Source organism: Robertmurraya korlensis NBRC 107688 (genome assembly GCF_001591645.1).
Classification (GTDB): Bacteria; Bacillota; Bacilli; order Bacillales; family Cytobacillaceae; genus Robertmurraya_A.
Window position 1 is genome coordinate 173,015 of the sequence record NZ_BCVH01000006.1, and the last position, 45,215, is coordinate 218,229.

Genomic DNA, 45,215 nt, shown 5'->3' on the forward strand with positions numbered 1-45,215 from the left:
GATCGAGGAACAAAACATATGGGAAAAATGGACTTCCAAAAGAGACAGTGATGCTGGGGATTATTTAGTGAGAAAATATATGCCGCTTGTTAGCTATCATGTCCAAAGGATTTCCGTTGGATTACCGAAAAATGTTTCACGAGATGATTTAAAGAGCTTAGGATTGATTGGGTTATACGATGCACTTGAAAAGTTTGATCCAACTAGGGACTTGAAATTTGATACATATGCGTCCTTTCGTATTCGTGGAGCCATTATCGATGGGTTAAGAAAGGAAGATTGGCTCTCAAGAAATACAAGAGATAAAGCAAAACGAATTGAGCAAACCATTGAAAAATTGGAACAACAGCTTATGAGGAATGTGACATCTAAAGAAATCGCACAAGAGCTAAATATGAGTGAGGATGATGTTCACAATACAATCAACGAGCATTTTTTTGCCAATGTTTTATCAATTGATGAACAGCCGGATGGTGAGGAAAAAGAGGGAGCTGGATTCTCGTTAAAGGATGAACGTGCAGAAATACCGGAAGAAAAAGTTATTAAAAATGAGTTGATATCCGAGCTGTCTATGATGATTTCGCATTTAAATGACAAAGAACAGCTTGTGTTAAGTCTATTCTATCAGGAAGAGTTAACATTAACTGAGATTGGACAAGTAATGGATTTGTCGACATCTAGGATCTCTCAAATCCATTCCAAAGCTATTTTTAAGCTTAGACAAACCTTGCAAAAAATTGTTTAATACAAACTTATTTTTGAAATCTGTAAATAATAGGTATGGAGATGGCAACCAGGCATGAGTTTAAAAGCGATAGAAATGCAAATTGCTCTTCCTAGGATGCAGGATGCTAGCAAGCTTCAAGAGCAAATACAACAGCGTGGTCAGCTGCAAAATGATGTTGCTGCAAATAGTGTCATAAAGGAAGTAGAAAAAAATAGAATCTCAGTTAATAAGCATGAGCAGAAGGAAAAGGCTCGTTTAAAGGATCATGAACGAGATGGAAATGGGAACCAACAGGGGAAGAAAAACAGAAAAAATAAAGAGAGTCAACCAGTGAAAGAGGTTCATCCATATAAGGGGAACTTTTTTGACTTTTCGGGATAGAGGGATGATATGATAAGTATATTTTTATTTATTAGTATCGTATTAAATATTATTGCGTTGTTTTCCATCGTCATCTTATATCTCCGTCAGTCAAGGCTATTTGAAGTGGAGAAGAAGCAACAAAGGATAATTGAGGAAATGGAAGATGTCATTTCAACCTACTTGGCTGAAATGAAGGAAGAAAATGAGATTTTTATTGATAGAATTACAAAGGTAGCTAACAATCAATCCAACAAGAAGAAAGAAGTCAGCATAGAACCAATACTTCCGAGTACAGAAGAAGAGAAGGTTCCGTTTCCCATTAAAAGTTCAAAGACCCATGCTGTTAAAGCATACAAGATAGGTGCTATACAGCCATTAACAGACGAAGATGTTGAGGTACTTCTTCCTGACTTTACTGAGGCAGAAAATCCTATTGGGGAGCCCGAAGTGGCTAAGGAAGTAGAGGAAACTTTACAACAAGTGATAGAACCAAAAGAAAAACCCCTTCTTGAGGAAGTGCTACAGCTACAAGAACAAGGTCTTACACTTGAAGAAATTGCAAAAAAACTACATAAAGGGAAGACGGAGATAGAACTTTTACTCAAATTTCGTCAAATTAATCAGGAATAAACTTGATTGTAACATTCTATTATGCTATATTAACTCTTGGTGTTAATACACACGTTCATGGATTTAGGCAAAGGGTGCTGTTTCGACAGTTTTGTCTAAAGTTGAAATGGGCGGAGGAAAATAAAAACCATTAGGAGGAAACAAACATGTCAGTAATTTCAATGAAGCAATTACTTGAAGCTGGTGTACATTTCGGACACCAAACTCGCCGCTGGAACCCTAAGATGAAGAAATATATCTTCACTGAGCGTAACGGCATCTACATCATCGATCTTCAAAAAACAGTTAAGAAGGTTGAGGAAGCTTACAACTGGGTAAAAGAACTAGCTGGTAACGGTGGAACAGTTCTTTTCGTTGGTACTAAGAAGCAAGCTCAAGACTCTGTTAAAGAAGAAGCGATCCGTTCAGGTCAGTACTTCGTTAACCAACGCTGGTTAGGTGGTACTTTAACAAACTTCGAAACAATCCAAAAGCGTATTTCACGCCTTAAAGATATCGAAAGAATGTCTGAAGATGGTACATTTGATGTACTTCCTAAAAAAGAAGTTGTTCAATTGAAAAAAGAGCAAGAGCGCTTAGAAAAGTTCTTAGGCGGAATTAAAGATATGAAGCAGCTTCCTGATGCTTTATTCATTATCGACCCTCGTAAAGAGCGTATTGCAGTTGCTGAAGCACATAAATTAAACATCCCTATCGTTGGTATCGTTGATACAAACTGTGATCCAGACGAAATCGATGTTGTTATCCCTGCAAACGACGACGCTATCCGTGCTGTTAAGCTATTAACTGCTAAAATGGCAGATGCTATTTTAGAAGCGAAGCAAGGCGAAGAAGTTACAGCGTAATACGTTTTGACCTGAGGAAACACTAGTTACTAAAAGGTGATAAGAGGGACCCCCTTTATCACCTTTTTTTAAAGGATACACAAATCTTTGACTAGCTTTTTTAAAGCTAGCTAACACTAAATACATAGATTTTAAGGAGGAAACTCACATGGCAGTAACGGCTCAAATGGTAAAAGAATTACGTGAAAGAACAGGCGCAGGAATGTTAGATTGTAAAAAGGCTCTTCAAGCAACTGAAGGGGATATGGAAAAAGCAATCGACTTCTTACGTGAAAAAGGTATAGCTAGCGCTGCGAAGAAAGCAGATCGTGTAGCAGCAGAAGGAACTACTTATATCCTTACTGAAGGAAACGAAGCAGTTATTTTAGAAGTTAACTCTGAAACAGATTTCGTTGCGAAAAACGAAGGCTTCCAAGTACTAGTTAAAGAAATTGCTGAGCATATTCTTACAAACAAGCCAGCTTCAGTTGAAGAAGTAAATGCACAGACAATGGCTAACGGTGCAACAGTTGAATCACACGTAAACGCAGCTATCGCAAAAATCGGTGAAAAAATCTCTCTTCGCCGCTTTGAAATCAAGTCTAAAGGCGACAACGATGCATTCGGTGCTTACCTACATATGGGCGGACGCATTGGTGTATTAACAGTATTAGAAGGAACTACTGATGATGCTGCTGCAAAGGACGTTTCTATGCACATCGCTGCATTAAACCCTAAGTATGTATCTCGTGACGAAGTTTCTGCTGAAGAAATTGAGCGTGAGCGTGAAGTTCTTACTCAACAAGCACTTAACGAAGGTAAGCCAGAAAACATCGTAGCTAAGATGGTTGAAGGTCGCCTAAGCAAATACTTCCAAGACGTTTGTGTGAACGACCAAGCATTCGTTAAGGATCCAGATCAAAAAGTGAAAGCATTCGTAGAATCAAAAGGTGGAAAGATTCGTGAATTCGTACGTTACGAAGTAGGAGAAGGTATCGAAAAGCGTGCTGATAACTTCGCTGAAGAAGTAATGAACCAAGTTAAAGGTAACTAATAAAAGCGGAGACAGCTGCCCTGACCCGTCAGGCATAAGGTGAAGACCGCAGGAGGTCCTGACCTCTGAAGGGCTTTGACTTATGCCCCCCGAGGGTCAAGCTGTCGCAGCTAGATAAAATAAAAGCGGAGACAGCTGCTCTGACCCGCAAAATTTACTGTTAGGGAACACACCTGTGTTCCCTATTTTTCAAGAAAGCTTAATAGTAGCAATATACATATGGAGGTTTCTATGACCAGTCCGAAATTTAAACGCGTCGTACTAAAACTAAGTGGTGAAGCACTTGCTGGTGAGCAAGGGTTCGGAATTAATCCGAAAGTTATTAAGTCAGTTGCTGACCAAGTAAAAGAAATTGCAGATTTAGGTGTTGAAGTGGCCGTAGTCGTTGGTGGCGGAAATATCTGGCGAGGTAAAATTGGTGAGGAAATGGGAATGGATCGTGCAAATGCAGACTATATGGGTATGCTTGCAACGGTTATGAACTCATTGGCTCTTCAAGATAGTCTCGAACAATCAGGTGTGGAAACACGTGTACAATCTTCCATTGAGATGAGACAAGTCGCTGAACCTTATATTCGCAGACGAGCGATTCGTCATCTTGAGAAGAAGCGAGTTGTTATTTTTGCAGCGGGTACTGGAAACCCTTATTTTTCAACCGATACAACAGCTGCTTTACGTGCTGCTGAAATCGAAGCGGAAGTCATCTTAATGGCGAAGAATAACGTCGATGGAGTATACTCTGCTGACCCACGTATAGATAAAACAGCGAAGAAATATGATGAACTTTCTTATTTAGACGTACTTAAGGAAGGATTAGCTGTCATGGATTCTACTGCTTCTTCTTTATGTATGGATAACGATATACCACTTCTTGTTTTCTCTATTATGGAACAAGGAAACATCAAACGTGCCGTAATGGGAGAATCCATTGGGACTATTGTGAGGGGGAAAAAATAATGCCGAAACAAGTTGTTGCAAATGCGAAAGACCGTATGATTAAAGCAATTGGGGCTTACACTCGTGAGCTTGCTGGAATTCGTGCTGGACGTGCGAATGCATCTATGCTCGATCGAATTACTGTCGACTATTACGGAGCACCAACTCCAATTAACCAACTTGCTGGTGTTTCTGTACCAGAAGCGCGAATGCTCGTTATTCAACCATATGATAAATCTATTTTAAGTGATATTGAAAAAGCAATCCTTAAATCAGATATTGGTATCACTCCGTCAAACGATGGAAGCATCATCCGCTTGGCAATTCCCCAGTTAACAGAAGAACGACGTAAGGAATTGGTAAAGGTGGTTAAGAAAGAATCAGAAGATGCGAAGGTTGCCGTTAGAAATATCCGTCGTGATGCGAATGATGACCTGAAAAAGCTTGAAAAGAATGGTGAAATCACTGAAGATGACCAACGTGGTTATTCTGATGACATTCAAAAATTAACGGACGAATATATTACAAAGGTTGACCAGCTAACAAAAGACAAAGAGAAGGAAATTTTAGAGGTTTAATGAACCGAGAGAATACCCTCTATTTATAGGGGGTTTTTCTATTCTAATTGATTTCTTTTCCATGAGGTGCTTTAGTTTTATAGAGATATCTCTTCTCTTTTTTGGTATGATAAAAGCAGGCAAATTTAGGTACCTGCTTTTTTCATTACGCTCTTTTCCATTCATACAATGGAAAACATTAAAATACAATGGATACATTGTGACTGGAGAGAAGCATTATTACAACTAAATGTAGTCTTTAGCCACATGATTACATTTTGGAGGAGCCGTCTTATGTTAGAGAAAATAAAGCTTTGGAAGAATAAACCATCATCCGAACTTAGCGACCGTATAACAACCATAAAAAATCAATCTGTACCAGGACATATTGCCATTATTATGGATGGGAATGGACGTTGGGCGAAAAAAAGAGCGCTGCCGAGAGTAGCCGGTCATCATGAAGGAATGAAGGTTGTCCGTAAAATCACGAAGCTTGCAAATCAATTAGGAGTATCCACCTTAACGTTATATGCATTTTCTACGGAAAACTGGAAACGTCCTAAAATGGAAGTTGATTATTTAATGAAATTACCGGAGGAGTTTTTAGGAACCTTTCTCCCAGAATTGATAGAGGAAAATGTCCAAGTACGAATGATTGGATATAAGGAAAGTCTCCCTGCCCATACGCTTAATGCGATTAACCGAGCAATAGATGATACAAAGGACAATGATGGGTTAGTGTTAAACTTTGCTCTTAATTATGGAAGTAGGGCGGAAATCCTAGAAGCAGTAAAAAACGTCTTAAAAGACCACAAAAGTGGTATACTGACAGAGAATAATATTAATGAAGAAGTATTCTCGAACTACTTAATGACAAGTGAATTAAATGATCCGGATCTACTCATTCGTACGAGTGGTGAAATTCGGTTAAGTAACTTTATGCTCTGGCAACTAGCTTATACGGAGTTTTGGTTTACAGACGTATTATGGCCAGACTTCTCAGAAGAACACTTAGTCGAAGCAATCGAAGTATTCCAAAACCGTCAAAGGCGGTTTGGGGGAGTATAATAAAGGTGTTGACACAATAAGATGAAACAAAGAATTATTTCAGCAATTATCTTCGGGGCAATTTTTCTACCATTAGTGATTTTGGGTAAATTACCCTTTGTATTATTAGTGTATGTTCTAGCAACGGTTGCGCTTTATGAGCTGTTAAAAATGAGAAGTATTCAATTAGTCTCCATTCCTGGACTAATCTCAATGTTTGTGCTTTGGATTTTTTTACTACCACGGCAGCTGCATAATATAGTTGGACCGATGCACTATACAAAGGTTGAATTTGCCCTTTTAGCTGTTTTGCTTCTGTTAACTTACACGGTTGTAACAAAGAACCGCTTTACTTTCGATGATGTTTCTTTTTCAATAATGGCAACATTATATATTGGAATGGGATTTTTCTATTTTATTGAAATAAGAGAAACAGCTGGGCTCATGTTTATTTTTTATTCCCTATTTATTGTGTGGGCAACAGATTCAGGTGCGTATTTTATTGGGCGAGCAATGGGGAAAAATAAACTATGGCCTGACATTAGCCCAAACAAAACAGTTGAAGGATTTATCGGAGGCATTGTTTGTGCTGTTATTGTAGCTATATTCTTTGCCTTGTTCTCTCTTGAAACGGTATCCACAGTTAGACTTCTTATCGTAACAGTCTTCTTATCTATTTTTGGACAGGTTGGCGATTTAGTCGAATCAGCACTTAAAAGACACTATAATGTAAAGGATTCAGGCAATATTATGCCTGGTCATGGTGGCATTTTGGATCGATTTGATAGCTTGCTGTTTGTTTGGCCGGTCTTATATTTTATTTTGCTACCGTAACATCATATAAGGGAATCTTTTTAGAAGTTTCTCGCTTTTGAATCGGAGTTGGAAAAATGAAGTACATAAGTTTATTAGGTTCAACTGGTTCTATCGGAACACAAACACTTGATATAATAAAAGAGCACCCTACAGAGTTCTCATTGGCAGCCATGTCTGTAGGCAGAAATGTTAATTTAGCTAGACAGATTATAGCAGAATTTCATCCTGAATTAGTTTGTATGCTGGAGAAGGATGATGCGGAGAGTTTGAAGCTAGAATTTCCGAAAATAAGCTTTACTTACGGGCCAGAAGGCTTAAGTGAAGTAGCTGTATATAAGAAATCTACTATTTTAGTGAATGCAGTCATGGGGAGTGTTGGTTTAGAACCTACACTTCATGCGATTGAAGCAGGAAAAACAATTGCCCTAGCGAATAAGGAGACACTAGTTACAGCCGGACATATCGTAATGGAAGCTGTACGTCGAAACCAAGTCCCATTATTACCAGTAGATAGTGAGCATTCCGCTATTTTTCAAGCTCTACAAGGGGAATATGAAAAGAATATCGACAAGCTCATTTTAACGGCATCAGGGGGGAGCTTCCGTGATCGTACACGAAATGAGTTAGAAAATGTTACAGTTCAGGATGCTCTAAATCACCCAAACTGGTCGATGGGTGCAAAGATCACGATTGACTCTGCGACTATGATGAACAAAGGGTTAGAGGTCATTGAAGCACATTGGATGTTTGGTGTTCCCTATGAAAACATTGATGTAGTTCTACATAAGGAGAGTATCATTCATTCAATGATTGAGTTTCATGATAGTAGTGTAATGGCGCAATTGGGTACTCCAGATATGAGAGTTCCCATCCAATATGCGTTAACGTTCCCCAATCGCTTACCACTAAAAACAGCTCAAAGATTAAACTTAGCGAAGGTCGGTCAACTCCATTTTGCCGAGATGGATATGGAAAGATTTCGCTGCCTAAAATTTGCCTATGAAGCAGGAATGGCTGGGGGGACCCTTCCGACCGTCCTTAATGCGGCAAATGAAATAGCGGTCGAGGCGTTTCTAAAAGGAAAGATCACCTTTTTGCAAATTGAAGATTTAATTGAAAATACGTTAACGAACCATCAATCAATAATGGAGCCAAGTTTAGCCGAGATTAAAGCGGTTGACGTTGATACACGCAAGTATGTGAATTCACTTCTATAAAAAAAGGTGGTTATAATTTGAACACAGTCATAGCCTTTATCATTATTTTTGGGGCACTCGTATTTTTCCATGAATTAGGACATTTTATCTTTGCAAAACGGGCAGGTATTCTTTGTCGTGAATTTGCAATTGGAATGGGTCCGAAAGTCTTTTCTTATAAAAAAGGTGAGACACTCTATACGATTCGTTTGTTGCCGATTGGTGGATATGTTCGCATGGCTGGTGAAGATCCCGAGATGGCTGAAATTAAACCAGGCTATCGTGTAGGGCTAATACTAGATAAGAATGAAGTGATTGAGAAAATCATTTTAAACAACAAAGAAAAGTATCCGGATGCAAGAATCATTGAAGTGGAATATGCAGATATTGAACAAAAATTACTAATCAAAGGTTATGAAGAAGGAGAAGAAGATAGCTTAAAAACCTTCTCTATTAGTAGAAATGCATATTTAGTTGAAAACGGTACGGAAACGCTGATCGCTCCATATGATCGTCAGTTTGTTTCAAAAACGTTAGGGCAAAGAACCATGGCCATTTTCGCAGGTCCAATGATGAACTTTGTTTTAGCATTTCTAATTTTTGTTGTGATTGCATTATGGCAAGGAGTCCCAACCAATGAGCCTATCTTAGGAAAGTTAACTTCTGATGGAATGGCAATGCAATCGGGATTACAAGAAGGGGACGAGGTTCAAAGTATTGATGGTGGGGAAATATCTACTTGGCAAGATGTAGTAGAAATTATACGCCAAAACCCCGAAAATGAACTAGAGTTTTTAGTTTCTAGGAACGGTGAAGAGCTTGAAATCCCGGTTACACCAAAAGCACAGGACGTGGATGGTACAGAAATAGGTATCATTGGCGTATATAACCCAATGGAAAAATCTCCTTTAAAGTCTGTTACGTATGGGTTTAAGGAAGTGTATTATTGGACGGTAGAGATTTTCTCTATGCTTGGAAAATTAATCGTTGGACAATTCTCGATTGATGCTCTGTCTGGGCCAGTTGGTATTTATGAATCAACTGCCACCGTTGCTAAATCTGGGGTTATGTACCTAATGAAGTGGGCGGGAATCTTAAGTATTAATCTTGGGATTATGAATTTACTACCAATTCCTGCTTTAGACGGTGGAAGATTAATGTTTTTTGCAGTGGAAGCATTAAGAGGAAAGCCGATTGATCGTCAAAAAGAAGGAATGGTTCATTTTATTGGATTTGCTCTTTTGATGCTCCTTATGCTGGTCGTTACTTGGAATGATATTCAAAGGATATTCCTTTAATCTGACATGAGGCTGTCCCACAATGAGGTGTCAGACACTTCTAGGGGCAGCCTTAAAATATAAATAATTATAAAATGATACGTCGAAGAGGTGCTAGTAGATGAAACAGAGTATGACGCTAATCCCAACTTTAAGGGAAGTTCCAGCAGATGCCGAAATTAAAAGCCATCAGCTATTATTAAGAGCTGGTTTTGTTAGACAAAATGCTAGTGGAATATATAGTTATTTACCAATGGCACAACGAGTACTGAAAAAAATCGAGACCATTGTTCGTGAAGAAATGGACAATGCAGGTGCTGTTGAATTACTTATGCCTGCACTCCAACAAGCGGAGCTTTGGCAGGAATCAGGTCGATGGTACACTTATGGGCCTGAGTTGATGAGAATGAATGACCGTCATGAGAGAGAATTTGCTCTTGGGGCAACTCACGAGGAAGTGATTACTAGCTTAGTAAGAGACGAAGTGAAATCTTATAAGCGACTGCCGTTATCACTTTATCAAATTCAAACAAAGTTTAGAGATGAGAAAAGACCACGTTTTGGTTTACTCCGTGGTAGAGAGTTTATCATGAAGGATGCTTATTCCTTCCATGCATCCCAAGAAAGTCTTGACGAAGTATACGATCGTTTATTTACTGCTTATTCCAATATTTTTAGCCGTTGCGGATTAGACTTCCGTGCAGTTATAGCGGATTCTGGAGCGATGGGTGGAAAGGATACGCATGAATTTATGGCTCTTTCTGATGTAGGTGAGGATACAATTGCGTATTCTGATACTTCAACCTATGCAGCAAATATTGAAATGGCTCCGGTTGTAAATTCGTACGAAAAATCAGAAGAGCCACAAAAAGAAATGGAAAAGGTTCTTACTGAAAATAAGAAGTCTATTGAAGAAGTTGTAGCGTTTTTACAGGTGGATGCATCTAAGTGCATCAAGTCGCTTCTGTTTAAAGTAGATGATCAATATGTATTAGTACTTGTGCGTGGAGACCATGAAGTTAACGATATTAAATTAAAGAATTTATATTCTGCGGGTGTTGTCGAGCTTGCTACTCCAGAAGAAACAAAGGAAATCCTTGGTTGTTCGATTGGCTCATTAGGACCTGTTGGTGTAAGCAAGGTTGAGATTATTGCTGACCCAGCTGTTCAAGGGATTGTTAATGGGGTATGTGGCGCAAATGAAGAACACTACCATTTCATCAACGTAAATCCTGAAAAAGATTTCTCGGTAACAAAATACGCTGACCTACGCTTTATTCAAGAAGGAGATTTATCTCCTGATGGTCAGGGGAAAATTGTTTTTGCTAAGGGAATTGAAGTAGGACATGTGTTCAAGCTAGGAACTCGTTATAGTGAAGCGATGAATGCAACCTTCCTTGATGAGAACGGGAAGTCACAACCGATGATTATGGGTTGTTATGGTATTGGGGTATCTAGAACATTAGCTGCTGTTGCTGAGCAATTTAATGATGAAAATGGTCTTGTATGGCCAGCCCAAATTGCACCTTTTGAAGTACATCTCGTTCCTATCAACTTAAAGGACGATGCTCAAGCAACCTTAGCCTCAGAACTCTATCAACAATTGAAAGATAAGAAGTTCGAAGTCCTAATGGACGATCGCGCGGAAAGACCAGGAGTTAAGTTTGCAGATTCAGACTTAATCGGTCTACCTGTTCGTGTAACAGTTGGTAAAAAAGCAGCTGAAGGAATTGTTGAAGTTAAGGTTCGTAAAACCGGTGAAATGCTAGAAGTTCATAAGGACGATCTTCTTTTAACAATTTCTGGTTTATTAAAATAATACATCAATCATTCGGATCCGTTCATCGCGGGTCCGATTTTTTTCCCATTGATTGGTTATAAAAGCTTATCTGTTTAAAAGGCTTTCAATAATTTCTTTATGATATAATAACTACTAGTTTGAAATAGAGATGAAATGGAGAGGAGAGAGTTGATGAACGGATCATCTGGTAAGGAACGATTCCAACTATTACTCCAGCAGCTACAACTAACGGATGATATGATCATGCCGTATTTTCAAGATGCTATGATTGAAAAAGTATTAATTGAAAAATCTAAGAGACAATGGAGTTTTTATTTTTCGTTTGAGAAGATTTTGCCAATTAAAGTCTACCAAACGTTCACGAATAAATTACAAACAACATTCTCACATATTGCATCAGTCTCATACACGATACAGGTAAGAGATCAGCAAATGACAGAGGATTTAATATTAGAGTATTGGAATAGCTGCATTCAGCAAATTGATGGCATATCACCACCACTTATTAAACTATTAAATGAACAAAAGCCAAAAGTCCAAGGAGCGAAAATTACTATTTTTGTTGGCAACGAGCTTGAAGGCTTAGCAATAAAAAGGAAATATGCAGGCTTTATTTCTGATGCATACGGTTTTTTCGGATTTCCCCAAGTAGTGATTGATACTGAGATCAACACAGAAGCTTCTACGGAACAGTATGAACAATTTCTTGAGGCGAAAAAGAGGGAAGACAAGGAAAGAGGCATGCAAGCGGCGATTGAGATGGAGAAGCAGGAAGCCGAGAAGGAAGCTGCCGGCGGTACGGGTGAATATACCGGTCCATTAACGATTGGATTAACAATTAAGGATGATTCTGATTTTAGGAAAATCCAAGATATTGTTGATGAAGAACGTAGAGTAGTCGTAGAGGGGTATATTTTTGCTGCTGAAACACGAGAGCTTCGTAGTGGAAGAACTCTATTAACCTTTAAAGTTACTGATTATACTAGCTCAATTATGGTAAAAATGTTCTCTCGTGATAAAGAGGATGCGGCTCTCTTCCAAAACGTGAAAAAGGGCATGTGGGTAAAAGTTCGAGGAAGCATTCAAAACGATACATTTGTCCGTGACTTAGTTATGATTGGAAACGATATTAATGAAATTAAGCCCATTGAGCGTCAGGATACGTCAAGCGAAAAGCGTGTAGAACTTCATCTACACACGCCAATGAGCCAAATGGACGCTGTGTCACCAGTTAGTGCATTAGTTTCTCAAGCAAAAAAATGGGGACATAAAGCCATTGCAATTACCGACCACGCGGTAGCACAATCTTTTCCGGAAGCATTTGGAGCCGGGAAAAAGAACGATATAAAGATTTTGTACGGGGTGGAAGTTAACCTTGTAAATGACGGGGTTCCGATTGCGTATAACGAAGCGGAGAGAATCCTTGCAGACGAGACGTATGTGGTATTTGACGTTGAGACAACAGGTTTATCGGCTGTTTATAATACGATTATTGAATTGGCTGCAGTTAAGATTAAAGATGGAGAAATCATTGACCGATTTGAGGCTTTTGCTAATCCGCATCATCCTTTATCTGCAACGATTATGAATTTGACAGGAATTACCGATGATATGTTGAAGGATGCGCCAGAGGTAGAAGAGGTACTTGGTAAATTTAAAGAGTGGACAGGCGATGACACCCTAGTTGCGCATAACGCTTCTTTTGATATGGGGTTTTTAAATGTTGGCTATAAGAAATACGGCCTCGGACGTGCAGAGAACCCGGTCATAGATACGTTAGAGTTAGCGCGTTTCTTATATCCTGATATGAAAAATCATCGATTAAATACGTTAGCTAAGAAATTTAACATTGAGTTAACTCAGCATCACCGTGCGATTTATGACACGGAAGCAACCGGCTATCTGTTATTGACGATGCTGAAGGATGTTATGGAAAAGGGAATACAGTATCATAATCAACTGAATGACAATATGGGCCAAGGAAATGCATATCAACGAGCAAGACCCTACCATTGCACGCTTTTAGCTCAAAATGAAATTGGATTAAAAAACTTATTTAAGTTAGTATCTATTTCTCATTTAAACTATTTTTACCGTGTTCCGAGAATTCCACGGTCTGTATTACAAAAGCATCGCGAAGGAATTTTAATTGGTTCTGGTTGTGATAAAGGTGAAGTATTCGAGGGAATGATGCAAAAGGCTCCTGAAGAAGTAGAAGAGCCAGCACGTTTCTACGATTACATCGAGGTACATCCAAAAGCAGTATATGCTCATTTATTAGAGTTAGAGCTAGTTAATGATGAAAAATCATTAGAGGATATTATAGCTAATATAGTGAAACTTGGTGAAAAGCTAGAGATTCCGGTTGTTGCGACTGGAAATGTACATTACCTAAACCCAAATGATAAAATTTATCGGAAAATATTAGTGAACTCTCAAGGTGGAGCAAATCCGCTTAATCGTCATAATTTACCTGATGTTCATTTCCGTACGACGAATGAAATGCTAGATGCATTTTCATTTTTAGGAAAAGAAAAAGCACGTGAGATTGTTATTACAAATACTAATAAAGTTGCTGATATGATAGATACGATCAAGCCGATTAAGGATGACTTGTATACTCCTAAAATTGAAGGCGCCGATGAAGAAATGCGTAAAATGAGTTACGATATGGCAAAAAGCATTTACGGTGACGAGCTTCCAGAAATTGTAGAGGCTAGACTTGAAAAAGAACTAAAGAGTATTATAGGACACGGGTTTGCCGTTATCTATCTGATCTCACATAAGCTTGTTAAAAAATCACTTGATGATGGGTACCTAGTAGGTTCGCGTGGATCGGTTGGTTCTTCCCTTGTTGCTACAATGACAGAGATAACGGAAGTAAATCCATTACCGCCACATTATGTTTGTCCGGCATGTAAACATTCGGAATTCTTTAATGACGGTTCCGTTGGTTCAGGATTTGACTTGCCTGACAAGGATTGTCCAAACTGTGGAAGCAAATATAAAAAAGACGGGCACGATATTCCGTTCGAGACGTTCCTAGGTTTCAAAGGTGATAAAGTTCCCGATATAGACTTGAACTTCTCCGGAGAGTACCAACCACGTGCTCATAATTATACGAAGGTACTGTTTGGTGAGGATTATGTATATCGTGCGGGTACGATTGGTACGGTCGCTGATAAGACAGCTTTTGGTTACGTGAAGGCTTATCAGCAAGATAATAATCTGCAAATTCGTGGAGCTGAAATTGAAAGACTTGCGATGGGCTGTACCGGTGTAAAAAGAACAACTGGTCAGCATCCAGGGGGAATTATCGTTGTACCGGATTATATGGAAATCTATGATTTTACGCCGATACAATTCCCAGCAGATGATAAAACGTCTGAATGGAAAACCACTCACTTTGACTTCCATTCCATTCATGATAACTTGCTAAAACTCGATATTCTTGGGCACGATGATCCAACCGTTATTCGTATGCTCCAGGACTTAAGTGGAATTGATCCGAAGACCATTCCAACCGATGATCCTGAAGTAATGAAGATATTTAGTGGGACGGAAGCACTTGGAGTCACAGAAGAACAAATTATGTGTAAAACTGGAACACTTGGTATTCCTGAATTCGGAACGCGTTTCGTAAGACAAATGCTTGAAGATACGAAACCTACCACTTTCTCGGAGTTGGTCCAAATTTCAGGGCTTTCCCATGGTACAGATGTATGGTTAGGGAATGCACAAGAACTTATCCACAATAATATTTGTAACCTGAGTGAAGTAATCGGCTGTCGTGATGATATTATGGTTTATTTAATTTATCAAGGGTTAGAGCCATCCTTTGCTTTTAAAATCATGGAGTCAGTTCGTAAAGGGAAAGGCTTAAGTGATGATATGGAAGAAGAGATGCGAAAGAACGAAGTACCAGAATGGTATATTGATTCTTGTAAAAAGATCAAATACATGTTCCCGAAGGCCCACGCCGCAGCTTATGTTCTAATGGCAGTAAGGATTGCTTACTTCAAAGTGCATCATCCAATCCTATATTACGCAGCCTATTTTACCGTTAGAGCAGAAGATTTTGATATTGATGCGATGGTGAAGGGGTCTTCAGCAATCCGAGCAGTCATTGATGACATCAATTCAAAAGGCTTAGATGCTTCTACTAAGGAAAAAAACACACTAACCGTCCTTGAATTGGCACTAGAGATGATTGAGCGAGGGTTCTCTTTTGTAAAGGTCGATTTGTACCGATCAAGTGCTTCGGAATTCCTTATTGAAGGAAATAAACTGATTCCTCCATTTAATTCCATACCTGGATTAGGAACGAATGCCGCTCTCAACATTGTAAAAGCGCGTGAGGATGGAGAGTTCCTATCCAAGGAGGACTTACAGCAAAGAGGGAAGGTTTCTAAGACCATTATTGAGTATCTAGATAACCATGGGTGTCTAGAGGCATTACCTGATCAAAACCAACTTTCTTTGTTTTAAAACAAAGACGTGGAAACGGTTTGGAGCACGCTTCCGGAGACCACCCCCAATGCTATTGCATTTGCATAAATGGTATGGTTATGGTATAGTTTTATTGGAAATACTAAGAATAACTCTCGTTTACAAGAGTGGGGACTTCCCCGCTCTTTCGTGTTGTATGGACTCTATTTTAGGAGATTAGCTACTTTAGGTTGGTTAGGAGGAATAATATGAGCAAGGTAATTGAAGTAGTTGAACAAATCGTAGAACCAATTGTTAATGACCTCAACCTTGAATTAGTTGATATTGAATATGTGAAGGAAGGGAAAAGCTGGTTCCTTCGTGTATATATAGATAAAGACCAAGGCATTGACATTGAAGAGTGTGGAATAGTAAGTGAAAAATTAAGCGAAAAGCTTGATGAGCTTGATCCTATTCCTTATAACTATTTCCTTGAAGTTTCTTCTCCTGGTGCAGAGCGTCCATTGAAGAAACAGAAGGACTATGAAAAAGCGATCGGAAAAAATGTACATATAAAAACGTACGAGCCTATCGATGGTGAAAAAACTTTTGAAGGTGTGTTAACAAACTTTACGGGAGACACCGTGACAGTTGAAGTAAAGATTAAGACGAGAAAGAAAACGATTGAAATACCTTTCGATAAGGTAGCAAATGCTCGCCTAGCGGTGACTTTCTCATAATTCATATAACAAATTACATGAGAGACATTTAGAGTGTTAAAGGGGGACCATTTTCATGAGCAGTGAATTATTAGATGCTCTTATTTTGCTTGAAAAGGAAAAAGGAATTTCACGTGATGTAATTATTGAGGCAATTGAAGCAGCGCTTATCTCTGCCTACCGTAGAAATTTCAATCAAGCACAAAATGTTCGAATTGATCTAAACCTTGGTGTTGGAACGATGCGTGTTTTTGCTCGAAAAGAAGTCGTTGATGAAGTATTCGACCCAAGGCTTGAAATTTCTCTAGAGGAAGCTAGACGAATCAATCCGAATTATGTGATTGAAGATGTGGTAGAGCTTGAAGTAACACCAAAGGATTTTGGCAGAATCGCTGCACAAACAGCCAAGCAAGTTGTTACTCAACGTGTACGTGAAGCCGAAAGAGGAATTATTTATTCTGAATTTATTGACCGCGAAGAAGATATTATGACAGGTATTGTTCAGCGTTTAGATTCGAAGTTTATTTATGTAAGCTTAGGGAAAATAGAAGCAATTCTTCCAGCAAATGAACAAATGCCAAACGAGCGTTATAAGCCACATGATCGTATTAAAGTATTTATTACGAAAGTGGAAAAAACAACCAAAGGCCCACAGATTTTTGTATCAAGAACACACCCAGGTCTTTTAAAGAGACTATTTGAGATTGAAGTTCCTGAAATATATGACGGAACCGTTGAAATCAAATCCGTTTCTCGAGAAGCAGGTGACCGCTCGAAAATCTCCGTTCATTCTGATAATCCAGAAGTTGACCCAGTAGGGGCATGTGTTGGCCCTAAAGGTGCCCGTGTTCAAGCCATTGTTAACGAGTTAAAGGGAGAAAAAATCGATATTGTTAAATGGTCGGATGATCCTTATGTATTTGTAGCAAATGCGCTCAGCCCATCTAAAGTACTTGATGTAATCGTCAATGAAGAAGAGAAGGCAACGACAGTAATTGTTCCGGATTATCAATTATCTTTAGCAATTGGTAAAAGAGGGCAAAATGCGCGTTTAGCAGCAAAGCTTACTGGTTGGAAAATTGATATTAAATCAGAGACAGATGCAAGAGAAGCTGGTATTTTCCCGCGTGAAGAAGGCATTCTTTCGTTTGATGACGAAGAGGAAGACGCGCAAGCAGATACTGATTTACATTTAGAGTACGTAGAAGAGCAGGAGTAAGAAAGGGGTGGATGATGGTGAACACGAATAGAAAAGTTCCATTAAGAAAATGTGTTGCTACCGGAGAAATGCGACCGAAGAAAGAACTTGTTCGCATCGTTCGCTCGAAGGAAGGCGAGGTCTCCATTGACTTAACCGGTAAAAAGTCGGGTCGAGGTGCCTACCTTACGAAAGACAAAGAAGCTATTCTGTTAGCGAAGAAAAAGAATATATTATCGAATCAATTGCAAGTTCAAGTGAACGATTCTGTTTATCAAGAATTGTTGGAGCTTGTTGAGAAGGAGAATTGACAGTCCAAATGAAGCAAAATCAGTGGATGTCATTACTTGGCTTAGCCAATCGAGCACGCAAAGTGATTTCTGGGGAGGAGCTTTCCATCAAGGAGGTTCGCAGCAATAAAGCAAAATTAGTTTTGCTTTCAGCAGATGCATCCCAAAACACACAGAAAAAAGTGACAGATAAATGCAAATCCTATAACATTCCTTGTAAAATAGTTGAGAACCGTTTTTTACTCGGTCAAGCGATCGGAAAAGAAGCCCGTGTAGTCGTGGCTGTTCTAGATGAAGGATTTGCCAAGAAGCTAATGACGTTGCTCGATTAATTCTAGCGGGGGTGTAAACATGAGTAAAATGCGAGTGTATGAATATGCAAAAAAACATAATGTTTCGAGTAAAGAACTCATCACAAAATTAAAAGAAATGAATATTGAGGTTTCTAACCATATGACAATGATTGAAGATGATACTGTTAAAAAGCTAGATGAGCAATATGCTAAGGGTGGCAAAGTGGAAACGAAGGAAGCTCCAAAACAAACCCAAGCACAAGGACAACAAAAGCCTGCTGCTCCACAAGCACAATCAAAAGCTAAGGCAAGTGCATTTGAAGAAGACGATGATCGTAATGTGGCTCCTTCTAAAGTAAAAGTGAAAACTGGTCCTAAGGCAGTACAAGGAAACCAATCAAATTCAAAAGGCTTTAATGGTAAAAAGGGAAAAAATCAGCAAAAGGGTCGTGTACAGCACCAGTCACAACCGGCTCAGCCTCCTAAAAAGAAAGAATTACCTGAAAAAATCACCTTTACAGAATCGCTTACAGTTGCCGAGTTAGCTAAAAAGCTACACCGTGAACCATCTGAGATCATTAAGAAATTATTCTTATTGGGTGTAATGGCGACGATTAACCAATCACTTGATAAGGATGCAATCGAGCTAATTGCAGCCGAATATGGTGTGGCAGTAGAAGAAGAAATCAAGATTGATGTTACAGACCTAGAAGTGTATTTCACTGAGGATAATGACGCAGATCTTGTAGAAAGACCTTCTGTTGTTACAATTATGGGTCACGTTGACCACGGAAAAACCACTTTGCTTGACTCAATTCGTAACACAAAGGTTACTGCTGGAGAAGCAGGTGGTATCACTCAGCATATCGGTGCATACCAAGTCGAAGAAAACGGTAAGAAAATTACGTTCCTTGATACACCAGGTCACGCTGCTTTTACAACGATGCGTGCACGTGGAGCGAAAATTACGGATATTACGATTTTAGTAGTTGCAGCGGATGACGGTGTTATGCCACAAACCATCGAAGCCATTAACCATGCAAAAGCTGCAGAGGTTCCGATTATTGTAGCTGTGAACAAAATGGATAAAGAGAGTGCAAATCCTGACCGTGTCATGCAGGAGTTAACAGAATATGGCTTAGTTCCTGAGGCTTGGGGTGGAGATACTATTTTCGTTCCACTTTCAGCTTTAAAAGGAGAAGGAATCGACAACTTATTAGAAATGATCCTTCTTGTCGGTGAAGTGGAAGAATATAAAGCAAATCCAAAGCGTAAAGCAATCGGAACGGTTATCGAAGCACAGTTAGACAAAGGTAGAGGTTCTGTAGCTACACTTCTTGTTCAAAACGGTACGTTACGCATTGGAGACCCAATCGTAGTCGGTACAACTTTTGGACGTGTACGTGCAATGGTTAATGACCTTGGTCGCCGTGTGAAGGAAGCTGGTCCGTCTACTCCTGTGGAAATTACAGGTTTAAATGATGTGCCACTTGCTGGAGATCGTTTTGTTGTATTTGAAGACGAAAAGACGGCTCGTCAAGTAGGAGAAGCGCGTTCTCAGCTTGCTATCCAAGCGTCTCGTTCAGAAAAGACACGTGTAAGTCTTGATAATCTATTTGAGCATATGAAGCAAGGGGAAATGAAGGATCTAAACCTAATCGTGAAAGCGGACGTTCAAGGTTCTGTTGAAGCACTTGCTGCTGCTTTACGAAAGATTGAAGTTGAAGGTGTAAATGTAAAAATCATTCACACTGGTGTTGGTGCAATCAATGAATCAGATATTACTTTAGCAGCTGCATCAAATGCAATTGTTATTGGATTTAATGTTCGTCCTGATAATAATGCGAAGCGTGCAGCAGAAACGGAAGAAGTGGATGTTCGCTTACACCGAATTATTTATAAAGTAATCGAAGAAATTGAAGCAGCGATGAAAGGTATGCTTGATCCAGAATTTGAAGAGAAAATCACCGGTCAAGCGGAAGTTCGTCAGACATTTAAGGTTTCGAAGGTCGGTACAATCGCAGGTTCTTATGTTACTGATGGAAAAATCGCTCGTGGAAGTGGGATTCGTGTCATCCGTGATGGAATTGTTGTATTCGAAGGCGAAATTGATGCCCTTAAGCGTTTCAAAGACGATGCGAAGGAAGTATCTCAAGGTTATGAGTGCGGAATTACCGTCAAGAATTATAATGATGTAAAAGAAGGGGACGTAATCGAAGCCTTCGTTATGCAAGAAGTGGAACGTAAATGATCATTGGCTTAGCCGCCTGTGAGTGCCTCATTTATGATGCCCATTCTTTAAAGGATAAAAGAGCTGTCCTTCAGCGCATTCTCACTAGACTTAGACAACGCTACAATTTATCTGTAGCTGAGGTTGACTATCAAGATACATGGCAGCGTACAAAAATTGCCATTGTATCGGTTGCTTCCTCAAAGGTAGCCGTTGAAAGAGAATTGCAGGATGCATTAAAGTTAATTGATTCATTTCCAGAAATCGAACGCACAATAACCGACATGGAATGGATATAATAACATAAACGGGGGGGAATCACTCCTCCTCATATGCATGGACATCATGCGTAATAACAAATAGATAAATCGTTCCCTATAGACAGTGCTTTTAAAAGCATTGTTTTCTAAGGATGACAAAGAGGTGACTACCATGAGCCTTAGATCTAATCGAGTTGGAGAACAGATGAAAAAAGAGCTTGGGGAAATTATTGGACGTAAAATAAAAGACCCACGTATTGGCTTTGTTACTGTTACAGATGTACAAGTAACAGGAGATCTTCAACAAGCAAAGGTGTTTATTTCTGTGTTAGGTGATGACCTTCAGAGAGAAAATACACTAAAGGGGTTAGCTAAAGCAAAAGGATTTATCCGTTCGGAAATTGGACAGAGGATTCGTCTTAGAAAAACTCCTGAAATTACATTTGAATTCGATGAATCGATCGACTATGGAAATCGAATTGAAAATCTTTTGTATCAAATTAAGGAAGAGACGAAGGAAGAACAAACCGAACGAGAAGATTAATAAAAGAGGGATAGACATTTGTCTATCCTTTTTTCTAATTGAAAGACCAGGAGGATCAAAAATGGAAGGAATCTTACCATTATTTAAACCAAAAGGAATGACGTCGCACGATTGCGTCTTTAAGCTTAGAAAAATATTGAGGATGAAGCGTATAGGACATACAGGTACACTCGACCCAGAGGTTGATGGAGTGTTACCGATTTGCCTTGGACGCGCAACAAAGGTTGCAGAATACATAACAGATGCTGGCAAAGTGTACGAGGGAGAAGTAACGCTTGGTTTTGCTACAACAACCGAGGATGCATCGGGTGAAGAGATTGAGAGGAAAGTCATCGAACATAAGATTACCCGGGAGCAGGTAAAAGCTGTGTTACTGGAACTTACAGGGGAGATTTCTCAAACGCCTCCTATGTACTCAGCAGTTAAGGTAAATGGAAAACGATTATATGAATACGCAAGAAAGGGAATAGAAGTGGAACGCCCTACCAGGCAGGTAACAATCTATTCGATTGAGCTTCTCGATGACCGTGAAGTATTTGAAGGGGAAACGATCTCTTTCCGATTTCGAGTTGCTTGTAGTAAAGGAACATATATTAGAACGTTAGCAGTGATGATTGGAGGACGATTAGGTTATCCTGCACATATGTCTGACCTTAGACGAATAGAGTCAGCTTCTTTTAGTCTAGATGACTGTAAGACACTCCTAGAAGTTGAGGAAATGGCAAATAACGGAACGATTTTAGACGCTTTGTATCCGATTGAAAGGGCACTTATCCATTTGCCGAAATATCAAATAAGTGATAAATTAGTTGAGAAAGTGAAAAATGGAGCTGTCCTCGAAATACCAGAAATACTACAAGATATTAAAGAGCCTATCGTACTTGAATCAATGGATCACAAGGCGTTAGCTATATACATGCACCATCCTCATAAGCCTAATCTAATGAAGCCAACAAAGGTACTACATATAGAGAATTAGGTTGGTAAAGAAAGGGAGAAAGCTTGTGGAAGTTTTAAACATTACTCATCCCCATCAATTCTCAAAGGAACAGTTTCAACCAATGGTCATTGCCCTTGGGTATTTTGATGGGGTGCATCTAGGACATAAGAGAGTCATTGATACGGCATCCAGAATAGCCAAGGAAAAAGGAGTTAAAAGTGCGGTAATGACATTTACTCCCCATCCATCAGTAGTACTCAAAAAGGTGAAACAGGTTGAGTATATTACCCCGTTAGAAGAAAAGATTAAGGTTATTTCTGAACAACAGGTGGATTACTTATTTGTCGTGAACTTTACGAGTGAATTTGCGAACCTATTGCCACAGGAGTTTGTTGATCAATATTTAATTGGACTAGGTGCTGTTCACGTTGTCGCTGGTTTTGATTATTCCTACGGGAAGCTTGGTAAGGGTACGATGGAAACTCTGCCATTTCATTCAAGACAAGCATTCGACTATACGGTTGTTCCTAAGCTAGAAAACCATGATGAAAAAATAAGTTCATCTTTAATTAGAAAGCATATAAAAAATGGACAGCTCAATGACCTTCCTGAATTACTTGGTCGTTTTTATACAACTACTGGAATTGTTGTTCATGGTGACAAAAGGGGAAGAACCATTGGATTCCCTACAGCCAATATTGATTTAAATGAAGAGTACATTCTTCCACCATTAGGCGTTCATGCAGTACGAATGCTCGTTAAAGGAAAATGGTATGAAGGTGTGTGTAATATCGGGTTTAAACCGACTTTTAATAAGGAAAAGTCGAAAAGACCAAGTGTCGAGGTTCATATTTTTGATTTTAATGATCAAATATATGGAGAGTATGTAACGATTGAATGGCATAAATACTTACGTTCGGAACAGAAATTTGCTGGCATTGGCGAACTTGTGTCACAAATCGAGCGAGATAAACAAAATTCACTCCTTTACTTTGAAAATTCAAAGACTAAGCCTTGCAATTTGTCATAAAAAAGTGTATTCTTAGAAACGTACGAAATGAACCTTTGCTTGGCTAGTCGAGTCACCGACGCTGGCTCAGTAACAGGGGATTGAAATAATAGGAGGTGAAACGGATGGCAATCACTAAAGAACGTAAAAATGAACTTATTAGTGAGTATAAAACTCATGAAAGCGACACTGGATCTCCAGAAGTTCAAATCGCTGTCCTTACTGAGGAAATCAACAACTTAAATGAACATTTACGTACTCATAAGAAGGACCACCACTCACGTCGCGGTCTTTTAAAAATGGTAGGTAGACGTCGTAACTTATTAACATACCTTCGTAACAAGGATGTTACTCGTTACCGTGAATTAATCACGAAGCTTGGCTTACGTCGCTAATCTTAAAAGCGGGATTCTTTCCCGCTTTTTTGTTAGCAATAAATTTCTATTAATTGAGCTTTTTAAGGATTCATTATTATGTACATACTATAGGATATTCGCCTATATTTTTATATTTGTTCTCCATTAATGAAAGAACAATTTATATACATCTAATAAATGTTAACATACCAAAGAATTTGGTAGAGAGGGGTAAAAAATGGGACAAGACAAGAAAATCTATACGATAGATTGGGCTGGTCGTAAGCTTTCCGTCGAAATTGGACAGCTTGCTAAACAAGCCAACGGCGCTGTACTCGTACGCTACGGCGATACAGCTGTACTAAGTACAGCTACAGCATCAAAGGAACCGAAGAAACTCGATTTCTTTCCATTAACAGTAAACTATGAGGAGCGTTTATACGCGGTTGGGAAAATCCCTGGAGGATTCATCAAACGTGAGGGACGTCCAAGTGAAAAAGCTATTTTAGCTAGTCGCTTAATTGACAGACCGATTCGTCCATTGTTTGCAGATGGGTTCCGTAATGAAGTTCAAGTGGTCAGCATGGTAATGAGTGTGGATCAAGACTGTTCGTCTGAGATGGCGGCAATGTTTGGTTCCTCACTAGCACTTTCTGTATCAGACATTCCTTTTGAAGGCCCAATTGCCGGTGTAACTGTTGGTCGCATTGATGGTCAATTCATGATCAATCCTTCTGTTGAACAAACAGAGAAAAGCGATATGCACTTAGTTGTTGCCGGTACAAAGGACGCTATTAACATGGTTGAAGCGGGTGCAGAAGAAGTACCAGAAGAAACGATGCTAGAAGCGATTATGTTTGGCCATGATGAAATCAAGCGCCTAATCGCATTCCAAGAGGAAATCGTTGCTGAAATTGGGAAAGAAAAGACAGAAGTTGTTTTATATCAGCTAGACGCTGAACTAGAAGCAGAAATTCGTGGAATATGCGAAGCTGACATGATTAAGGCAATTCAGGTTCAAGAAAAGCATGCTCGTGAAGATGCGATTCGTGCAGTGAAAGAATCTGTCATTGCAAAATACGTAGAAGAAGCAGTTGAAGAAGAAGACTTAAAACAAGTAAAACAAATTTTAGATAAAATGGTTAAAGGTGAAGTTCGTCGCTTAATTACGGAAGAAAAGGTAAGACCTGATGGTCGTAATCCAGCGGAGATTCGTCCTTTATCATCAGAGATAGATTTACTACCTCGTACACATGGTTCTGGTTTGTTCACTCGTGGGCAAACGCAGGCATTGAGTATTTGTACCCTTGGAGCCTTAGGAGATGTACAAATTCTAGACGGATTAGGAATTGAAGAAGAAAAGCGTTTTATGCATCATTATAACTTCCCGAATTTCTCTGTTGGAGAAACTGGCCCAATGCGTGGGCCTGGTCGTCGTGAAATTGGCCATGGTGCGTTAGGGGAGCGTGCACTTGAACCAATTATTCCTTCTGAAAAGGATTTCCCATACACGATCCGTCTTGTATCAGAAGTATTAGAATCAAATGGTTCGACGTCTCAAGCAAGTATTTGTGCAAGTACATTAGCTATGATGGATGCTGGTGTTCCAATTAAGGCTCCGGTTGCTGGTATAGCAATGGGTCTTGTGAAATCTGGTGAGCACTATACGATCCTTACAGATATCCAAGGTATGGAAGACCATCTCGGAGATATGGACTTTAAAGTGGCTGGAACATCGAAAGGTGTAACAGCACTACAAATGGATATTAAAATCGAAGGTTTATCAAGACAAATTCTTGAGGAAGCATTGCAACAAGCAAAGATAGGCCGTATGCAGATCCTTGATTCTATGCTTGCAACGATTTCAACTCCAAAAGAACAGCTTTCTAGATACGCGCCGAAGATTATTACGATGTATATCAACCCAGATAAGATTCGTGATGTTATTGGACCAAGCGGAAAGCAAATCAACAAGATTATTGAAGAAACTGGCGTGAAAATTGATATCGAGCAAGATGGTACAGTCTTCATCTCTTCTACTAATGAAGAAATGAACCAAAAGGCAAAGAAAATTATTGAAGACATCGTTCGTGAAGTAGAAGTTGGACAAATGTACTTAGGTAAAGTAAAACGAGTTGAAAAATTCGGAGCGTTTGTTGAGCTATTTAGCGGGAAAGATGGATTAGTTCACATATCTGAACTTGCTGAAGAAAGAGTCGGTAAAGTAGAAGATGTGGTTGCTATTGGTGATGAAATATTAGTTAAAGTTATGGAAATTGATAAGCAAGGCCGAGTGAACTTGTCACGTAAAGTTGTTCTTAAAGAACAACGTGAACAAAAGGAACAGGCTCAAAATTAAAGTAACACAATGAAGAGTCAGGGTTTTCTTTCCCTGGCTTTTTCCATACTAAGGAATGACGACGCTTACAATGATGGTTCTGGTTTTTAGAGTATAGAAAGAATTCTCCTTTACATGTTCTACCTTGTCCTTTCTCTTCATAATGTACAAGTGAAGGAGGAGATTAAGAATGAAGAAACTAATTACTATGTCTATAATTGGCGTACTCTCTATAATGTTAGTTAACAATCCGTTAACGGATCGATACGTACATGGCTTAAAGGTGATCAATATTCCTGCTTCAGGTCAAAAAAATGCCTTGTATATGGAAATTGAAGAAAAGGCAAAAGAATATGAAAAACCTGCACAAGACGCTAAGGTTGATCCTGTATGGAAGGCACTTCCTGGACATAATGGCTTAAAAGTCGACATTTCTGCTAGTTATGCTAAGATGAAAAAGGACGGGAAATTCGATCCAGCTAAACTCGTATACATACAGACACCACCAACAGTTCATTTAAAGGACCTTCCCCCAACAGCTATTTATAAAGGCCACCCTGATAAGCCGATGGTCACGTTTATTATAAATGTCGCGTGGGGTAATGAGTACCTTGGGCCAATTTTGGAAACGTTAAAAAAGAATAATGTTCATGCTAGCTTTTTCCTTGAGGGCAGATGGGTAAAAGAAAATCCGGAGCTTGCCAAAATGATTGTTGAGGCTGGTCATGAAGTAGGTAACCATTCTTACACTCATCCGAATATGAAGGAAATTTCTTCAGCGAAAATCCGAGAAGAGATTGTGAAAACAAATGAAGTTATAAAAGCGACAACGGGTAAAGAAGTTGTTTGGCTTGCTCCACCAAGCGGAAGCTATCGTGAGGAAGTAGTGAAGATTGCAGCAGAGTATAAGCTCGGAACAGTAATGTGGAGTGTTGATACGATTGATTGGCAAAAACCAACTCCAGAGCAACTTATCAGCCGTGTGATGGGGAAGGTGCATAAGGGAGCCATGGTACTCATGCATCCTACAGATTCAACGGCAAAAGCTCTAGATGAACTTATTAAACGAATTAAGCTTGAAAAATATGAAATTAATACGGTGTCTGAGCTGTTGAGTGAAGAAAGAGTCATGAAGAAATCGGTATTAAATGAGCAAGAATAATTTTAGTTATCCTAGATAACGTATAATTATCGTAGCAGTACACTGTAGACAGGAGGAGTTCACGTGATAAAAAGATATACATGCCAAAATGGGGTAAGAATTGTGTTAGAAAATATCCCTACGGTTCGTTCCGTCGCAATCGGAGTATGGATTGGAACTGGCTCCCGAAATGAAACACCTGAAAATAACGGAATTTCGCATTTTCTTGAGCATATGTTTTTTAAGGGAACTAAAACAAGAAGCGCTAGGGAAATCGCTGAAAGCTTTGATAGTATTGGTGGACAAGTGAACGCCTTTACATCCAAGGAATATACTTGCTATTACGCGAAGGTTCTCGACAATCATGCTAGTTTTGCACTTGAAGTTTTATCTGATATGTTTTTTAACTCAACCTTTGTTGCTGAGGAATTAGATAAAGAAAAGAATGTTGTTTATGAAGAAATTAAAATGTATGATGACACACCGGATGATATCGTACATGATCTTTTAAGTAAAGCGATCTATGAAAACCATTCTCTTGGGTTTCCGATACTGGGTACAGAGGATACGTTAGCAACCTTTACAGGGGATACACTTAAGCAATATATGCATGATACATACACTCCAGAAAATGTGGTTATTTCTGTTGCAGGGAATATTTCTGACGCTTTTATTCAAGAGGTAGAAAAGTTATTCGGAGCATACGAGGCAGGGAAATCTAGAAATAATTTTGAAAAACCAACGTTTCATACAAACCGACTTTCTAGAAAGAAAGAAACCGAGCAAGCACATCTATGTATTGGCTATGAAGGATTACAGGTTGGTGACGAGGACATTTATAATCTGATCGTGCTTAACAATGTACTTGGTGGGAGCATGAGTAGTAGATTGTTCCAAGAAGTTCGTGAACAGCGAGGTCTTGCCTATTCTGTCTACTCTTATCATTCCTCGTTTCAGGATTCTGGAGTAATTACTATTTATGGTGGTACAGGTGCGAAGCAGTTAGACGTGTTATTTGACACGATTCAAGAAACGTTAACAAAGCTAAAGGCTGAAGGGATTACAGATAAGGAGCTTCGTAACAGTAAGGAGCAATTAAAGGGTAGCCTTATGCTGAGCCTAGAAAGTACAAATAGCCGCATGAGTCGTAATGGCAAGAATGAACTTCTATTAGGAAGACATCGTACACTTGATGAGATTGTTGAACAAATTGACTCTGTTTCAAAAGATGGTGTAGATGCCATGGCAAACAAACTCTTTGATGATCAATATTCGGTATCATTAATTAGTCCAGATGGTGTACTTCCGAAAAATATTTAGTATTTAAAAGCCTGAGTTTTTAGCTCGGGCTTTTTCTTTTTTCTTTTAATTTCTTACGTATATATTTGTCTTTCCTATACTAGGATGTATAGAGGACAAAAGGGGAGTGAAGAAATTGAGACTAAGTGAATTGAGCGGGAAGGAAATTGTTGATGTCAAAAAAGCAGAGAGGCTTGGAATACTTGGCCAGACGGATTTAGAGATTAACGAAAGCAATGGCCAAATTCAGGCTCTTTTAATTCCCTCGGTTAAATGGTTTGGTTTTAAAAGGCAGGGTGGAGAGGTAAGAGTTCCATGGAAGCATATAAAAACGATTGGGACGGATATGATCATTATCGACATTCAAGAGGAGTAAAGAACTGTGCTTAGGCATCAGTTCTTTTTTTTCGTTTTACTTAGGCTTTTTTCCTAAGAAAAACTCACCGATTACGGGGTAAATACATAGTATGTTGGAGTAATGCAGTAATGTTTGGATTTGGATCATTAAAAAAGAAGGTGAGTGTTTCATGCTAACAGGGATGCAAATAGCAGTCATAGGCGGAGACGCAAGACAGCTCGAAATCGTCCGAAAGCTAACAGAGCTCGATGCGAAGCTCTCTTTGATTGGCTTTGAGCAACTCGACCATGCCTTTACTGGTGCAGTTAAGGAGAAATTGGATGAAGTAGTATTTTCAGATATAGATGTGATCATTTTACCGGTAGCTGGAACAAATTTAGAAGGTCAAGTAGAAACGATCTTCTCAAATGAAAAGGTAGTTTTAACTGCTGAACACTTAGAACAAACACCAGAACATTGTACGATTTATTCCGGTATTTCTAATGCATATTTGAATAAAATCACGGATGACTCTAATCGAAGACTCGTGAAATTGTTTGAACGGGACGATGTTGCTATCTATAATTCTATTCCGACAGTCGAAGGTACCATTATGATGGCAATTCAGCACACCGACTTTACTATACATGGATCAACAATTATGGTGCTTGGCTTAGGGAGAGTAGGAATGAGTGTAGCACGCACATTTTCTGCCCTTGGAGCGAAAGTGAAGGTAGGAGCAAGAAAAGGAGAGCATATTGCACGGATCACTGAAATGGCCTTAACACCTTTTCACCTTGATGAACTATCACAACAGGTGAAGGATGTTGATATTTGTATCAACACCATTCCTGATCTAATCGTAACGGCTTCGGTAATCTCAAGGATGCCTACTCATACTCTGATTATTGACTTAGCATCCAAGCCTGGTGGAACCGATTTCCGATACGCTGAAAAAAGAGGGATTAAAGCTCTTCTAGCCCCAGGACTTCCAGGCATCGTTGCTCCAAAAACAGCAGGTCAAATTTTAGCAAACGTTCTTTCTCAACTGCTGTTAGAAGATATGCAATCAAGAAAGGGGAAGTAACATGAGCTTACAAGGGAAAAAAATTGGCTTTGGTCTGACGGGATCTCACTGTACGTACGATGCTGTGTACCCGGAAATAGAAAAGCTTATAAATGCTGGTGCGGAAGTCTTGCCAGTGGTAACTAACACAGTTAAAAACACGACCACTCGTTTTGGAAAAGGTGAGGATTGGATCGAAAGAATTGAAAAGCTGACAGGGCATAAAGTTATTGATTCTATTGTTGGTGCAGAGCCGTTAGGGCCTAAAATACAATTAGACTGTATGATTATTGCTCCGTTAACTGGGAATTCGATGAGTAAATTTGCTAATGCAATGACCGATTCCCCGGTGTTAATGGCTGCCAAAGCAACGTTACGAAATGGTAAGCCCGTTGTATTAGGGATTTCCACAAACGATGCACTTGGCCTAAATGGTGTCAACTTGATGAGATTGATGGCGACAAAAAATATTTATTTCATTCCATACGGTCAAGATGACCCAGTAAAAAAACCAAATTCATTAGTAGCACGTATGACCATGCTTTCCGATACGGTGGAAGCTGCTCTTAACAGTACACAAATTCAGCCAGTACTCGTTGAAAGGTATAAAGATGCACAGTAATAAATAGAGGTAATTTGCCCTCATCCAACTCTAGCAATAGATCCAAAGCCGTGTACTGAGGAAAAATAGATTCCTTTGCACGGCTTTAATAAAAAATGTACTTCATTAATGCATGAATATGTTAAAATAAATGTTATTATATAGCCATGAATCAGAATGGCGGTACAAAGGACATTTATTACATGTTGATGTTTTTAATAATGCGATAAATGTTTTACTAGAATTCTTATCGATCATTATAGATATTGGAAGGGGATTTACGAAATGGCATTAGTAGAAAAAGGATTTCATGTAGCTGTTGTGGGAGCAACAGGAGCAGTAGGTCAACAAATGATTCAAACTCTTGAAAATAGAGAATTTCCAATCTCAAAATTAACGTTGTTATCATCCTCACGTTCAGCAGGAAGTAAAGTCCTATTTAAAGGGGTAGAATACACTGTTCAAGAAGCAAAGCCGGAGAGCTTTGAAGGGGTCGATATTGCGTTATTTAGTGCAGGTGGAAGCGTATCACTTGAACTAGCACCAGAAGCGGTAAAGCATGGTGCTATTGTTGTGGATAACACAAGTGCATTCCGCATGGATGAAAATGTTCCGCTTGTTGTACCTGAAGTGAACGAAATGGATTTACATGAACATAAAGGTATTATTGCTAACCCAAATTGTTCTACCATTCAAATGGTTGTAGCATTAGAACCTATTCGTAAACAATATGGATTAAATAAAATAATCGTTTCTACGTATCAAGCGGTTTCTGGATCAGGTGCGGCTGCGGTGGAAGAGTTGTACGAGCAAACAAAAGCAATCGTAGCCAATGAAAGCTATGAACCAAAGATTCTACCAGTAAAGTCTGATAAGAAGCACTATCAAATTGCGTTTAATGCCATTCCTCAAATTGATAAGTTCCAAGAAAACGGATTTACGTATGAAGAGATGAAAATGATTAATGAAACTAAGAAAATTATGCACTTACCAGAAATTCAAGTAGCAGCTACTTGCGTTCGTTTGCCTGTTGCAACTGGACACTCTGAATCATTATTTATTGAAGTAGATCAGGCTGGTGTATCTGCACAGGATGTAAAGAACTTATTAGAAAATGCACCAGGAGTTGTGCTTCAAGATGACCCAGAAAACCAAGTATATCCAATGCCAGCAGATTGTGTAGGAAAAAATGATGTGTTTGTTGGACGTATTCGTAAGGATTTGGACAATGAAAAGGGCTTCCATATGTGGGTTGTATCAGATAACCTCTTAAAAGGAGCGGCTTGGAACTCTGTTCAAATCGCTGAGAGTTTAGTGAAGTTAGGTATTGTGAAATAGAAAATGATGCTGTAAAAAACTAGAGGTGTAACAATGAGAATGATTGTTCAAAAATTTGGTGGCACTTCAGTAAAAGATGAAAAAAGTCGAAATCTTGCAATTGGACATATTAAAAATGCATTAGCTGAAGGGTATAAAGTAGTAGTCGTTGTATCTGCTATGGGTAGAAAGGGCGACCCGTATGCTACAGACACACTGCTTTCCCTTATTGGTGGTGCACAAAGTCTAATTTCTAAGCGTGAACAGGACTTGTTACTGTCATGTGGGGAAGCCATTTCGAGTGTAGTCTTCTCTAACTTACTGCATGAGGCAGGGGTTAATGCAACGTCATTAACAGGTGCGCAGGCAGGTTTTCTAACTACTGATGACCATACAAATGCAAAAATTATTAAAATGAACTGTGAACGTGTGATAGAAGAACTTGAACAACACGATGTTGTTGTAGTTGCAGGGTTTCAAGGTGCCGCTCAAAACGGTGACATTACCACGATCGGTCGTGGTGGAAGTGACACTTCAGCAGCTGCCCTTGGAGCTGCTTTAAAAGCAGAGGTAATCGATATATTTACTGATGTCGAGGGAATTATGACAGCAGACCCAAGAATTGCTGAAAATGCAAGACCACTTTCGGTTGTTACGTATACAGAAGTATGTAATATGGCGTATCAGGGTGCGAAGGTTATCCATCCAAGAGCGGTCGAAATTGCCATGCAAGCAAAGGTACCTATCCGCATTCGTTCAACCTATTCGGATTCTGAAGGAACTCTTGTTACGTCGAGTTCGAACAATCACCGTGGAAGTGATATAAAGGAACGTACAGTAACGGGCATTGCACATCTATCACCTGTAACTCAAATTAAAGTTCTTGCCAAAAAAGGTCAGTATAACCTTCAAGCAGAAGTGTTTAAATCAATGGCTAATGAGAAGATCAGTGTCGATTTTATTAATATTTCGCCAAATGGAGTGGTTTACACCGTGTCCAAAGAAATGACTGATAAGGCGCTTGCTGTTCTTCGTGATTTAGGTCATGAGCCGGAGTTTGAGAAAGATTGTGCCAAGGTATCTGTTGTAGGAGCAGGGATAGCTGGTGTTCCCGGGGTAACTTCTAAAATTGTATCAGCGCTTTCTGAAAATGGAATTCGGATTCTGCAATCGGCTGATAGTCATACGACGATATGGGTACTTGTTAAGGAAGAAGATCTTGTAACAGCCGTAAATTCGTTGCATGATGCCTTTAACCTTGATGAAGAGAACTAAAGATTTTTCTAAGCATTAGATTTAAAGGAGTGGCAATATGGTTTTATTTGGTCGAGTTTCTACAGCGATGGTTACGCCTTTTGATAGCAAAGGGCATATTGATTTTGCAAAAACAACAATATTAATTAATCACTTGATTGAAAACGGTACGGACTCACTAGTTATTGCTGGAACAACCGGAGAGTCACCAACGTTATCAAAGGAAGAAAAAATTGCATTATTTCAACATGTGGTGAAGGTTGTAGATAAGCGTGTACCTGTTATTGCGGGAACAGGAAGCAATAACACATATGCGACCATTGAGCTAACAAAAAAAGCAGAGGAAATTGGCGTAGATGCCGTAATGATCGTTGCTCCTTACTACAATAAACCAAATCAAGAAGGATTGTATCAGCATTTTAAAGCAGCAGCTGAAGCAACGTCTCTCCCAGTTATGATGTACAATATTCCAGGTAGATCAGTTGTCAATATATTACCTGAAACAATCATTCGATTATCTAAAATCGATAATATTGTTGCGGTAAAAGAGGCTAGTGGAAATTTAAATGCTATGACTGCTATTATTGCCGGTACAGACGATGACTTCTTGGTGTATAGTGGTGACGATGGATTAACGATACCGCTTCTATCAATCGGCGGAGCTGGAATTGTATCGGTAGCATCACATGTCATTGGAAATGAGATGCAAGAGATGGTGTCCGCATTTCTAAATGGGGATATTCAAGGGGCTGCAAAGAAGCATCAACAGCTCTTACCATTAATGGAAGGTTTGTTTCAAGCACCTAATCCAACCCCAGTTAAAACAGCTCTTCAAATAAAAGGTCTAGATGTTGGGTCGGTAAGGCTACCTCTAGTACCATTAAATGAGCAAGAGAGAGCACAAATTATCTCGTTATTTAGTTAATAAGAAAACATTCAAGGTCAACCTCATTGTGGGTTGACCTTTGATTTTTGTTGAAATTTGACCGAATTTGTTGATGTATAGAATATAAATACAGATTTACCCACTTCCTATTCAAACAAGTTTAATTTTGGTTGTAAAGGATTTCATCATTCAAGTATAATAATCATAACTGATCTTGGGTCGGATGAAATGACAGCATAGGAGGATTCTACTTTGAATAAGAGAAAGAATGAAAGTATTAAGCTTGTGGCTCTAGGGGGAGTCGGGGAATTCGGGAAAAACATGTATGTTGTTGACGTGGACGGTGAATTATTTGTTTTCGACGCAGGGTTAATGTTTCCTGAAAATGAAATGCTAGGAATTGATATTGTGATTCCGGACATTACATATTTAATTCAAAATAAGGAACGAGTAAAAGCTATTTTTCTAACGCATGGGCATGAGGATCATATTGGTGCATTATCTTATACATTAAGAGAGTTACATGTACCTGTATATGGAACAAAGCTTACTCTTGCACTAGCAAAAGCGAAGTTGGACGAGCAGGAATACAGAGGAAAAACAGATTTTCGCATCATCACTTCAGATTCTCTTGTGAATTTTGAAACGTGTGATGTGTCCTTTTTCAAGACAAACCATAGCATCCCTGACTCGGTTGGTATCTGTCTTCATACATCTGAAGGAGCAATTGTGTATACAGGGGATTTTAAATTTGACCAGGCAGCAACTGATCTTTATAAGCCTGAAATTGGAAAAATGGCTAAAATTGGTGAAGAAGGAGTTCTTTGCTTACTTTCCGATAGTACAGAAGCAGAAAAACCTGGCTATACACCATCAGAATCGATCGTTGTCAAGGAAATGTCAGATGCTTTTTATAATGCAAAAGGAAGAATTATTGCGGCCACCTTTGCGTCTGACATTAATCGTATTCAACATGTATTTGATGCTGCGTATGAAAGTAGAAGAAAGATTGCGGTAGTTGGAAAGAGTCTTGAAAAGATTTTTCATATTGCATTAGACTTACAGTATTTAGAAGTTCACGATGAGCTAATTATTCCGATTGAAGAAATAACAAATTACCCAGATGATGAGATTGTGGTCTTAACCACTGGTACACAAGGTGAACCGATTGAAGCCCTACAAAAAATGGCCAAGCAAATTCACCGACAAGTGAACATCAAAAAAGGTGACACGGTTCTTATTGCTGCCTCTCCTCTAAGAGGGAGTGAAGTATTTATTTATAAAACCATTGATATGCTATACCGCGCAGGTGCACATGTGATTTCTGGGAAGAGAATTGTGAATACCTCTAGCCATGGTAGCCAAGAAGAGCTTAAGTTTATGATTAACTTAATGAATCCGAAACTGTTTATTCCTGTTCATGGGGAATATCGAATGTTGAAGGCTCATAGCAAAGTAGCTACCCAATGTGGTATAACAACTGATCGTATTTTCATTCCTGAAAGAGGAGAAGTATTAGAGATTAAAAATGAGCGGTTTAAACCTGCAGGAAAAGTGCCTGCTGGTAATGTGCTTATCGACGGAAGTGGTGTAGGCGATGTAGGAAACATCGTTCTAAGAGACCGTCGTTTACTATCTCAGGATGGTATATTAATTGTTGTAGTTACTCTAAGCAGAGCAGAAAAGAAAATTACAGCGGGTCCAGAGATTATTTCACGTGGCTTTGTTTACGTGAGAGAATCGGAAGAGCTAATGGAGGAATCTACCCAGCTAGTTAGAAGCATCGTAGAAAGAAACACAACAAAGGAATCATTTGATTGGGGAACGATGAAACAAAGCATGAGAGATGAGCTTAATCAATTTTTATACGATAAAACAAAACGCCGACCAATGATTCTACCGATTATTATGGAAATTTAAGATTAAAAAGCTCACGAAAAAGTTTTTCTTTTTCGTGAGCTTTTTTCAAATTACCATTTTTCGCATGAAAATCCATCGTGGGTTTCATACTAACGTTATAATGTCTGAAGGGAGATTTGGTATGGAATCCATTAAATATAATAAACCGGATGATGGAGGGGGAAGCGAACAAGATACCCCAAAGGAAGAAAAACCATCAAGTCTGATTGAAAAGATCCAACAGCTTGGACAAACGAATGTCCCGCAGCTTGCTCAGGATAGCAAAATACATTGTTTAACAATTGTCGGGCAGATTGAAGGACATATGACACTTCCACCGCAAAACAAGACGACAAAATATGAACATCTTATTCCGCAACTCGTAGCCATTGAGCAAAATCCGAAGATTGAGGGGCTACTTGTAGTTCTTAATACGGTTGGTGGAGATGTAGAAGCAGGGCTAGCAATCTCTGAGATGCTTTCCTCCTTATCTAAGCCAACCGTGTCCATTGTACTCGGCGGTGGCCACTCGATTGGTGTCCCAATTGCAGTCTCATGTGATTACTCGTATATTGCAGAGACAGCAACGATGACCATTCATCCAATCCGCTTGACTGGTTTGTTTATTGGTGTACCTCAAACCTTTGAGTACCTAGATAAAATGCAGGATCGAGTAGTGAACTTTGTGACAAAGCACTCAAAGATTACAGAAGAGAAGTTCAAAGAATTAATGTTTGAAAAAGGGAATCTTACAAGAGACATCGGAACAAATGTAGTTGGTACGGATGCTGTGAAATATGGATTAATAGATGAAGTCGGAGGCCTTGGGCAAGCAATGAAGAAATTAAATGAGCTCATTGCCATAAATAGTGAGGGAATTGAGGGGATGGTTCAATGATCCTTTATACACTCACGCCACCAGAAATGATTTACCCGAATGAAAACCAAGAAGTGAACCAGCAGAAAATGTATTATCTAGACGGAATTCCTTTATTAGTTGAAAATGATCTAGAAGGTGTCTATCGAGTGGTTCGTGTAATGAGTAGTGATCCTTCTCATTATTTAGATGACAGATGTACACCAGGAGCAAAAATATCTTTCAGCTAAGCGGTGTCTTCATAAGGGATAAGTTATGTTATAATATAGTTGTTTCAGGTAAGCAGCCAACTGAGGCTGCTTTTCTTGTCTTTATCAAAGTGTTTAGTACATATAACAAGCGACTAAGATAATAGTAACAATTCAACAGTAAGGTGATAAAATGGCAAAGAAAAAAAGAAGACAAACAAGAAGTAAGGATGGTTTTAAACGAACAGTTAAATTCGAATTACTTGGACTCATATTAATTGCGTTAGCAACTATCTCAATTGCTAGACTCGGCGCGGTCGGACATGCTGTGGTGACGTTTTTTCGATTCTTTTCGGGCGAATGGTATATGGTGAATTTAATTAGTTTGGCGGTCATTGGTGCCTATTTTATGTGGAAAAGAGAAATTCCTTCCTTTTTTCAAACAAGATTGATTGGAATTTATTTTATTGTGTCAGCCCTATTGCTTCTGAGTCATGTGACATTGTTTGAACTTCTTGCAAACGATGGGAGAACAGAAAGTCCAAGTGTAATTAAGAATACATTTGAGCTTTTTTGGATGGATGTCAGAGGAGAAACAAGTACAACTGATTTAGGCGGGGGAATGATCGGAGCTCTTTTATTCGCTATTTCTTATTATTTGTTTGCTGAGGCAGGAACGAAAATTATTGCTACTCTATTCTTTATTATTGGGTTCATCCTATTTACGGGTAAAACATTAGGTGAACCATTAGGGAAAGCTATTATTGCATTCGGACAGTTTCTAAAGAAGCAGCTACACGCTTTTGGTGATGATATGAAAAATTGGAAGAATGAACGTTCCGAAAAAACCAAGAAAAAGAAGGAAGAAAAACAAAAAGAACTAGAGAAAAAGGAACAAGAAGAGAGAGTTATTCCTATATCTACAATGACACCACCAGAAGAAGAGGAAAGAAATATAGAGCCGATTATATCAAGCTTCACAGAAAGGGCCTATACTGAACCAACCGTGGATCAAGTAGGGAAAAAAGGGAAGGAACAGCAACAACAAACGGAAGAAGATAGTGTTCCACCGATTACCTTTACCGAAGTGGAAAATAAAGATTATGAGCTACCACCAATCCGTTTGTTAAAAGCACCTCGTCATACGGACCAAAGTGGAGAATATGAACTAATACATGCGAATGCAGCAAAGCTTGAACGAACGTTCTTGAGCTTTGGGGTAAAAGCAAAAGTAACGCAAGTTCACTTAGGTCCAGCTGTTACAAAGTACGAAGTTCACCCAGATGTGGGTGTTAAGGTCAGTAAAATTGTGAACTTAAGCGATGACTTAGCACTAGCTTTAGCTGCTAAGGATATTCGAATGGAGGCACCTATTCCAGGTAAATCAGCGATTGGAATTGAGGTTCCTAACTCAGAGGTAGCGATGGTTTCGCTACGCGAGGTACTCGAATCAAAGAAGAACGACCGACCAGAAGCAAAGTTAATGATTGGGCTTGGGCGGGACATTACAGGCGAGGCTGTATTAGCTGAACTAAACAAAATGCCTCACTTACTTGTTGCTGGTGCAACGGGAAGCGGAAAGAGTGTATGTATTAATGGGATTATTACGAGCATCTTAATGAGAGCCAAGCCTCATGAGGTGAAATTAATGATGATCGACCCGAAAATGGTTGAACTAAACGTATATAATGGGGTTCCACATCTATTAGCCCCTGTTGTGACAGACCCTAAGAAAGCGTCACAGGCATTAAAAAAGGTAGTTAGTGAAATGGAAAGAAGGTATGAGCTCTTTTCACACACGGGAACACGCAATATTGAGGGGTACAATGATTATATTCGTAGAATCAATCTGGAGGAAGATACAAAGCAGCCGCTTCTTCCTTATATTGTCGTTATTGTAGATGAGCTTGCTGATTTAATGATGGTCGCATCTTCAGATGTTGAAGATGCTATAACAAGATTAGCTCAAATGGCTCGTGCTGCGGGTATTCACTTAATTATAGCTACACAGCGCCCATCTGTTGATGTAATAACAGGTGTCATTAAAGCTAATATCCCATCAAGAATAGCTTTTGCTGTTTCCTCTCAAATCGATTCACGCACCATTCTGGATTCTGGAGGAGCTGAAAAGCTGCTAGGTCGTGGAGATATGTTATTTATGCCAGTGGGAGCATCAAAGCCTATCCGCGTACAGGGAGCATTTTTATCGGACGAAGAAGTAGAAGAGATAGTCGATTTTGTCATAGGTCAACAAAAGGCACAGTATCAACAGGAAATGATTCCTGATGATATTCCAGAAACTACCTCCGAAGTGGACGATGATTTATATAACGATGCCGTTGACCTCATTCTTGAAATGCAAACGGCGTCTGTCTCTATGCTGCAGCGTAGATTTCGTATTGGTTATTCTCGTGCAGCACGTCTGATTGATGAGATGGAGCTTCGAGGAGTGGTTGGACCGTACGAAGGTAGTAAACCACGTACGGTGTTAATGTCGAAGCCGGCTGAAGACTCCTCTGTTGGAAAAGTTGACTAGGAAGGGCGATTTACATCGCCTTTCTATTTAGAACATATTGGAAACGTTTTCAACGTGTTTAGTGTGTCATAATGTGACTGAGAGTGCTGATTTTAAAACATGTGAAATAAGTTAACACGTTTTTTCGACAAAATTCATAAACTCTATTTATTTATACCTAAAAAAGTGTTATAGTATTTTCGATTAGTAGGAATGATTGAACATCAGAGGTCTGATGTCTTTAGAAATGGTTGGAGGATACTTGCATGTCTATTAAGTCAGATAACCGACATTTGTATTTACAGGTCATCGATCGGCTAAAAAAGGATATTGAGTCGGGGATATACAAAGAGAAAGAAAAACTCCCCTCTGAATTTGACCTTGCCAAGCAGCTCGGTGTGAGCAGAGCAACTCTCAGAGAAGCACTGCGAATTCTTGAAGAGGAGAACGTTATAATTCGCCGTCATGGAGTGGGTACATTTGTCCACGCTAAGCCTCTATTTACGTCGGGAATTGAACAACTAAATAGCGTAACGAACATGATTGTTCAAGCAGGTATGAAACCAGGTACCATTTTCTTAAGCTCATCAACTCAAGGGGCTACCGAAGAGGACATCCGTCGTTTTTCATGTTCTGTTGATGACGAAATTGTAGTAATGGAGAGAGTTCGAACAGCCAATGGAGAACCAGTTGTATATTGTATCGACAAAGTTCCCAACAAAATTCTACCCGAAACCTTTTCACATGGAGAGGAATCAATCTTCAACATACTAGAAGAGGAAGCAAATCGGAATATTACATACGCTGTGGCTCAAATCGAACCAATCGGTTATCACGAGAAAATTTCACCAATCTTGGAATGTGATCCTGAAACTGCTTTGCTTGTATTAAAGCAAATGCATTTTGATGAAATGGATGAACCAATCCTTTTTTCGGTAAACTACTTTAGAGCCGATAAATTTAGTTTTCATGTTCTTAGGAAAAGAATATAATTTTCTTAAAAAAGAGTGAAGCTAATGTTTCATCGGATTGATCTAGCGTTCTTGCTAAATCCAACAAAACTCATAGGGGGTTTCAAACCATGAAAAAGCGTAAATTCGGTTTAGCTCTATCATTGGTTCTTGCTGCTGGAACAATTTTAGGTGCATGTGGAAAAGCAGAAGAAGAAAACAATGCAGCTGAAGGTGGCAACAAAGAAAAAACAGAAGACGCATTCACAGTAGCAATGGTTACTGACGTAGGTGGAGTGGATGACAAGTCATTCAACCAATCTGCATGGGAAGGTCTTCAAGCTTATGGTAAAGAAGTTGGCCTTGAAAAAGGAAAAGATGGTTTTGACTACCTACAATCACAATCAGATGCTGATTATTCTACAAACTTAAACACTCTTGCTCGCCAAGATTTTGATCTAGTATTCGGTATTGGTTTCCTTATGGAAGGTGCAATTAAAGAAATTGCTGGACAACAAAAGGACCATAACTTCGCAATTGTTGATGCTCTTGTTGAAGAACCAAACGTTGTAAGCATTATGTTTAAAGAGCAAGAAGCTGCTTTCTTAGCTGGTGTTGCTGCTGCAAAAGCAACTACATCTAATAAGATTGGTTTCATTGGTGGAATGGAAATTCCTGTTATCGAGCGTTTCGAAACTGGATTTAAAGCTGGTGTTGCAGCAGTGAATCCTGACATTACAGTTGACGTACAATATGCTGGCGCATTCGACAAAGCTGAGGTTGGTCAAACCATTGCTTCTAGCATGTATTCTAAAGGTATTGATGTAATTTTCCACGCAGCTGGTGGTACTGGTAACGGTCTATTCAAAGAAGCTCGTGACCTTAAGAAGAAAGAGCCTGCAAGACAAGTATGGGCTATCGGTGTTGACTCTGACCAAACTGCTGAAGGTGTAGTTGAAATTGATGGGAAAGAGCATAACGTAATCATAACTTCTGCACTTAAGCGTGTTGACAACGCAGTAAAAGACCTTTCTTTAAAAGCTAAAGGTGGGGACTTCCCAGGTGGAGAAACTATTACTTACGGTCTAGCTGAAGATGGTGTTGGTTTAGCTCCAATTAATTCTGAAGTTGCTACAAAAGCTGACATTGAAACAGCTGTTGCTGAATTCTCTGATAAAATTAGAAATGGTGATCTTGTGATCCCTTCTACTTTAGAAGAATTAAAATCTTTCTCTGCACAATAATGTTTGGACAAAGGAATAAGAGGATTTTCCTACCTCTTATTCCTTTTTTAAGGAAAAAGTAGAAATGGAACTGAAGGGTAGAATGCTTCTACTTTTCATTTGCATTTTTATTAATAGGGGAATTCACCCAAAAAATAAAAGGTCATACTACGTGCTTGGGAAACCAAGTTTTTTAAAAATTGCCAAAGGTCTGACCTCTTACTTTTATGAATAATTTGCTTAAACTTTGAGCAAGGAGTGAGAAGAGAATGGAATATGTTATTGAAATGCTAGGTATCCGTAAAGAATTTCCAGGAATAGTTGCAAACGATAATATTACTTTGCAACTACAGCAAGGAGAAATTCATGCATTGCTTGGTGAAAACGGTGCAGGAAAATCAACATTGATGAACGTGCTGTTTGGTTTATATCAGCCAGAACAAGGGGAAATTCGTGTTCGGGGGAAGTCGGTGAAAATTACGAATCCAAACATTGCTAATGATTTGGGTATTGGAATGGTTCATCAACATTTTATGTTAGTAGACAAGTTTACGGTAACAGAAAACATTATCCTTGGTAAGGAAACAAAATCAGGTTTGAAAATAGATTTAAAAAAGGCCGAGCAAGAGGTCAGAGAAATTTCTGAGCGCTATGGACTAGCAGTTGATCCACAAGCGAAAATTGCTGATATTTCTGTTGGAATGCAGCAAAGGGTAGAAATATTGAAAACGCTCTATAGAGGTGCTGAGATTCTTATTTTTGATGAGCCAACAGCTGTCTTGACTCCTCAAGAAATAAAAGAACTTATACAAATAATGAAAACGCTTATTAAAGAGGGTAAGTCAATCATTCTAATTACTCATAAGCTTAAGGAAATTATGGAGGTATGTGACCGTTGCACCGTTATCCGTAAGGGTGTTGGGATAGGGACAGTAAATGTAAGGGAAACAAATCCTAATGAACTTGCAAGCTTGATGGTTGGACGTGAAGTGACGTTTAAAACAGAAAAGGCAGATGCAAAGCCTGCTCAAAATGTCCTCGAAATAAATGATTTAGTAGTAAAAGACTCAAGGGGCTTAACGGCTGTAAATAACTTAAAGCTTTCTGTTAAGGCTGGGGAAATCCTTGGAATCGCTGGTGTGGATGGAAATGGTCAGACAGAATTAATTGAATCTATTACTGGTTTACGTAGGTCAGAAAGCGGTTCAATCCAGCTAAATGGGAAAGAAATTCGAAATCTATCACCCCGTAAAATTACTGAGGCTGGGACAGGCCATATTCCGCAGGACCGTCATAAGCACGGGCTAGTTTTAGATTTTCCTATTGGGGAAAACATGGTTTTGCAAACGTACTATAAGTCACCTTTTTCAAAAGCTGGTGTTTTAAGTTTTAAAGAAATCTACCAAAAAGCTAAATCACTTATTCAAGAGTTTGATGTACGTACACCAAGCGAATATACTCTTGCAAGAGCTCTTTCTGGGGGGAACCAACAAAAAGCTATCATTGGCCGTGAGGTAGATCGTAATCCAGACTTACTCATCGCAGCACAGCCAACACGCGGACTTGATGTAGGGGCAATAGAGTTTATTCATAAGCGTCTAATTGAACAACGAGACAATGGAAAAGCGGTATTATTGCTATCCTTTGAACTTGATGAAATTCTTAATGTGAGTGACCGAATTGCGGTTATCTATGAAGGAGAAATTGTTGCTATTGTTAATCCAAAGGAAACAACGGAACAGGAACTTGGATTATTAATGGCTGGTTCCAAACAGAAGGAAGTAGGTGAACAAACAAATGTCTAATCGTGTGAAAAATATTATTGTTCCTATTATGGCTGTTATTCTGGGGATCTTAGTCGGAACCATTATTATGATTGTGACTGGATACGATGCTGTAGCTGCATTTACAGCCCTTTGGAACGGTGCATTTGGGGAGATTTATTATACGGGGGAAGTTATCCGCCAGGTGACTCCACTTATTTTAGCAGGTTTATCCGTGGCGTTTGCCTTCCGCACTGGTCTTTTTAATATTGGTGTTGAGGGACAGTTAATCGTAGGTTGGCTGGCAGCTGTTTGGGTAGGGGTTGCGTTCAACCTTCCACCTGTTATTCATACACTTGTGGCAGTACTTGCAGCAGCTTTGGCTGGTGCTCTATGGGCATTTATTCCTGGGTTTTTAAAAGCGAAATTCCGTGTTCATGAAGTAATCGTAACAATCATGTTAAATTATACGGCTCTTCATGTGACAAACTATATTATCCGCACGGTTCTATCCGAAAAGAGTGACCGTACGGAGATGATCAAGGAAACAGCAACGTTACGTTCGTCCTTCCTAGAAGGCTTAACAGACTATTCACGCTTACACTGGGGAATTGTAATTGCATTAATAGGTGTATTTATTATGTGGTTCCTTCTTGAAAAAACAACACGTGGATATGAATTACGTTCAGTAGGATTCAATCAGCATGCTTCTCATTACGCTGGGATGAATGTAAATACAAATATTATCCTTTCAATGGTCATTTCAGGTGCTTTTGCTGGACTAGCAGGAGCAATGGAAGGGCTAGGTACATTTGGTTATGCATCCATTAAAGGTGGCTTTACAGGAGTTGGATTTGATGGGATTGCCGTTGCCCTACTTGGAGGAAATGGACCTATTGGTGTTATTTTAGCAGCATTACTTTTTGGAGCGTTAAAAGTTGGGGCTTTAAATATGCCTCTTGAATCGGGCGTTCCAAATGAACTAGTTGATATTATCATTGCTTTAATTGTGTTCTTTGTTGCAGCGAGTTATATGATTCGACTGTTTATTGATCGTATTAGTAAAAAGGGGGTGAAGTAAGTGGGATTAATGGATATCTTGTATATCGTAATACCTTCTACTTTACTTTGGGCAGCACCACTTATTTTCACTGCATTAGGTGGTAATTTTTCAGAGCGTTCTGGGATCGTTAATATTGGCCTAGAAGGATTAATGGTAATTGGCGCATTTACAGCAATCGTATTCAATCTTGCTTTTGACCAGACACTAGGAAACCTAACTCCATGGATTGCGTTATTAGCGGCAATGGTTGTTGGTGGTCTATTATCTGTACTACATGCCGTTGCATCTATTACATTTCGAGCAGACCAGACCGTTTCTGGGGTGGCGATCAACCTTTTGGCAATTGGTGCAGCTCTTTTCCTTGTTAAGCTTTTTTACGGAAAAGGTCAAACAGATATCATTCAAAAAGGGTTTAGTAAGATTGATATACCAGTGTTAAGTGATATACCTATTCTTGGGAAATTATTCTTTACCAATACGTACTACACGTCATTTGTGGCTATTATCGTTGCGTTTATCGCATGGTTTGTGATGTTTAAAACACCGTTTGGTCTTCGACTTCGTGCAGTTGGTGAGCATCCAATGGCAGCAGATACAATGGGGATTAACGTTACAAAAATGAGATATATTGGAGTAATCATCTCCGGAGCATTAGGAGGTATTGGTGGGGGAGTATACGCCCAGTCTATTTCGTCAGACTTCAGCCATGCAACGATTTCTGGACAAGGCTTTATGGCACTTGCTGCATTAATCTTTGGTAAGTGGCATCCACTAGGAGCCATGGGTGCAGCACTATTCTTCGGTTTTGCACAAAGCTTAAGTATCATTGGATCAAGCTTACCATTATTGGAAAATATCCCAAGTGTATACTTATTAATCGCGCCATACATCTTAACCATCCTAGCATTAACAGGATTCATCGGTAGAGCAGAAGGACCAAAAGCACTCGGAACAGCATATATTAAAGGGAATCGATAAATCTCCGTTTTTACGGAGATTTTAG

Annotated in this window: 41 protein-coding genes (1 of these 41 cut by a window edge); all 41 read left to right on the forward strand. The window is 39.2% G+C overall.

Features of this window, described 5'->3' with window-relative positions:
- Positions 1 to 745, forward strand: the 3' portion of a protein-coding gene (locus BKO01S_RS11075) for a FliA/WhiG family RNA polymerase sigma factor (RefSeq protein WP_066053338.1). 17 nt of this gene lie to the left of the window's left edge; 745 of the gene's 762 nt are visible here — the last part of the coding sequence; its start codon lies off the left edge, out of view; it ends in the stop codon at positions 743 to 745.
- 54 nt (positions 746 to 799) lie between these two features.
- Positions 800 to 1,108: a hypothetical protein gene (locus BKO01S_RS11080; RefSeq protein ID WP_066053341.1), complete on the forward strand. Its 309-nt coding sequence runs from the start codon at positions 800 to 802 to the stop codon at positions 1,106 to 1,108.
- A 9-nt stretch (positions 1,109 to 1,117) separates the two neighbouring features.
- Positions 1,118 to 1,720: a hypothetical protein gene (locus BKO01S_RS11085; protein ID WP_066053344.1), complete on the forward strand. Its 603-nt coding sequence runs from the start codon at positions 1,118 to 1,120 to the stop codon at positions 1,718 to 1,720.
- A 146-nt stretch (positions 1,721 to 1,866) separates the two neighbouring features.
- Positions 1,867 to 2,565 (forward strand): 30S ribosomal protein S2, encoded by a 699-nt coding sequence (rpsB, locus tag BKO01S_RS11090; protein WP_066053347.1) that lies wholly within the window; start codon positions 1,867 to 1,869, stop codon positions 2,563 to 2,565.
- A 148-nt stretch (positions 2,566 to 2,713) separates the two neighbouring features.
- The gene (gene tsf, locus BKO01S_RS11095) at positions 2,714 to 3,598 is read left to right on the forward strand and encodes a translation elongation factor Ts (RefSeq protein WP_066053350.1); all 885 of its coding nucleotides are present in this window, start codon (positions 2,714 to 2,716) and stop codon (positions 3,596 to 3,598) included.
- A gap of 231 nt (positions 3,599 to 3,829) precedes the next feature.
- A complete protein-coding gene (pyrH, locus tag BKO01S_RS11100; protein WP_066053353.1) occupies positions 3,830 to 4,555 on the forward strand; it encodes a UMP kinase in 726 nt (241 codons plus the stop codon).
- The gene (gene frr, locus BKO01S_RS11105; RefSeq protein WP_066053356.1) at positions 4,555 to 5,112 is read left to right on the forward strand and encodes a ribosome recycling factor; all 558 of its coding nucleotides are present in this window, start codon (positions 4,555 to 4,557) and stop codon (positions 5,110 to 5,112) included. Before pyrH ends, frr begins: the two co-directional genes overlap by 1 nt.
- Before the next feature lie 273 nt (positions 5,113 to 5,385).
- On the forward strand, positions 5,386 to 6,159 hold the full coding sequence (gene uppS, locus BKO01S_RS11110; RefSeq protein ID WP_066053359.1) for an undecaprenyl pyrophosphate synthase: 774 nt from the start codon (positions 5,386 to 5,388) through the stop codon (positions 6,157 to 6,159).
- Between the two features lie 21 nt (positions 6,160 to 6,180).
- Positions 6,181 to 6,972: a phosphatidate cytidylyltransferase gene (locus BKO01S_RS11115; protein ID WP_066053364.1), complete on the forward strand. Its 792-nt coding sequence runs from the start codon at positions 6,181 to 6,183 to the stop codon at positions 6,970 to 6,972.
- Positions 6,973 to 7,028: 56 nt separating this feature from the next.
- On the forward strand, positions 7,029 to 8,171 hold the full coding sequence (gene dxr, locus BKO01S_RS11120; protein ID WP_066053367.1) for a 1-deoxy-D-xylulose-5-phosphate reductoisomerase: 1,143 nt from the start codon (positions 7,029 to 7,031) through the stop codon (positions 8,169 to 8,171).
- A gap of 17 nt (positions 8,172 to 8,188) precedes the next feature.
- Positions 8,189 to 9,448 carry an RIP metalloprotease RseP gene (gene rseP / locus BKO01S_RS11125; RefSeq protein WP_066053370.1) on the forward strand — a complete coding sequence of 420 codons (1,260 nt, stop codon included), beginning with the start codon at positions 8,189 to 8,191 and terminating at the stop codon, positions 9,446 to 9,448.
- A gap of 100 nt (positions 9,449 to 9,548) precedes the next feature.
- Entirely contained in the window at positions 9,549 to 11,246 is a 1,698-nt protein-coding gene (locus tag BKO01S_RS11130; RefSeq protein WP_066053373.1) for a proline--tRNA ligase, read from the forward strand.
- Between the two features lie 153 nt (positions 11,247 to 11,399).
- Positions 11,400 to 15,716 (forward strand): PolC-type DNA polymerase III, encoded by a 4,317-nt coding sequence (locus BKO01S_RS11135; RefSeq protein WP_157077354.1) that lies wholly within the window; start codon positions 11,400 to 11,402, stop codon positions 15,714 to 15,716.
- 209 nt (positions 15,717 to 15,925) lie between these two features.
- Positions 15,926 to 16,396 (forward strand): ribosome maturation factor RimP, encoded by a 471-nt coding sequence (gene rimP, locus BKO01S_RS11140; protein WP_066053379.1) that lies wholly within the window; start codon positions 15,926 to 15,928, stop codon positions 16,394 to 16,396.
- Between the two features lie 55 nt (positions 16,397 to 16,451).
- Positions 16,452 to 17,594 carry a transcription termination factor NusA gene (nusA, locus tag BKO01S_RS11145; protein WP_066053383.1) on the forward strand — a complete coding sequence of 381 codons (1,143 nt, stop codon included), beginning with the start codon at positions 16,452 to 16,454 and terminating at the stop codon, positions 17,592 to 17,594.
- Between the two features lie 17 nt (positions 17,595 to 17,611).
- Positions 17,612 to 17,884 (forward strand): RNase P modulator RnpM, encoded by a 273-nt coding sequence (rnpM, locus tag BKO01S_RS11150; RefSeq protein ID WP_066053493.1) that lies wholly within the window; start codon positions 17,612 to 17,614, stop codon positions 17,882 to 17,884.
- Positions 17,885 to 17,892: 8 nt separating this feature from the next.
- Positions 17,893 to 18,195 (forward strand): YlxQ family RNA-binding protein, encoded by a 303-nt coding sequence (locus BKO01S_RS11155; RefSeq protein ID WP_066053386.1) that lies wholly within the window; start codon positions 17,893 to 17,895, stop codon positions 18,193 to 18,195.
- Between the two features lie 19 nt (positions 18,196 to 18,214).
- Positions 18,215 to 20,407: a translation initiation factor IF-2 gene (gene infB / locus BKO01S_RS11160; RefSeq protein WP_066053389.1), complete on the forward strand. Its 2,193-nt coding sequence runs from the start codon at positions 18,215 to 18,217 to the stop codon at positions 20,405 to 20,407.
- Positions 20,404 to 20,685: a DUF503 domain-containing protein gene (locus BKO01S_RS11165; protein ID WP_066053393.1), complete on the forward strand. Its 282-nt coding sequence runs from the start codon at positions 20,404 to 20,406 to the stop codon at positions 20,683 to 20,685. Before infB ends, BKO01S_RS11165 begins: the two co-directional genes overlap by 4 nt.
- A 133-nt stretch (positions 20,686 to 20,818) precedes the next feature.
- Positions 20,819 to 21,190 carry a 30S ribosome-binding factor RbfA gene (gene rbfA / locus BKO01S_RS11170; RefSeq protein ID WP_066053396.1) on the forward strand — a complete coding sequence of 124 codons (372 nt, stop codon included), beginning with the start codon at positions 20,819 to 20,821 and terminating at the stop codon, positions 21,188 to 21,190.
- Between the two features lie 61 nt (positions 21,191 to 21,251).
- The gene (gene truB / locus BKO01S_RS11175; protein ID WP_066053399.1) at positions 21,252 to 22,169 is read left to right on the forward strand and encodes a tRNA pseudouridine(55) synthase TruB; all 918 of its coding nucleotides are present in this window, start codon (positions 21,252 to 21,254) and stop codon (positions 22,167 to 22,169) included.
- Positions 22,170 to 22,194: 25 nt separating this feature from the next.
- The gene (gene ribF, locus BKO01S_RS11180) at positions 22,195 to 23,160 is read left to right on the forward strand and encodes a bifunctional riboflavin kinase/FAD synthetase (RefSeq protein WP_066053495.1); all 966 of its coding nucleotides are present in this window, start codon (positions 22,195 to 22,197) and stop codon (positions 23,158 to 23,160) included.
- 104 nt (positions 23,161 to 23,264) lie between these two features.
- Positions 23,265 to 23,534 carry a 30S ribosomal protein S15 gene (rpsO, locus tag BKO01S_RS11185; protein WP_066053400.1) on the forward strand — a complete coding sequence of 90 codons (270 nt, stop codon included), beginning with the start codon at positions 23,265 to 23,267 and terminating at the stop codon, positions 23,532 to 23,534.
- 199 nt (positions 23,535 to 23,733) lie between these two features.
- A complete protein-coding gene (gene pnp / locus BKO01S_RS11190; protein WP_066053403.1) occupies positions 23,734 to 25,854 on the forward strand; it encodes a polyribonucleotide nucleotidyltransferase in 2,121 nt (706 codons plus the stop codon).
- 169 nt (positions 25,855 to 26,023) lie between these two features.
- Positions 26,024 to 26,995, forward strand: coding sequence for a polysaccharide deacetylase family protein (locus BKO01S_RS11195; RefSeq protein ID WP_066053406.1), 972 nt, complete (start codon positions 26,024 to 26,026; stop codon positions 26,993 to 26,995).
- A gap of 63 nt (positions 26,996 to 27,058) precedes the next feature.
- The gene (locus BKO01S_RS11200) at positions 27,059 to 28,294 is read left to right on the forward strand and encodes a M16 family metallopeptidase (protein WP_066053411.1); all 1,236 of its coding nucleotides are present in this window, start codon (positions 27,059 to 27,061) and stop codon (positions 28,292 to 28,294) included.
- Between the two features lie 115 nt (positions 28,295 to 28,409).
- Positions 28,410 to 28,649, forward strand: coding sequence for a YlmC/YmxH family sporulation protein (locus BKO01S_RS11205; protein ID WP_066053414.1), 240 nt, complete (start codon positions 28,410 to 28,412; stop codon positions 28,647 to 28,649).
- A gap of 151 nt (positions 28,650 to 28,800) precedes the next feature.
- Complete coding sequence (dpaA, locus tag BKO01S_RS11210; RefSeq protein ID WP_066053417.1) at positions 28,801 to 29,697, forward strand: dipicolinic acid synthetase subunit A; 897 nt, start codon at positions 28,801 to 28,803, stop codon at positions 29,695 to 29,697.
- Between the two features lies 1 nt (position 29,698).
- Positions 29,699 to 30,298, forward strand: a complete 600-nt coding sequence (dpaB, locus tag BKO01S_RS11215) for a dipicolinate synthase subunit B (protein ID WP_066053422.1) — start codon at positions 29,699 to 29,701, stop codon at positions 30,296 to 30,298.
- A 264-nt stretch (positions 30,299 to 30,562) separates the two neighbouring features.
- Positions 30,563 to 31,615, forward strand: a complete 1,053-nt coding sequence (gene asd / locus BKO01S_RS11220) for an aspartate-semialdehyde dehydrogenase (protein ID WP_066053425.1) — start codon at positions 30,563 to 30,565, stop codon at positions 31,613 to 31,615.
- Between the two features lie 33 nt (positions 31,616 to 31,648).
- Positions 31,649 to 32,869, forward strand: a complete 1,221-nt coding sequence (gene dapG, locus BKO01S_RS11225; RefSeq protein WP_066053430.1) for an aspartate kinase — start codon at positions 31,649 to 31,651, stop codon at positions 32,867 to 32,869.
- Between the two features lie 37 nt (positions 32,870 to 32,906).
- A complete protein-coding gene (dapA, locus tag BKO01S_RS11230) occupies positions 32,907 to 33,773 on the forward strand; it encodes a 4-hydroxy-tetrahydrodipicolinate synthase (RefSeq protein WP_066053434.1) in 867 nt (288 codons plus the stop codon).
- 213 nt (positions 33,774 to 33,986) lie between these two features.
- Positions 33,987 to 35,654: a ribonuclease J gene (locus tag BKO01S_RS11235; protein WP_066053437.1), complete on the forward strand. Its 1,668-nt coding sequence runs from the start codon at positions 33,987 to 33,989 to the stop codon at positions 35,652 to 35,654.
- A 121-nt stretch (positions 35,655 to 35,775) separates the two neighbouring features.
- Complete coding sequence (locus tag BKO01S_RS11240; protein WP_066053440.1) at positions 35,776 to 36,531, forward strand: ClpP family protease; 756 nt, start codon at positions 35,776 to 35,778, stop codon at positions 36,529 to 36,531.
- A complete protein-coding gene (locus tag BKO01S_RS11245) occupies positions 36,528 to 36,740 on the forward strand; it encodes a YlzJ-like family protein (RefSeq protein ID WP_066053442.1) in 213 nt (70 codons plus the stop codon). The genes BKO01S_RS11240 and BKO01S_RS11245 overlap by 4 nt, the downstream gene beginning before the upstream one ends.
- A gap of 151 nt (positions 36,741 to 36,891) precedes the next feature.
- On the forward strand, positions 36,892 to 39,234 hold the full coding sequence (locus BKO01S_RS11250; protein ID WP_066053447.1) for a DNA translocase FtsK: 2,343 nt from the start codon (positions 36,892 to 36,894) through the stop codon (positions 39,232 to 39,234).
- A 245-nt stretch (positions 39,235 to 39,479) separates the two neighbouring features.
- Positions 39,480 to 40,205, forward strand: coding sequence for a GntR family transcriptional regulator (locus BKO01S_RS11255; RefSeq protein ID WP_066053450.1), 726 nt, complete (start codon positions 39,480 to 39,482; stop codon positions 40,203 to 40,205).
- An 89-nt stretch (positions 40,206 to 40,294) separates the two neighbouring features.
- Positions 40,295 to 41,407 carry a BMP family lipoprotein gene (locus tag BKO01S_RS11260; protein WP_066053452.1) on the forward strand — a complete coding sequence of 371 codons (1,113 nt, stop codon included), beginning with the start codon at positions 40,295 to 40,297 and terminating at the stop codon, positions 41,405 to 41,407.
- Between the two features lie 248 nt (positions 41,408 to 41,655).
- A complete protein-coding gene (locus BKO01S_RS11265) occupies positions 41,656 to 43,191 on the forward strand; it encodes an ABC transporter ATP-binding protein (RefSeq protein WP_066053455.1) in 1,536 nt (511 codons plus the stop codon).
- Complete coding sequence (locus BKO01S_RS11270; RefSeq protein ID WP_066053461.1) at positions 43,184 to 44,230, forward strand: ABC transporter permease; 1,047 nt, start codon at positions 43,184 to 43,186, stop codon at positions 44,228 to 44,230. The genes BKO01S_RS11265 and BKO01S_RS11270 overlap by 8 nt, the downstream gene beginning before the upstream one ends.
- Positions 44,231 to 45,190, forward strand: coding sequence for an ABC transporter permease (locus BKO01S_RS11275; RefSeq protein ID WP_066053465.1), 960 nt, complete (start codon positions 44,231 to 44,233; stop codon positions 45,188 to 45,190).
- Positions 45,191 to 45,215 lie beyond the last annotated feature (25 nt).

Bases quoted from the DNA above. Each gene is read 5' to 3' on its own strand.
- nusA (WP_066053383.1), top strand. From the start codon at position 16,452: ATGAGCAGTGAATTATTAGATGCTCTTATTTTGCTTGAAAAGGAAAAA.
- BKO01S_RS11135 (WP_157077354.1), top strand. From the start codon at position 11,400: ATGAACGGATCATCTGGTAAGGAACGATTCCAACTATTACTCCAGCAG.
- BKO01S_RS11240 (WP_066053440.1), top strand. From the start codon at position 35,776: ATGGAATCCATTAAATATAATAAACCGGATGATGGAGGGGGAAGCGAA.
- uppS (WP_066053359.1), top strand. From the start codon at position 5,386: ATGTTAGAGAAAATAAAGCTTTGGAAGAATAAACCATCATCCGAACTT.
- BKO01S_RS11260 (WP_066053452.1), top strand. From the start codon at position 40,295: ATGAAAAAGCGTAAATTCGGTTTAGCTCTATCATTGGTTCTTGCTGCT.
- tsf (WP_066053350.1), top strand. From the start codon at position 2,714: ATGGCAGTAACGGCTCAAATGGTAAAAGAATTACGTGAAAGAACAGGC.
- truB (WP_066053399.1), top strand. From the start codon at position 21,252: ATGGAAGGAATCTTACCATTATTTAAACCAAAAGGAATGACGTCGCAC.
- rimP (WP_066053379.1), top strand. From the start codon at position 15,926: ATGAGCAAGGTAATTGAAGTAGTTGAACAAATCGTAGAACCAATTGTT.
- asd (WP_066053425.1), top strand. From the start codon at position 30,563: ATGGCATTAGTAGAAAAAGGATTTCATGTAGCTGTTGTGGGAGCAACA.
- pnp (WP_066053403.1), top strand. From the start codon at position 23,734: ATGGGACAAGACAAGAAAATCTATACGATAGATTGGGCTGGTCGTAAG.
- BKO01S_RS11080 (WP_066053341.1), top strand. From the start codon at position 800: ATGAGTTTAAAAGCGATAGAAATGCAAATTGCTCTTCCTAGGATGCAG.
- dapG (WP_066053430.1), top strand. From the start codon at position 31,649: ATGAGAATGATTGTTCAAAAATTTGGTGGCACTTCAGTAAAAGATGAA.
- BKO01S_RS11130 (WP_066053373.1), top strand. From the start codon at position 9,549: ATGAAACAGAGTATGACGCTAATCCCAACTTTAAGGGAAGTTCCAGCA.
- BKO01S_RS11270 (WP_066053461.1), top strand. From the start codon at position 43,184: ATGTCTAATCGTGTGAAAAATATTATTGTTCCTATTATGGCTGTTATT.
- infB (WP_066053389.1), top strand. From the start codon at position 18,215: ATGAGTAAAATGCGAGTGTATGAATATGCAAAAAAACATAATGTTTCG.
- BKO01S_RS11255 (WP_066053450.1), top strand. From the start codon at position 39,480: ATGTCTATTAAGTCAGATAACCGACATTTGTATTTACAGGTCATCGAT.
- BKO01S_RS11245 (WP_066053442.1), top strand. From the start codon at position 36,528: ATGATCCTTTATACACTCACGCCACCAGAAATGATTTACCCGAATGAA.
- dapA (WP_066053434.1), top strand. From the start codon at position 32,907: ATGGTTTTATTTGGTCGAGTTTCTACAGCGATGGTTACGCCTTTTGAT.
- pyrH (WP_066053353.1), top strand. From the start codon at position 3,830: ATGACCAGTCCGAAATTTAAACGCGTCGTACTAAAACTAAGTGGTGAA.
- BKO01S_RS11165 (WP_066053393.1), top strand. From the start codon at position 20,404: ATGATCATTGGCTTAGCCGCCTGTGAGTGCCTCATTTATGATGCCCAT.
- BKO01S_RS11115 (WP_066053364.1), top strand. From the start codon at position 6,181: ATGAAACAAAGAATTATTTCAGCAATTATCTTCGGGGCAATTTTTCTA.
- BKO01S_RS11250 (WP_066053447.1), top strand. From the start codon at position 36,892: ATGGCAAAGAAAAAAAGAAGACAAACAAGAAGTAAGGATGGTTTTAAA.
- dpaB (WP_066053422.1), top strand. From the start codon at position 29,699: ATGAGCTTACAAGGGAAAAAAATTGGCTTTGGTCTGACGGGATCTCAC.
- BKO01S_RS11085 (WP_066053344.1), top strand. From the start codon at position 1,118: ATGATAAGTATATTTTTATTTATTAGTATCGTATTAAATATTATTGCG.
- dxr (WP_066053367.1), top strand. From the start codon at position 7,029: ATGAAGTACATAAGTTTATTAGGTTCAACTGGTTCTATCGGAACACAA.
- frr (WP_066053356.1), top strand. From the start codon at position 4,555: ATGCCGAAACAAGTTGTTGCAAATGCGAAAGACCGTATGATTAAAGCA.
- rpsB (WP_066053347.1), top strand. From the start codon at position 1,867: ATGTCAGTAATTTCAATGAAGCAATTACTTGAAGCTGGTGTACATTTC.
- BKO01S_RS11195 (WP_066053406.1), top strand. From the start codon at position 26,024: ATGAAGAAACTAATTACTATGTCTATAATTGGCGTACTCTCTATAATG.
- BKO01S_RS11155 (WP_066053386.1), top strand. From the start codon at position 17,893: ATGAAGCAAAATCAGTGGATGTCATTACTTGGCTTAGCCAATCGAGCA.
- rbfA (WP_066053396.1), top strand. From the start codon at position 20,819: ATGAGCCTTAGATCTAATCGAGTTGGAGAACAGATGAAAAAAGAGCTT.
- dpaA (WP_066053417.1), top strand. From the start codon at position 28,801: ATGCTAACAGGGATGCAAATAGCAGTCATAGGCGGAGACGCAAGACAG.
- rpsO (WP_066053400.1), top strand. From the start codon at position 23,265: ATGGCAATCACTAAAGAACGTAAAAATGAACTTATTAGTGAGTATAAA.
- BKO01S_RS11265 (WP_066053455.1), top strand. From the start codon at position 41,656: ATGGAATATGTTATTGAAATGCTAGGTATCCGTAAAGAATTTCCAGGA.